This window comes from Aureimonas ureilytica DSM 18598 = NBRC 106430 (assembly GCF_000382705.1).
Classification (GTDB): domain Bacteria; phylum Pseudomonadota; class Alphaproteobacteria; order Rhizobiales; family Rhizobiaceae; genus Aureimonas; species Aureimonas ureilytica.
On the sequence record NZ_ARQE01000001.1, the window covers coordinates 505,921 to 561,392 of the forward strand.

General features: G+C 68.2%; 55 protein-coding genes and 1 pseudogene (1 of these 56 running past the window's edge). 25 read left to right on the top strand and 31 right to left on the bottom strand.

The window, feature by feature from the left end:
* Positions 1-787: the 5' portion of a zinc-binding alcohol dehydrogenase family protein gene (locus B146_RS0102415; RefSeq protein ID WP_019994818.1), read on the bottom strand. It extends 227 nt beyond the left edge of the window; 787 of the gene's 1,014 nt are visible here — the first part of the coding sequence; its start codon is at positions 785-787; the stop codon falls past the left edge of the window.
* 159 nt (positions 788-946) lie between these two features.
* Here B146_RS0102415 and B146_RS0102420 point away from each other — a divergent pair, with 159 nt between their 5' ends.
* The gene (locus B146_RS0102420; protein WP_051091482.1) at positions 947-2,386 is read left to right on the top strand and encodes an Nramp family divalent metal transporter; all 1,440 of its coding nucleotides are present in this window, start codon (positions 947-949) and stop codon (positions 2,384-2,386) included.
* A gap of 190 nt (positions 2,387-2,576) precedes the next feature.
* On the opposite strand, the gene B146_RS0102425 is transcribed toward B146_RS0102420, so the two are convergent.
* The 3 genes from B146_RS0102425 to B146_RS0102435 all read right to left on the bottom strand — a co-directional run bounded on the left by B146_RS0102425 (position 2,577) and on the right by B146_RS0102435 (position 7,032).
* Complete coding sequence (locus B146_RS0102425; RefSeq protein ID WP_019994820.1) at positions 2,577-2,765, bottom strand: hypothetical protein; 189 nt, start codon at positions 2,763-2,765, stop codon at positions 2,577-2,579.
* A 157-nt stretch (positions 2,766-2,922) separates the two neighbouring features.
* Positions 2,923-4,752, bottom strand: coding sequence for a translational GTPase TypA (typA, locus tag B146_RS0102430; protein ID WP_019994821.1), 1,830 nt, complete (start codon positions 4,750-4,752; stop codon positions 2,923-2,925).
* Positions 4,753-4,968: 216 nt separating this feature from the next.
* Entirely contained in the window at positions 4,969-7,032 is a 2,064-nt protein-coding gene (locus B146_RS0102435) for a M3 family metallopeptidase (protein WP_040408117.1), read from the bottom strand.
* Between the two features lie 182 nt (positions 7,033-7,214).
* Between B146_RS0102435 and B146_RS24770 the strand changes: the two genes are divergently transcribed.
* Positions 7,215-7,754, top strand: coding sequence for a MarR family winged helix-turn-helix transcriptional regulator (locus tag B146_RS24770; protein WP_019994823.1), 540 nt, complete (start codon positions 7,215-7,217; stop codon positions 7,752-7,754).
* Positions 7,755-8,015: 261 nt separating this feature from the next.
* On the opposite strand, the gene B146_RS0102445 is transcribed toward B146_RS24770, so the two are convergent.
* Positions 8,016-9,023: an LLM class flavin-dependent oxidoreductase gene (locus tag B146_RS0102445; RefSeq protein ID WP_019994824.1), complete on the bottom strand. Its 1,008-nt coding sequence runs from the start codon at positions 9,021-9,023 to the stop codon at positions 8,016-8,018.
* Positions 9,024-9,206: 183 nt separating this feature from the next.
* Here B146_RS0102445 and B146_RS0102450 point away from each other — a divergent pair, with 183 nt between their 5' ends.
* Positions 9,207-10,997, top strand: coding sequence for an L-lactate permease (locus B146_RS0102450; protein ID WP_019994825.1), 1,791 nt, complete (start codon positions 9,207-9,209; stop codon positions 10,995-10,997).
* A gap of 71 nt (positions 10,998-11,068) precedes the next feature.
* On the opposite strand, the gene B146_RS0102455 is transcribed toward B146_RS0102450, so the two are convergent.
* The gene (locus tag B146_RS0102455; RefSeq protein ID WP_019994826.1) at positions 11,069-12,289 is read right to left on the bottom strand and encodes an argininosuccinate synthase; all 1,221 of its coding nucleotides are present in this window, start codon (positions 12,287-12,289) and stop codon (positions 11,069-11,071) included.
* A 40-nt stretch (positions 12,290-12,329) separates the two neighbouring features.
* Complete coding sequence (locus tag B146_RS24775) at positions 12,330-13,208, bottom strand: phosphatase PAP2 family protein (protein ID WP_019994827.1); 879 nt, start codon at positions 13,206-13,208, stop codon at positions 12,330-12,332.
* A 339-nt stretch (positions 13,209-13,547) separates the two neighbouring features.
* Here B146_RS24775 and B146_RS0102465 point away from each other — a divergent pair, with 339 nt between their 5' ends.
* On the top strand, positions 13,548-14,186 hold the full coding sequence (locus tag B146_RS0102465) for a LysE family translocator (protein ID WP_019994828.1): 639 nt from the start codon (positions 13,548-13,550) through the stop codon (positions 14,184-14,186).
* A 15-nt stretch (positions 14,187-14,201) separates the two neighbouring features.
* Here B146_RS0102465 and B146_RS0102470 read toward each other — a convergent pair whose 3' ends face one another.
* Complete coding sequence (locus B146_RS0102470) at positions 14,202-14,864, bottom strand: glutathione S-transferase family protein (protein ID WP_019994829.1); 663 nt, start codon at positions 14,862-14,864, stop codon at positions 14,202-14,204.
* Positions 14,865-15,134: 270 nt separating this feature from the next.
* Between B146_RS0102470 and B146_RS27515 the strand changes: the two genes are divergently transcribed.
* Positions 15,135-15,599, top strand: a complete 465-nt coding sequence (locus tag B146_RS27515) for a GNAT family N-acetyltransferase (RefSeq protein ID WP_155897317.1) — start codon at positions 15,135-15,137, stop codon at positions 15,597-15,599.
* 57 nt (positions 15,600-15,656) lie between these two features.
* On the opposite strand, the gene B146_RS0102485 is transcribed toward B146_RS27515, so the two are convergent.
* The 6 genes from B146_RS0102485 to thpR form a co-directional block, all read right to left on the bottom strand.
* The gene (locus tag B146_RS0102485) at positions 15,657-15,881 is read right to left on the bottom strand and encodes a BrnA antitoxin family protein (RefSeq protein ID WP_026358263.1); all 225 of its coding nucleotides are present in this window, start codon (positions 15,879-15,881) and stop codon (positions 15,657-15,659) included.
* Between the two features lie 3 nt (positions 15,882-15,884).
* A complete protein-coding gene (locus B146_RS24785; protein ID WP_019994832.1) occupies positions 15,885-16,364 on the bottom strand; it encodes a hypothetical protein in 480 nt (159 codons plus the stop codon).
* Complete coding sequence (gene rlmN / locus B146_RS0102495) at positions 16,361-17,578, bottom strand: 23S rRNA (adenine(2503)-C(2))-methyltransferase RlmN (protein ID WP_019994833.1); 1,218 nt, start codon at positions 17,576-17,578, stop codon at positions 16,361-16,363. The genes B146_RS24785 and rlmN overlap by 4 nt, the downstream gene beginning before the upstream one ends.
* Positions 17,579-17,779: 201 nt before the next feature.
* Entirely contained in the window at positions 17,780-18,286 is a 507-nt protein-coding gene (locus B146_RS0102500; RefSeq protein WP_026358264.1) for an invasion associated locus B family protein, read from the bottom strand.
* A 347-nt stretch (positions 18,287-18,633) separates the two neighbouring features.
* Complete coding sequence (locus B146_RS24790) at positions 18,634-19,104, bottom strand: YkvA family protein (RefSeq protein WP_019994835.1); 471 nt, start codon at positions 19,102-19,104, stop codon at positions 18,634-18,636.
* A gap of 112 nt (positions 19,105-19,216) precedes the next feature.
* The gene (gene thpR / locus B146_RS0102510; protein WP_019994836.1) at positions 19,217-19,807 is read right to left on the bottom strand and encodes an RNA 2',3'-cyclic phosphodiesterase; all 591 of its coding nucleotides are present in this window, start codon (positions 19,805-19,807) and stop codon (positions 19,217-19,219) included.
* A 234-nt stretch (positions 19,808-20,041) separates the two neighbouring features.
* Between thpR and B146_RS24795 the strand changes: the two genes are divergently transcribed.
* Positions 20,042-20,668 carry a GNAT family N-acetyltransferase gene (locus tag B146_RS24795; protein WP_019994837.1) on the top strand — a complete coding sequence of 209 codons (627 nt, stop codon included), beginning with the start codon at positions 20,042-20,044 and terminating at the stop codon, positions 20,666-20,668.
* 8 nt (positions 20,669-20,676) lie between these two features.
* Here B146_RS24795 and B146_RS0102520 read toward each other — a convergent pair whose 3' ends face one another.
* Positions 20,677-21,336: an arylesterase gene (locus B146_RS0102520; protein WP_019994838.1), complete on the bottom strand. Its 660-nt coding sequence runs from the start codon at positions 21,334-21,336 to the stop codon at positions 20,677-20,679.
* 99 nt (positions 21,337-21,435) lie between these two features.
* On the opposite strand from B146_RS0102520, the gene B146_RS0102525 reads away from it, so the two are divergent.
* From B146_RS0102525 to B146_RS0102540, 4 genes are all read left to right on the top strand, one after another.
* Positions 21,436-22,155: an ABC transporter ATP-binding protein gene (locus tag B146_RS0102525; protein WP_019994839.1), complete on the top strand. Its 720-nt coding sequence runs from the start codon at positions 21,436-21,438 to the stop codon at positions 22,153-22,155.
* Complete coding sequence (locus B146_RS0102530) at positions 22,152-24,728, top strand: ABC transporter permease (protein WP_019994840.1); 2,577 nt, start codon at positions 22,152-22,154, stop codon at positions 24,726-24,728. Before B146_RS0102525 ends, B146_RS0102530 begins: the two co-directional genes overlap by 4 nt.
* A 202-nt stretch (positions 24,729-24,930) precedes the next feature.
* Complete coding sequence (locus tag B146_RS0102535; protein WP_019994841.1) at positions 24,931-25,713, top strand: Bax inhibitor-1/YccA family protein; 783 nt, start codon at positions 24,931-24,933, stop codon at positions 25,711-25,713.
* 169 nt (positions 25,714-25,882) lie between these two features.
* Positions 25,883-26,440 carry a GNAT family N-acetyltransferase gene (locus B146_RS0102540; protein WP_019994842.1) on the top strand — a complete coding sequence of 186 codons (558 nt, stop codon included), beginning with the start codon at positions 25,883-25,885 and terminating at the stop codon, positions 26,438-26,440.
* Positions 26,441-26,504: 64 nt separating this feature from the next.
* On the opposite strand, the gene B146_RS0102545 is transcribed toward B146_RS0102540, so the two are convergent.
* Positions 26,505-28,883, bottom strand: a complete 2,379-nt coding sequence (locus B146_RS0102545) for a bifunctional diguanylate cyclase/phosphodiesterase (RefSeq protein ID WP_019994843.1) — start codon at positions 28,881-28,883, stop codon at positions 26,505-26,507.
* A gap of 110 nt (positions 28,884-28,993) precedes the next feature.
* Positions 28,994-29,332, bottom strand: a complete 339-nt coding sequence (locus B146_RS0102550; RefSeq protein WP_244498132.1) for a DUF2794 domain-containing protein — start codon at positions 29,330-29,332, stop codon at positions 28,994-28,996.
* A gap of 173 nt (positions 29,333-29,505) precedes the next feature.
* On the opposite strand from B146_RS0102550, the gene B146_RS28855 reads away from it, so the two are divergent.
* Positions 29,506-29,673: a hypothetical protein gene (locus B146_RS28855; RefSeq protein ID WP_155897318.1), complete on the top strand. Its 168-nt coding sequence runs from the start codon at positions 29,506-29,508 to the stop codon at positions 29,671-29,673.
* A gap of 81 nt (positions 29,674-29,754) precedes the next feature.
* The gene (locus B146_RS0102555) at positions 29,755-31,206 is read left to right on the top strand and encodes an alkaline phosphatase (RefSeq protein WP_019994845.1); all 1,452 of its coding nucleotides are present in this window, start codon (positions 29,755-29,757) and stop codon (positions 31,204-31,206) included.
* A gap of 101 nt (positions 31,207-31,307) precedes the next feature.
* Here the strand turns inward: B146_RS0102555 and B146_RS30165 are convergent.
* From B146_RS30165 to acnA, 3 genes and pseudogenes are all read right to left on the bottom strand, one after another.
* A pseudogene (locus B146_RS30165) lies at positions 31,308-31,742 on the bottom strand (NUDIX hydrolase); the annotation flags it as partial.
* A 184-nt stretch (positions 31,743-31,926) separates the two neighbouring features.
* Positions 31,927-32,706: a DUF1223 domain-containing protein gene (locus tag B146_RS24800; RefSeq protein WP_019994846.1), complete on the bottom strand. Its 780-nt coding sequence runs from the start codon at positions 32,704-32,706 to the stop codon at positions 31,927-31,929.
* Between the two features lie 269 nt (positions 32,707-32,975).
* Positions 32,976-35,729 (bottom strand): aconitate hydratase AcnA, encoded by a 2,754-nt coding sequence (acnA, locus tag B146_RS0102565; RefSeq protein WP_019994847.1) that lies wholly within the window; start codon positions 35,727-35,729, stop codon positions 32,976-32,978.
* A gap of 411 nt (positions 35,730-36,140) precedes the next feature.
* Between acnA and ccmA the strand changes: the two genes are divergently transcribed.
* The 6 genes from ccmA to B146_RS0102595 all read left to right on the top strand — a co-directional run bounded on the left by ccmA (position 36,141) and on the right by B146_RS0102595 (position 39,603).
* A complete protein-coding gene (ccmA, locus tag B146_RS0102570) occupies positions 36,141-36,830 on the top strand; it encodes a heme ABC exporter ATP-binding protein CcmA (protein WP_019994848.1) in 690 nt (229 codons plus the stop codon).
* A complete protein-coding gene (gene ccmB, locus B146_RS0102575; RefSeq protein WP_019994849.1) occupies positions 36,830-37,489 on the top strand; it encodes a heme exporter protein CcmB in 660 nt (219 codons plus the stop codon). The genes ccmA and ccmB overlap by 1 nt, the downstream gene beginning before the upstream one ends.
* A gap of 8 nt (positions 37,490-37,497) precedes the next feature.
* Positions 37,498-37,929 (top strand): GNAT family N-acetyltransferase, encoded by a 432-nt coding sequence (locus B146_RS0102580; protein WP_019994850.1) that lies wholly within the window; start codon positions 37,498-37,500, stop codon positions 37,927-37,929.
* Between the two features lie 78 nt (positions 37,930-38,007).
* On the top strand, positions 38,008-38,763 hold the full coding sequence (locus B146_RS0102585) for a heme ABC transporter permease (RefSeq protein ID WP_019994851.1): 756 nt from the start codon (positions 38,008-38,010) through the stop codon (positions 38,761-38,763).
* A 4-nt stretch (positions 38,764-38,767) separates the two neighbouring features.
* Complete coding sequence (ccmD, locus tag B146_RS28200; protein WP_019994852.1) at positions 38,768-38,920, top strand: heme exporter protein CcmD; 153 nt, start codon at positions 38,768-38,770, stop codon at positions 38,918-38,920.
* Positions 38,917-39,603, top strand: coding sequence for a DsbE family thiol:disulfide interchange protein (locus B146_RS0102595; RefSeq protein ID WP_019994853.1), 687 nt, complete (start codon positions 38,917-38,919; stop codon positions 39,601-39,603). The genes ccmD and B146_RS0102595 overlap by 4 nt, the downstream gene beginning before the upstream one ends.
* Positions 39,604-39,607: 4 nt before the next feature.
* Here the strand turns inward: B146_RS0102595 and B146_RS28860 are convergent, their stop codons facing one another.
* Both B146_RS28860 and B146_RS0102605 read right to left on the bottom strand, forming a co-directional pair.
* The gene (locus tag B146_RS28860) at positions 39,608-39,745 is read right to left on the bottom strand and encodes a hypothetical protein (protein WP_019994854.1); all 138 of its coding nucleotides are present in this window, start codon (positions 39,743-39,745) and stop codon (positions 39,608-39,610) included.
* A complete protein-coding gene (locus B146_RS0102605; RefSeq protein ID WP_019994855.1) occupies positions 39,742-40,983 on the bottom strand; it encodes an MFS transporter in 1,242 nt (413 codons plus the stop codon). Before B146_RS0102605 ends, B146_RS28860 begins: the two co-directional genes overlap by 4 nt.
* 368 nt (positions 40,984-41,351) lie before the next feature.
* On the opposite strand from B146_RS0102605, the gene bla reads away from it, so the two are divergent.
* Positions 41,352-42,251: a class A beta-lactamase gene (gene bla / locus B146_RS0102610; RefSeq protein ID WP_019994856.1), complete on the top strand. Its 900-nt coding sequence runs from the start codon at positions 41,352-41,354 to the stop codon at positions 42,249-42,251.
* 6 nt (positions 42,252-42,257) lie between these two features.
* Here the strand turns inward: bla and B146_RS0102615 are convergent, their stop codons facing one another.
* Positions 42,258-42,641, bottom strand: a complete 384-nt coding sequence (locus tag B146_RS0102615) for a VOC family protein (protein ID WP_019994857.1) — start codon at positions 42,639-42,641, stop codon at positions 42,258-42,260.
* A gap of 123 nt (positions 42,642-42,764) precedes the next feature.
* Here B146_RS0102615 and B146_RS0102620 point away from each other — a divergent pair, with 123 nt between their 5' ends.
* Complete coding sequence (locus B146_RS0102620) at positions 42,765-43,334, top strand: NUDIX hydrolase (RefSeq protein ID WP_019994858.1); 570 nt, start codon at positions 42,765-42,767, stop codon at positions 43,332-43,334.
* Between the two features lie 107 nt (positions 43,335-43,441).
* Here the strand turns inward: B146_RS0102620 and B146_RS0102625 are convergent, their stop codons facing one another.
* The 8 genes from B146_RS0102625 to B146_RS0102660 all read right to left on the bottom strand — a co-directional run bounded on the left by B146_RS0102625 (position 43,442) and on the right by B146_RS0102660 (position 50,889).
* Complete coding sequence (locus B146_RS0102625) at positions 43,442-44,311, bottom strand: tellurite resistance TerB family protein (RefSeq protein WP_019994859.1); 870 nt, start codon at positions 44,309-44,311, stop codon at positions 43,442-43,444.
* Positions 44,312-44,394: 83 nt separating this feature from the next.
* Positions 44,395-45,051, bottom strand: a complete 657-nt coding sequence (locus B146_RS0102630; RefSeq protein ID WP_019994860.1) for a septation protein A — start codon at positions 45,049-45,051, stop codon at positions 44,395-44,397.
* 64 nt (positions 45,052-45,115) lie between these two features.
* On the bottom strand, positions 45,116-46,873 hold the full coding sequence (gene ftsY, locus B146_RS0102635; protein WP_019994861.1) for a signal recognition particle-docking protein FtsY: 1,758 nt from the start codon (positions 46,871-46,873) through the stop codon (positions 45,116-45,118).
* A gap of 227 nt (positions 46,874-47,100) precedes the next feature.
* Positions 47,101-47,376 (bottom strand): hypothetical protein, encoded by a 276-nt coding sequence (locus tag B146_RS0102640; protein ID WP_019994862.1) that lies wholly within the window; start codon positions 47,374-47,376, stop codon positions 47,101-47,103.
* Between the two features lie 22 nt (positions 47,377-47,398).
* Positions 47,399-48,631, bottom strand: coding sequence for a tRNA (N(6)-L-threonylcarbamoyladenosine(37)-C(2))-methylthiotransferase MtaB (gene mtaB / locus B146_RS0102645; protein WP_244498130.1), 1,233 nt, complete (start codon positions 48,629-48,631; stop codon positions 47,399-47,401).
* A gap of 59 nt (positions 48,632-48,690) precedes the next feature.
* Positions 48,691-49,587: a diaminopimelate epimerase gene (dapF, locus tag B146_RS0102650; RefSeq protein WP_019994864.1), complete on the bottom strand. Its 897-nt coding sequence runs from the start codon at positions 49,585-49,587 to the stop codon at positions 48,691-48,693.
* Positions 49,588-49,683: 96 nt separating this feature from the next.
* On the bottom strand, positions 49,684-50,058 hold the full coding sequence (locus B146_RS0102655; protein WP_019994865.1) for a VOC family protein: 375 nt from the start codon (positions 50,056-50,058) through the stop codon (positions 49,684-49,686).
* Between the two features lie 69 nt (positions 50,059-50,127).
* Entirely contained in the window at positions 50,128-50,889 is a 762-nt protein-coding gene (locus B146_RS0102660) for a sulfite exporter TauE/SafE family protein (RefSeq protein WP_019994866.1), read from the bottom strand.
* Between the two features lie 267 nt (positions 50,890-51,156).
* On the opposite strand from B146_RS0102660, the gene rplS reads away from it, so the two are divergent.
* From rplS to B146_RS0102685, 5 genes are all read left to right on the top strand, one after another.
* Positions 51,157-51,615 (top strand): 50S ribosomal protein L19, encoded by a 459-nt coding sequence (gene rplS, locus B146_RS0102665; protein ID WP_019994867.1) that lies wholly within the window; start codon positions 51,157-51,159, stop codon positions 51,613-51,615.
* Positions 51,616-51,717: 102 nt separating this feature from the next.
* Positions 51,718-52,536: a class I SAM-dependent methyltransferase gene (locus B146_RS0102670; protein ID WP_019994868.1), complete on the top strand. Its 819-nt coding sequence runs from the start codon at positions 51,718-51,720 to the stop codon at positions 52,534-52,536.
* A 77-nt stretch (positions 52,537-52,613) separates the two neighbouring features.
* Positions 52,614-53,672: a bile acid:sodium symporter family protein gene (locus B146_RS24805; RefSeq protein WP_019994869.1), complete on the top strand. Its 1,059-nt coding sequence runs from the start codon at positions 52,614-52,616 to the stop codon at positions 53,670-53,672.
* A gap of 119 nt (positions 53,673-53,791) precedes the next feature.
* Positions 53,792-54,601, top strand: a complete 810-nt coding sequence (locus B146_RS0102680) for a transporter substrate-binding domain-containing protein (RefSeq protein WP_019994870.1) — start codon at positions 53,792-53,794, stop codon at positions 54,599-54,601.
* Positions 54,598-55,419, top strand: coding sequence for an amino acid ABC transporter permease (locus B146_RS0102685; protein ID WP_019994871.1), 822 nt, complete (start codon positions 54,598-54,600; stop codon positions 55,417-55,419). Before B146_RS0102680 ends, B146_RS0102685 begins: the two co-directional genes overlap by 4 nt.
* The last annotated feature ends 53 nt before the right edge of the window (positions 55,420-55,472 follow it).

The window sequence follows — 55,472 nt, forward strand, 5'->3', positions numbered from 1 at the left end:
GCGACACGGATTTCTGCCGGATCGGGGCGAGGTCGAGCGCGGCGCTGTCGATCACGCAGAGATCACCGAAGGGGCGGATCAGCGCGCCGATATCCTCCATATGCGAGGGCGTGTGGGTGAGGGCGAAGACATAGTCCACCGATCCGAAGCCGAGCTCGGCGATCTGCGGGGCCATGGGTCGCGAATGGTCGATCACGTGATGGCAGCCGTTGCGCAGGGCGAAGTCGCGCGTCTCCTGGCGCGAGGCCGTGCCGATCACGGTAAGGGCGGTCAATTGGCGGGCGAGTTGCGTCGCGATCGAGCCGACGCCGCCGGCCGCGCCGATCACCAGAAGCGTGCCGCGCTCGGTCGCGTCGGGCTGGATGCGGAAGCGGTCGAACAGGGTTTCCCAGGCGGTGATGGCGGTGAGCGGCAGGGCGGCGGCATCGGCGAAGTCGAGCCGCTCGGGCTTTCGCGCCACGATCCGCTCGTCCACCAGCTGGAACTCGGCATTGGAGCCCTGCCGATCCACCGCGCCGGCATAGAAGACCGGATCGCCCGGCCGAAACAAGGTCGCGTCCTCGCCGACCGCCTCCACGACGCCCGCCGCGTCGAAGCCGAGAACGCGCGGCAGGCGGTTCGCGTCGGCGACGGGGCCGCGCTGCTTGGTGTCCACTGGATTGATCGAGACGGCCTCGACCCGCACCAGGAGATCGCGGCCCGTCGGCACCGGGCGCGGCAGGTCGAGATCGACGAGATGGCCGGCGTCCCGGTCGGGCGGCGATTGCGCGTATCCCACTGCCTTCATGTCGGCCTCCGTCCTTTCCGCCCGCCTGACCTATCGCGCATCGGGGCGCCATCAAGATGCGGGGAGGCTCGGCGTCCGGCATCCCGGCGCTATCTGAGGATGTGAACCCCGGAGGGGCGTCCCGCGCAACGGGCGTCGAGGGATCACCGAGGAGGGACCATGTCCGAACCAACACGAGGGATGCGCGGCTCGGCCGCCGATCTCTTTCCCACCCATGTCCTGGGCCGGCCGGAGGTGCGCGAGCTGCCGCCTCCGCCCCTCAATACGGGCAAGCTGATCGGCCCCGGCATCGTCGCGGCGGGCGTCGGCCTCTCGTCGGGCGAATTCATTCTCTATCCCTACATCGCCTCCCAGGTCGGCATGGCCTTCGTCTGGGCGGCGCTCGTCGGCGTGATGACGCAGTTCTTCCTCAACATGGAGATCGAGCGCTACACGCTGGCGACCGGCGAGACGGTGCTCACCGGCTTCAGCCGGTTCTGGCGCCATTGGGGTCTCGTCTTCGCCCTCATGACCTGTTTCGCCAATCTCTGGCCGGGCTGGGCGACGAGTTCGGCCACCATGCTCTCCTACATCGTCGGGGGCGAGCCGCGCTGGATCGCGATCGTCATGCTCGTCGCCATCGGCCTGATCCTCACCATGGCGCCGGTGGTCTACGTGATGCTGGAGCGGCTGCAGATGGTGAAGGTCGCCGCCGTCGGCGTCCTGATCCTGATCGCCGCCTTCTTCGTCATCACGGCCGAGGACTGGGCGGCCCTGCCCGAGATCGTCACGCAGGCCCGCATCCCGACCGAGCTCGGCTTCGCGCTGCTTCTGGGCGCGCTGGCCTTCGCGGGCGCGGGTGGCGGGCAGAATCTCTGCCAGTCCAACTGGATCCGCGACAAGGGCTTCGGCATGGGCAAATACGTGCCCCGCATCAAGAGCCCGGTGACGGGCCAGCCGGAAGCCGCCCCCTCCACCGGCTTCGTGTTCGAGCCGACGCCCGAGAACATGGCGCGCTGGCGGCGCTGGTGGCGCTTCGCCAACTGGGAGCAGCTTCTGACCTTCGTGCTGATCACCTTCGTGACCATCACCTTCACCTCGCTGCTCGCCTATGCCACGGTCTTCGGCCGCGAAGGGCTGCCCAATTCGGTCGCCTTCGTGCAGTCGGAAGGTCTGGTTCTGGCGGATCGGGTGGGCGGCTGGTTCGGGGGCCTGTTCTGGTTCATCGGCGCCTTCTCGCTGTTCGGCGCGGCGACCGGCATCGTGGACTACACGGCCCGCCTCGCCGCCGATGTCCTGCGCACGTCCTATGTGCGGGGCGCCAACGAGAGCCGGCTCTATTTCGGGATCGTCTGGGCGCTGGTGGCGGTCGGAGTCGCGGTTCTGCTCATCGGTCTCACGCAGCCGCTCGTGCTTCTCGTCATCTCGGCCTGCGTCGGCGGACTGATGATGTTCCTCTACTCTGGCCTTCTGATCCTCCTGAACCGGCGCATGCTGGTGCCGGCGATCCGGCCCGGGCCGGGGCGCATCGCGGCCGTCGGTTTCGGCTTCGTCCTGTTCGGCGCCCTGTCGATCCTGACGCTCGGCCAGCAATTGCCCAAGCTCTGGGGGGCAGGCTGACACGATCGGGCTGACACGATCTCGGGCGGCGCTCCACGGGGCGCCGCCGGTCGGCCGCACTCGCCGCCCTGCTCCGTCGAGCCGCAGGGGAGGGCTCGGCGGTTCGGCGGGCAACAAAAAAGCGGCCGTGGCCGCTTTCGATCTTCGGACTTCGCTCCGGGCGCCGGCCTTCGGGTCCGGCCGCTCTCTCTCAGCTCCCCGTGCCGCGATGCAGGCGCGGCGGGCGACGGAAGACCCAGGGTCTGTCGGGTGACGACTGCTCGAACTGCTCGGAGCCGTAGGTGTTGGACATCGACGCCCATCCGTCGCGGGGCATGTCCGTGGGTTGGCGGTCGTTGTTGCTGACGATCTCGCCGGCTTGGGGCGACAGGTACGACATGGCGTTTCCTCCTTGTTAAGAGAACGGAGGGGGCGGGGCGTCGTTCCGGAAAATGCTCAGCCGTTCGGCACGATGATGAAATCGTGACCAGCCGACATGAAAAAGGGGACGCGGCACGCCGCATCCCCTTTTTGTCTTGCTCGCGGAAAGGCGCCGATCAGGCGACCTTGCGGCTCTTTTCGAAACGCTTGCGCTCGTTCGGGTCGAGATAGAGCTTGCGCAGGCGGATGTTCTTCGGCGTCACCTCGACCAGCTCGTCGTCCTGAATCCAGGAGAGAGCGCGGTCCAGCGTCATGCGGATCGGCGTGGTCAGGCGCACGGCCTCGTCCTTGCCGGCGGCGCGGATGTTGGTGAGCTGCTTGCCCTTGAGGACGTTCACTTCGAGATCGTTGTCGCGCGAGTGAATGCCGATGATCATGCCGGCATAGACCTTGACGCCCGGGTCGATCACCATCGGACCGCGGTCTTCGAGGTTGAACATGGCATAGGCCACGGCCTCGCCCGCCGCGTTGGCGATGAGAACGCCGTTGGTGCGGCCCGGCAGTTCGCCCTTGTAGGGGGCGTAGGAGTGGAACAGGCGGTTCATGATCGCCGTGCCGCGCGTGTCGGTCAGGAGTTCCGACTGGTAGCCGATCAGGCCGCGCGTCGGCGCCAGGAAGACCAGACGCTGGCGACCGCCGCCCGAAGGCCGCAGCTCCTTCATCTCGCCCTTGCGCTCGCTCATCTTCTGAACGACGACGCCCGAATGCTCCTCGTCGACGTCGATCACGACCTCTTCGATCGGCTCCAGCGTCTCGCCCGTCGTTTCGTCCTTCTGCATGACGACGCGGGGACGCGACACGCCGAGCTCGAAGCCCTCGCGGCGCATGGTCTCGATCAGAACGGCGAGCTGAAGTTCGCCGCGACCCGAGACGAAGAACGAGTCCTTGTCCTCGGATTCCTCGATCTTGAGCGCGACATTGCCTTCGGCTTCCTTGAAGAGACGGTCGCGGATCACGCGGCTCGTCACCTTGTCGCCCTCGGTGCCCGCGAGCGGGCTGTCGTTGACGATGAAGCTCATGGTGACCGTCGGCGGGTCGATCGGCTGCGCGACGAGCGGCTCGCTGACCTGCGGATCGCAGAACGTGTCGGCGACCGTGCCCTTCTGCAGGCCGGCGATGGCGACGATGTCACCCGCCTCGGCATAGTCGATCGGCGTGCGCTCCAGACCCCGGAAGGCGAGGATCTTGGAGATACGGCCCGATTCCAGAAGCTGGCCTTCGCCGTTCAGGACCTTGACGGCCTGGTTCGGCTTGATCGAGCCGGACTGGATGCGGCCCGTGATGAGGCGGCCGAGGAACGGGTTGGCCTCGAGGATCGTGCCGATCATCTTGAAGGGCTCGTCCTTGCCGGCGGTGTCCGGCTCGGGAACGTGCTTCAGGATGAGGTCGAACAGCGGCTCCAGGCCCTTGTCCTGCGGACCATCGGGCGCATCGGCCATCCAGCCGCCGCGACCCGAGCCGTAGACGACCGGGAAGTCGAGCTGCTCTTCGGTGGCGTCGAGATTGACGAAGAGATCGAAGATCTCGTTCAGCACTTCCTCGTGACGCTCGTCCGGGCGGTCGATCTTGTTGATGGCGACGATCGGCTTCAGGCCGACCTTGAGCGCCTTGCCGAGCACGAACTTGGTCTGCGGCATCGGGCCTTCGGAAGCGTCCACCAGGATGACGGCGCCGTCCACCATGTTCAGGATGCGCTCGACCTCACCGCCGAAGTCGGCGTGTCCCGGCGTGTCGACGATGTTGATGCGGACGTCCTTCCACACCACCGAAGTCGCCTTGGCGAGAATGGTGATGCCGCGCTCCTTTTCGAGGTCGTTGGAGTCCATCGCACGCTCTTCGGTGCGCTGGTTCTCGCGGAACGCGCCGGACTGGGCGAGGAGCTTGTCGACCAGCGTCGTCTTGCCATGGTCGACGTGCGCGATGATCGCGATGTTGCGAAGCTTCATGAAGGCTCACCGAAAGGAGTTGGAACGCGTCAGAGGGCACGTCCCAGCGGAGACGGCCCGAGGAAATTCGCGGTCATTGGGCGGTCTCATAACGGATTTTTCGCAAAAGCGAAAGGGAGGGTCCGCAAAGACCCTCCCTTGCAGGATTCGCATGGGTCGCCGGAGGGCTCCGGCGAGGGTGAGCCCCTCCGGCGAAGCGGAGAAACCCCAAACCTCTCAGGCGGAGAAGCCGCGCTTGCGCATCATGGCGTCCGGGTCCGGACCACGCCCCCGGAAGCGCTCGTAGAGAAGCGCGGGATCGTCCGAATTGCCGGCGGCATAGACGAAGTCGCGCAGCCGACGGGCGGTCTCGGGGTCGAACGGGTCGCCCCGCTCCTCGAAGGCCTCGAACGCGTCGGCGTCCAGAACTTCCGACCACATGTAGGAATAATAGCCCGCCGAATAGCCGTCGCCCGAGAAGATATGGGCGAAATGCGGCGAGCGGTGGCGCATCACCATCTCGGCGGGCATGCCGAGCCGGTCGAGGATCTCGCGCTCGCGCGCCATCGGGTCGGCGGGCGCTTCGCCTTCCTGGTGCAGGAGAAGGTCCACCAGCGCCGAGGACGTGTATTCCACCGTGTTGAAGCCGGCGTCATAGGTGCGCGCGGCCTTCAGCTTCTCGGCCTCGGCTTCTGGCAGCGGCTCGCCTGTCACCGCATGGAGCGCGTGGCGCTCCAGAATGACGGGCACGTCCAGCCAGTGCTCGAAGAGCTGCGAGGGCAGTTCCACGAAGTCGCGCGAGACGGCGGTGCCGGCGAGCGAGGGATAGGTGACGTCGGACAGGAGCCCGTGCAGGGCGTGGCCGAACTCGTGGAACAGGGTGCGCGCGTCGTCCACCGAGAGAAGCGCCGGCTCGCCCTTGGCGGGCTTGGCGAAGTTGCAGACATTGTAGATCACCGGCGTCTGACCGCCGTCGATCCCGTGCTGCGAGCGGAGCGCGCTCATCCAGGCGCCCGAGCGCTTGGAGGACCGCGCGAAATAATCGCCGACGAAGAGGCCGCGCAGCGCGCCGTCCGCGTCGAGAACCCGCCAGGCGCGCGCGTCCGGGTGCCAGGCCTTCAGATCGGGCAGCGGCTCGAAGCGCAGGCCGAACAGGCGACCCGCCACGTCGAAGGCGGCGTCGATCATGCGGTCGAGCGTGAAATAGCTCTTCAGCGCGCTTTCATCGATCGCGAATTCCGCATGGCGCCGCTTCTCGGACCAGTAGCGCCAGTCCGCCGCCGTGAAGGGCGCGTTGTCGCCGCTCGACGCCGCGAGATCCTTGAGCGTCTGCGCATCCGCCAGCGCGGCCTCGCGCGCCTTGTCCCAGACGCGGGTCAGGAGCGCCTCCACATGGGCGGGGGTCTTGGCCATCGTGTCGTCGAGCTTGTAGTCGGCAAAGCTCTCGAAGCCCAAAAGCTTGGCCTTCTCGGCGCGAAGGCTCAGCATTTCCGCGATGATCGGGCGGTTGTCGTGCGAGGCGTCCATCTCGCCGCGCCGCGTCCAGGCCGAGAACAGCTCCTCGCGCAAGGCCGCATCGGGGCAGAAGGTGAGGAAAGGCACGATCACCGAGCGCGACAGGGTGACCGCCGGCCCGCTCGCCCCGCGCTCCTCGCCCGCGTCGCGAAGCGCGGAGGCGAGGAAGCCGGGCAGGCCCTCGAGATCGGCTTCGTCCAGCGGGCGCGCGAAGGTCCGCTCGTCGTGGAGGACGTTCTGCGCGAAGGCGGTGCCGAGTTCGGCGAGCCGGGCGTTGATGTCGGCGAGGCGCTCGCGCGCCGCCCCTTCCAGCTTGGCGCCCGAGCGCACGAAACCGGCATGGGTGCGCTCCAGAAGCCGCAGCGCCTCGGGCTCGAGGCCGAGCGTGAGACGCTGCGCGAACACGGCGTCGATGCGCGCGAAGAGGGCCGCGTTCAGGGTGATGCGGGAGGAATGGCGCGAGAGCTTGGGCGACACCTCGCGCTCCACGGCCTGCAGCCCGTCATCGGTGTGGGCGCCCGCCAAAGTGTAGAACAGGGCGGCGACGCGGCCGAGCGGGCGTCCGGCGCGTTCCATGGCGACAATCGTGTTGTCGAAATCGGCAGGGGCGGGATCGGCGGCGATGGCCTCGATTTCGGCGGCGTGCAACGCGATCGCCCGGTCGAACCCTTCAGCGAAATCCACAGGTTGCAGGGCGTTGAAGTCAGGCAACGATTCGGGCGAATTGAAGGCGAACCGGCCATCGAACTCGGCGATTCTTCGCTCAGGCGACATATGTTGGGGCATTCCGCTCTTCTCTTTGGCCAAGAACACGGTTAGGTGACTGTAGGCTTTCCTTCAGGGCGTATGCAGGAATACGTCACTGGGGAAGGTTTCGGAAGACTTTGTTTCAAAATCGGATTGTAGACCTTAGGGAATGTGATCCGGGAAGGCATGGATGCAACGTGTCTGAAAACGCAACTGGAAACATGTTCGGCTTCTTGCTGACGGACACCTCACGTCTGTTCCGTCAGTATTTCGAACGGATGGTGACGGAAAACGGCTTTGGCCTGACGCCGGGGGAAATCCGGGCGCTGGGCCATGTCATTCGCTTTCGGGGCGCGCGTCAGGCGCTGCTGGCCGAGCGCATGGGCGTCGAGCCCATGACGCTGTCGGCCTATCTCGACCGGCTGGAGACGAGAGGCCTCATTCGCCGCATGATGGACGCCAGCGACCGGCGCGCCAAGCTGATCGAGCCGACCGACGAGGCCTATCGCGTGATGCGCGAGATGGAGCCGATGTTCACGCGGATTCTCGACCATTTCACGCAAGGCATGAGCGAAGACGAGTTGATCGCGATCACGAAGGGGCTGGAGCGGATGCGCGCCAATCTCACCAGCGACCCGCAGATCATCGCGCCCGTCAATATCTACAATCCCGATTTGACGCTTCCCGCGTCCGACGAGAACCCGTGCCGGCCCCGCGCCCCCCGCAAGAGCGAAGCGCGTTCGTCCGAACCCAGTCCCTGACGGATCGGGGCGACGCCTGCCGAACGCGGCCGGCCCGATCATCTGCCCCTCGCATCTCGCCAGACACGGGCTCGCCCGCCGGTTATCCGCAAGACGCCGCGTTTCGCGCGCGACCCGACGCGTCCTTCGCTCGATCCGTCGCCCGCCCGCTCGAAGCCCCGAAACCGACGGCTCCGCTTCGGGAGACCGTTCGCTCGATCTCTGCTGCCACGGTGCCATGGGCATCGCCCGGCCTCCTCGATCCCGCCGGCCCAAGCGGCCTTATTCCGCCGCTTCCGCCCGCTCGAGCGCCAGCATCGCCTCCGCCGCGATGGCGAAGGAGCGCACCCGCGCCCGGTGATCGTGGATCTGCCCGGTCAGGATCATCTCGTCCGGCTGGTAGCGCGCGATCATCCGCGCCAGCCCTTCCCGCACCGCGCCGGGCGCGCCGACCACGGACAGGCGCAGCGCCTCGTCCACGCCATGCCGCACGGCCGGATCGATCACCGCGTCGATGTCGTCCACCGGCCGGGGCAGGGGGCCGGGATGGCCCGTGCGCAGATTGGCGAAGGCCTGCTGCATGGAGCTTTGCAGCCGCCGCGCCTCGGCGTCGGTCTCGGCCGCGAAGACATTGGCCGCCAGCATGAAATAGGGCTTCTCCAGAACCTCCGAGGGCCGGAAGGTCTGGCGATAGACCTCGATCGCATCCTCCAGCGCCGCCGGCGCGAAATGCGAGGCGAAGGCGTAGGGCAGGCCGAGATGGGCGGCGAGCTGCGCGCCGTAGAGGCTGGAGCCGAGAATCCAGACCGGGACCTCGGTCCCGACGCCCGGAACCGCGCGCAGGCGCTGGTTCGGCCCGGCCTCCGCGAAATAGCTCATCAGCTCGACGACGTCCTGCGGGAAGTTGTCGGAGCTTTCCAGATTCCGGCGCAGCGCGCGGGCCGTCAGCATGTCCGTGCCCGGCGCGCGCCCGAGGCCGAGATCGATCCGGTTCGGGTAGAGCGTCGCGAGCGTTCCGAACTGCTCGGCGATGACGAGCGGCGCGTGGTTCGGCAGCATGATGCCGCCCGCGCCGACGCGGATGGTCTTCGTGCCGGCCGCGACATGGCCGATGACGACCGCCGTCGCGGCCGAGGCGATGCCGGTCATGTTGTGGTGCTCGGCCAGCCAGAAGCGGTTGTAGCCGAGCCGTTCGGCCTCGCGCGCGAGATCGAGCGAATTGGCGAGAGCGTCGGCCGCCGTGCCGCCTTCGGGAATGGGCGACAGGTCGAGAACGGAATAGGGGATCATCGTTCGGCTTTCCTGTGTTCGTGGCCTCCATCTGGTTGCCTGAACACGCAATTGTAAGAGCGGCGAAGCGTATCGTGGTCAGGCCCGTGTTGTTCCGGCCCAGCCCATGGGGTTGATTGGGGGACGGTGCAACGGGCGGGAGGCCCCGCGCGCCCCTGACGGCCAACGGATCGGGAGGGTCTTTTGCCGCAATCCATTCTCTTCATTCTGGCGCTGCTGCCGATCGCGGTGGTGCTCGTGCTTCTCGTGGTGATGCGCCGTTCGGCGAAATTCGCCATGCTCGTCGCCTATGCGACGGCGGTGGTCCTGGCGCTCGCCGTCTGGGGGCAGAGCATCGCCACGGTCGCGGGGGCGACCGTCAACGGGCTCGTTACCGCGCTGACGCTTCTCTTCATCATCTTCGGCGCGATCCTGCTCCTGCAGACCGTGCAGGAAAGCGGCGCCATCCGCGCCATCCGCAACGGCTTCACCGAGCTGTCGCCCGACCGGCGCATCCAGGCGCTGATCGTCGCCTGGCTCTTCGGCTCCATGATCGAGGGCGCGTCGGGCTTCGGCACGCCGGCGGCGGTCGCCGCGCCCCTTCTCGTCGCCATCGGCTTCCCAGCCATGGCCGCCATTCTCGTCACGCTCATCATCCAGTCGACGCCCGTGTCCTTCGGCGCGGTGGGAACGCCGATGCTGGTGGGCGTCGGCACGGGCCTCGCCAACAGCGATGTCGTTACCCAGAGCATCGCGCCGACGACCCTGCCGGAATACGTGGTCCAGCTCGCCGTCAACGTCGCGATGGTCCATGCCCTCGTCGGCTTCGTCATCCCGCTCATCATGGTCGGCATGCTGACGCGCTTCTTCGGGGCGCAGCGCTCGTTCCGCGAGGGCTTCGCCGTCTGGCCCTTCGCGCTCTTCTGCGGCTTGGCCTTCACCATCCCCTATTTCCTCGTGGCGCTGCTTCTCGGCCCGGAATTCCCCTCGCTTCTCGGCGGCCTGATCGGGCTTGCGATCGTGGTGCCCGCCGCCCGGCGCGGCTTCCTGATGCCCAGGACGCGCTTCGACTTTCCCAAGCGCGCCGGCTGGAACGAGAACTGGTTCGGGCGGATGCAGCCGGCGACGGCCGCCGCCACCACCACGGCCGGCGAGCGAGCCGAGGGGAACGGCATCTCGCTCCTTCGCGCCTGGTCGCCCTATCTCGTGGTGGCCCTGCTTCTGGTCGCCACCCGCACGGTCGCGCCCTTGAAGGCGGCGCTGACCTCGCCCGAGGCGACGCTCGCCTTCCAAGACCTCTTCGGCTCGGGCATCAATGCCAGCGCCCAGCTTCTCTACTCGCCGGGCACGATCCTGATCCTCGCCTCGCTCCTGTCCTTCCTGATCTTCCGCATGTCGGGCAGCGCCTATGGGCGGGCGTGGCGCAACTCGGCGGCGACCATGGTCGCGGCGGCGCCCGCGCTCCTGATCGCGGTGCCCATGGTGCAGGTCTTCATCAACACCGGGCGCGGGTCGCTCGAATCCATGCCCCTCGTGCTGGCCGAAACGGTGGCGGGCGTGACGGGCGGGTTCTGGCCGCTCTTCTCGCCGCTGATCGGCGCGCTCGGGGCTTTCGTGGCCGGCTCGAACACCGTGTCCAACATGATGTTCTCGCTGTTCCAGTTCTCGGCCGCCGAGCAGATCGGGCTGACGGGCCTCGGCACCATCCTCGTCGTCACGCTCCAGGCGGTGGGCGGGGCCGCCGGCAACATGATCTGCGTCCACAATGTCGTGGCGGCCTCGGCCGTGGTCGGCCTCACCGACCGCGAGGGCGACGTGATCCGCATGACGCTGATCCCGATGGCCTACTACACGCTGCAGGCGGGCCTGATCGGCATGGCGCTGATCTCGGGCGGCATCTGGTGGGCGCTGGCGGGCGTGTGGCTCGCGGTCGTGCTGACGGCCATGCTGTTCAACCGCGGGCGCGCCATGCCGGGCGCGGTCGCCACGGCCTGAACGCAGCGGATCCAAGAAAAAAGGGGCCGGCGGATCGCTCCGCCGGCCCTTTTTCATTCACTGTTCGTGGCTCAGAGGCCGTTGCGCTTGGCGAGCGTGCGCAGGCGCAGGGCGTTGAGCTTGATGAAGCCGGCGGCGTCCTTCTGGTCGTAGGCGCCCTGGTCGTCCTCGAAGGTGACGAGCTTGTCGGAATAGAGGGACTTCGGCGAGGTGCGGCCGGTGACCATGACGTTGCCCTTGTAGAGCTTCAGCGTCACTTCGCCCTCGACATGCTCCTGGCTCTTGTCGATCAGGGCCTGCAGCATCTCGCGCTCCGGCGAGAACCAGAAGCCGTAATAGATGAGCTCCGCATAGCGGGGCATCAGATCGTCCTTCAGATGCGCCGCGCCGCGATCCAGCGTGATGCTCTCGATCGCGCGGTGCGCGGCCAGAAGGATCGTGCCGCCCGGCGTCTCGTAGACGCCGCGCGACTTCATGCCGACGAAGCGGTTCTCGACGAGGTCGAGACGGCCGATGCCGTTGTCACGGCCGAGATCGTTGAGCTTGGCGAGAAGCGAGGCGGGCGACAGGCGCTCCCCGTTGATCGACACCGCGTCGCCGCGCTCGAAACCGACGGTGATCGTGGTCGCCTTGTCGGGCGCCGCTTCAGGCGAGATCGTGCGCATGTGGACGTATTCGGGCGCCTCGACGCTCGGGTCCTCCAGCACCTTTCCTTCCGAGGAGGAGTGCAGGAGGTTGGCGTCCACCGAGAAGGGGGCCTCGCCCTTCTTGTCCTTGGCGACCGGGATCTGATGCTTCTCGGCGAAGTCGAGCAAGTCGGTGCGCGACTTGAAGCTCCAGTCGCGCCAGGGGGCGATGATCTTGATGTCCGGGTTCAAGGCGTAGGCCGAGAGCTCGAAGCGGACCTGATCGTTGCCCTTGCCGGTGGCGCCGTGGGCGATCGCGTCGGCGCCGGTGCGCTTGGCGATCTCGATGAGATGCTTGGAGATCAGCGGGCGCGCGATCGAGGTGCCGAGCAGATAGACGCCCTCGTAGACGGCGTTGGCGCGGAACATCGGGAACACGAAGTCGCGCACGAACTCCTCGCGCACGTCCTCGATGAAGATTTCCTTGATGCCGAGCATCTCGGCCTTGCGGCGCGCGGGCTCGAGTTCCTCGCCCTGGCCGAGATCGGCGGTGAAGGTGACGACCTCCGCGCCGAGCTCCGTCTGGAGCCACTTCAGGATGATCGAGGTGTCGAGGCCGCCGGAATAGGCGAGAACCACCTTCTTGACGTCGCGCGGAAGAGCCATGCTTGCGAAAATCCCCGGAAAAGATGCTGTCCCCTGGGGCTTAGCTCAGGCTGCGGCGTGAAGAAAGACCATGCGCGCCCGACGAAGCGCGGGAGGGGCCGCGCGTGGCCCGGAGACGCGCGTCCCGGAGGGCCCCAAGCCATTGCCCGTCCACCGCGCCGTCGATCCGCACGGCGTAGCGGGTGAGGGGATAGCGCAGCGCGAAGATGACGATTGCGACCACCAGCCAGGAGACGACGACGTCCGACAGGAAATGGCTGCCGAAGGCGATGCGGTTGACCGAGAAGACGGTGGCGGGAAGCGCGAGGGCGAGCGCGCAAAGGGCGCGCCAGCCGCGCGGCGCCAGAAGCGCCAGCGCCAGCATGGCCATGGCCGAAGCCGCTTCGCCCGAGGAGAAGGAGCAATTGCTGCGGCAGGCGTCCGACAGCTCCCAGGGAAGCGTGAAGACCTTGTCGCCGCCGAAGGCGAGGATGTGCTCCGGCCGCGCCCGACCGATCGTGTTCTTGAGGAGATGCACGATGCCGAGACACGCGACCGCATAGACGGCGAGAACATGGAGAATGCGATGGGGCGCGGGCAGGAAGCGCCGCGCGCCGAGCGTGCCACGCGCGAGAAGCAGAAGGAGAAGCGTCACCGCGATCCAGCCCGGCAGCGCGCGGTTGAGATCGCGAATGGCGAGAAGCGTTTCGTTCCCTGCCAGCGGAAAGCCCTCGCCCGGCACCGCGAAGAAGCCGGAGGTGGCGAGGTCGAGATGCGGAAACAGAATGAAGAGGCCGCTTGCCAGCACGAGAAGCAGGAACAGGCAAATCTCGGGCGTCTGGCGCCAGAGGGCGAGAAGCCGCGATCCGAGGGAATCCGCCAGCGCGCCGCGCGCCGGGCGCCGAACGCGATCGAAATCCGACAGGCCGGTGCAGATCATCCCTCACTCCCCACGCGTTCCATGCAGCGACCAGAGTTCCCTAAGGGAATTCAAAGTCTATTCCCTATATCGCCGCGATGTGTGGAGCGTTTTTGAGCGTTAAACGAAACTAATATGACATTTTGTTCGTAAATAATACTTATGTTGCTACTCCGGGGGGCTAAGGGCAAAACCTCCGGTCGGCTGCCCGCGTGGGCTTTGCCTTGGTCCGGGTTCGGCGAGGCTGTGCAGGTGGAGCCCCGGCGCGCTGTCGCTCTGTGAACGAGGCGGGAGGAAAATGATTTGCCTTCCGCCCGGCCACGCGGCACACCCGGACGCGCTTTCGACGGGGTGTTGCCCATGACCTTCCTGCCCGATCTGCCGGCCTTTCTGGCCTTCACCCTGGCCGCCGTGATCCTGACGATCACGCCGGGGCCGGACATGACGCTGTTTCTCGGGCGCACCCTGGCGCAGGGGCGGCGCGCGGGCTTTGCGGCCTATTTCGGCGCCTGCACGGGCTCGCTGATCCACACGACGCTCGCCGCGCTCGGCTTGTCGGCGCTGGTGGCCGCCTCGCCTGAAGCCTTTCTGGCGCTCAAGATCGTCGGCGCGGCCTATCTCGTCTGGCTCGCCTATGGCGCGATCCGCAACGGCTCGTCCTTCTCGGTGGACCGGGAGCGCACACCGCCCCAGCCCTTCCGCGCGAACTGGCTGAAGGGCGTCGCGATCAATCTCCTGAACCCCAAGATCGTCCTGTTCTTCGTGACCTTCCTGCCGCAATTCGTGGCGGCGGGCGATCCGCACGCGACCGGCAAGTTCTTCTTTCTCGGCGTCTATTTCCTCGTCGTGGCGACGCCGATCTCGGTGGCCATGATCCTGGCCGCCGACCGCATCGCCATGACCCTGAAGCGCAAGCCCGGGGTCATGCGCGCCATCGACTATGTCTTCGCCTCGGTCTTCTCGGCCTTCGCGGTGCATATCCTTCTCGCCCGCGCCTGAAGCCCGGGCCCGAACTCAGGCATAGGCATAGGGCCCACCGCGCTCCAGCGCGCGGCCATAGGCGGGGCGGGCGTGGATGCGCTCGAGGAAGGCGACGAGGTTCAGCCGGCCGCCGAAGCCGATGCGCGAGCCCGCCGCTTCGAGCGGAAAGCTCATCATGATGTCGGCGAGGGTCGGCTCGGCCGTGCCGGCGAACCAGCCCGTCTCCGCCAGCGCCCCGTCCCAATAGTCGAGAAGCTCGGTGATGCGCGGCTTCAGGAGATGCGCGTCGACGCCGCGCATCAGGGCCTTGGCGACGGGGCGGATCAGGAGCGGCGCTTCCTTCGGGATGCGGCGGAACACCAGCGTCATGAAGAGCGGCGGCATGGCCGTGCCCTCGGCATGATGCAGGAAATGCTGCATCCGCCACCAGTCGGGCGAATTCGGCTCGGGCTGGAAGCGCCCCTTGCCATAGGTTTCAGCCAAATAGGCGACGATCGCGCCGGTTTCGGCCAGCGTCAGCGCGCCGTCCTCGATCACCGGCGACTTGCCGAGCGGGTGAACGCGCTTCAGCTCGGGCGGGGCGGCGAGCGAGGGACGGCGCTCGTAGCGCTTCACCTCGTAGGGCAGGCCGAGCTCTTCCAGAAGCCAGAGCACGCGCTGCGAGCGGGAGTTTTCCAGGTGATGGAGAAGGATCATGCGCGTCTCGCTCCCATGCGGCCGGCGCCCTGACGACGCGCCCCGAGGCAGCCAGACCTAGAGCATTTCCAGCGAAAGCCGAGTCGGCTTTCGTGCCCGGACAATGCGAGAAACAAGGACCCAGAGCATGTCCGGCTGCAAAGCCGAGTGGGCGTCGCCCTTTCGACGTGGCGCGGCATCGGCTGTTCGCGCCGAAGGGGCCGGCGGGCGCGAGGCTCGTGGCGCGGAAGGGGGTTGCGCGGCGATGCGATCCGGCCGAATTCTCGTCCCATGAACGAGCCGCTTTCCTTCGACCTGCGCCCCGCGACGGGCGACGACCGCGAGGCGGTCAACGTGGTCTGGCACGCCAGCGCCAGCCTGCCTTCGGTCGGCCTGCCGGCCATGCCGAGCCGGGCGGCGCTGCGCGCGCGGCTGGAGCAGGAATGGGTGTCGGGCTGGCAGGTGACGGTCGCCGTGCGCGGCGAGACGATCCTCGGCTTTGCGGCGCTGAAGCCGGCGGAGGCCGTGCTCGACCAGCTCTTCGTGCATCCGGACGCGCTCGGCCAGGGCGTCGGCTCGGCGCTTCTCGATCACGCCAAGCGGGCGATGCCGGACGGCTTCACGCTGCGCACGCTCTTGGCCAACGAAAAGGCGCGCGCCTTCTACGAGGCGTCCGGCCTGACGCTGCTGCGCCACGACGTGCATCCCGGCATGAACGTGCCCTCCACCTATTATGGCTGGACGCGCGAGGGCTGAGGCTTGAGGGGTCGGCTCGGGAGCTCTCGCCCGGACGACCCGAGCGCGTTAAAGCTTTCAGTCGAGCCCGGCGGCCTGACGCAGGGCGGCGTTGATGCGGTCCTGCCAGCCGGGCCCGTCTTCCTGGAATTTCTCGAGCACGTCGGCGTCGAGGCGCAGCGTCACGCTTTCCTTCACGCCCGGCACGCGCGGCGCTTCCGCCACGCGGGCGGCGGGCTTGGTGGTCGCGGATTTGAACGCCGCCTCGGCGGCATCGCGCGGGTTCATCGGGCGTCGGGCCATGGGTCAGTCCTTTGCCTGCGGCGGGGCCGGGATGGGGGCCGGCGGCGGGGCCGGATGGGGCGAAGCGGGAGGGGGAGCGGGGCGGGCGCGCCCGGCGCGGTGCCCGGCGACGATCCAGTAGGTCAAGGCGAAGGCGAGGCCCGCCACGATCGTCGCGGTCTGCACGCGCATGTCGGGCGAGACCGCGCCGGCATGGGCGGCGAGCGCGCCGCCCACCAGCCCGAGCACGAGATAGATCAGGATGGAGCGCAGCCGCAGCGCTTCGCTGAGCACGAGAAAGATCAGGAAGGGCACGAGCGCGGTCACGCCGACCTGCGCGGCCTGCGCCGTGAAGAGGATCATGAGATCGAGGACCTCGGCCGGATCGGCGAGCGCTGCGGGCGAAAGGTCCACGAAGGGCCACAGGAGCGCCACCGCCCCCGCGCAGCAGGCGAGAATGAACCCGATCGGGATCAGGAACAGGAGGCGCAGAACGGTGCTCACACCGCGACAGCCGCCTCCAGCGCCAGACGGTCGCCGCGCTTCATGCGCTCGGACTCGGACTTCAGCTGCCCGCAGGCGGCGAAGATGTCGCGCCCGCGCGGCGTGCGGATGGGCGAGGCGTAGCCGGCCTGGTTCACGAGATCGGCGAAACGCTCGATCTGTTCCCAGTCCGAGCACTCGTAAGGCGAGCCCGGCCAGGGGTTGAAGGGGATCAGGTTGATCTTGGCCGGAATGCCCTTCAGAAGCCGCACCAGCTCGCGCGCGTCGGCCAGGCTGTCGTTGACGCCCTTCAGCATCACGTATTCGAAGGTGATGCGCCGTGCGTTGGACAGGCCCGGATAGGCGCGGCAGGCGTCCATCAGCTCCTTGATCGGGTATTTCTTGTTGATCGGCACGAGCACGTCGCGCAGCTCGTCCGTCACGGCATGAAGCGAGATGGCGAGCATGACGCCCATCTCGTCGCCGGTCTTCGGGATCATCGGCACGACGCCGGAAGTGGAGAGCGTGATGCGGCGCTTCGAGAGGGCGAGCCCGTCGCCATCCGACACGACGGCCAGAGCCGACTTCACGTTGTCGTAGTTATAGAGCGGCTCGCCCATGCCCATCATCACGACATTGGACACGAGGCGCCCTTCGGAGGGCACGATCGCGCCCTGCGGGGTCGAGGCGTCCGGGAAGTCGCCGAGGCGCTCGCGCGCCGTCAGAACCTGCCCGACGATCTCGGAAGGCTCCAGATTGCGCACGAGGCGCTGCGTGCCCGTGTGGCAGAAGGTGCAGGTGAGCGTGCAGCCGACCTGGGAGGAGACGCAGAGCGTGCCGCGCCCTTCCTCGGGAATATAGACGGTCTCGATCTCGACCGGGCGCCCGGCGCCGCGCGAGGGAAAGCGGAACAGCCACTTGCGCGTGCCGTCGACCGAAATCTGCTCCTCGACGATCTCGGGCCGGCGGATTTCGAACCGATCGTCCAGCGCCGCGCGCAGGTCCTTGGAGACATTGGCCATCTGGCCGAAGTCCGACACGCCGCGCACGTAAAGCCAGTGCCAGAGCTGCTGAACGCGCATCTTGGCTTGTTTGGCGGGAATGCCGGCTTCGATGAGCGCGGCGCCCATCTCCTCGCGCGACAGGCCGAGAAGCGAGCGCTTGGCTGCGGTCGCGTCCGGCGCGGCGGGGCGCGGGCGGATGGTGGCGTCGGAAAGGTCGATCGTCGCGCTCATTTAAGCAAACCCCGTCGCGCGGCGTGTGAAACGCCCCGCCTGGTTCCTGAATGGTCATTCTGGCTTCGGATCGACTTCAAATGAGCCCAAACGGGGAAAATCGCAACCCCTTCGCTCCCGCCCCGCCGGTCTCGAACGCAAAATGCCGGCCTTTCGGCCGGCATGCGGGTCTCTCCAGGCGCTCTCAGCCGTTGTGTCGGCTCACTTGCACTTGGTGATGGAGTTCAGCGCCGCCGTCACGCCGGCGAGCGAATAGGTGTAGTGGGTGGCCGTGCCGCGCTGCGAGGTGGCGTCCACCTTCATGGCCTTGCCGTTCTTGAGGGCGGCGACGAGCTGGGGCTCCTCGGAGGCGTTCTCCATCCAGGCGCTTTCGCCGCGCGTGAACATGTTGAACTTCTTGCCGTCCACATCGACCACGACCTTGGACCCGTCGCGCAAGGGGTAGCCCATCACGACCTGCGGCTCGTAGGTCGGCTTGGCGCCGGGCTTCTGCGAGACGAGGAAGAAGATGTCGCCGTGATCGACGCTCGCCGGCTGCATGCTCTTGGGCGTCGAAAGGACGTAGCAGACCTTTCCGCCGCTCGCGTCGTAGGAATAGCTGCCCCAGTCGTTGAACTGGCTCATGCGCGTCGGCGTCTGAGCGGCGCTCGCCACGCTCGTCAGCAGGAGCATTGCCGCTGCAGCCGTCAGTACATGTTTCATGGAGATCCTCTCCTGTCGCAAACCCGATCGCCGCGCGCTCCGATCCCGTCGAAACCGCACGCATTCAACGAGCGGCATGGTGAACGAAAGCCCTTTCCACAGGGTAAACGAACTGCAAACCTTGGGGCCTGGGCCCTCGAAAACCGGGTTTGGGAACGCGTCGTTCGAGCCTTGTCGCCGCTCTCGGCGCACCCGAAGGGGCACGCTTGGCCCCCGTGGAAGCGGGAAAATGGGGCAGGAGTGTGTTGCCGAGGCGTCGAAACGCGGTCCGCTCCCGACAGGGGCGGGCGAGCGGCGGGGCGGCGGATTTCAACCGCCGTTCAACAAGCCGCTATCCCCCGCCGGGCGGGCTCTCACGCCTCGCGCGCGCCCTGCGGCGCCACGTCCGTTTCGGGTTTCAGGACCTCGCGGGCCTTGTCGTAATGCTCGGGGCGGATGTTGTTGCGCACCGCCGTGAAGGCCGCGAGCAGCACCGCCATGTCGTCGGTGAAGCCGAGGCCCACGACGAAATCGGGAATCGCGTCCACCGGCAGCACGAAATAGGCGAGCGCGGCGAGAAGAATGCCGCGCGAGGCGGCCGGCGTCTTGGAATCCAGCGCGCAATAATAGGAGGCGACGACATCCTCCGAGAAGGGAATGTGCCGCATGGCGCGCTTCATGGTGGAGAAGAAGCCGCGACGCACCTTCTCCTCCTGCCGGCGCTGCTCGCTTTCCGTGCCCGGCGGCAGGATTTCGCCCTCCAGGCCGCGCGCGGCGGGCGACAGCGGCCGCGAATCGCTCGTCTGGCTGGACAGTCCGGAACTCTCGTCGTGCTCTGCGCTCATGCCCGGTCTCCGTTGGGAACCGGCCCGATATGGGGTCGGCTCCATCCGTTCGAAAGCGGGCGGACCGCTCCTCGCGAAGAAGCGGCCGCTCGCCGGTTTCGACAAGACGCTTTCAGCGGAAGGCCGGTTCCAGAACAGCGCCGCCGCGCATCGCCTCGCGCCCGCCCGCCGCCTTCAGCGGGAAGGCCTCTTCGAGGACATAGGGACCGCCGCCGACCGAATCGCGCGAGGAATAGAGAACGAAGCGGCCGACCGTGAAGGGCGCGGTGCGAAAATCGCCCCGGCCGGCCAGATAGCGCGCGACGTCCTCGTCCTTCGGGTTGCGCAGCCGCGCCAGGGTGACATGCGGCGTGAAGCGGCGCGGGTCGGCGGCAAGGCCGATGCGCCGGGCCACCTTGTCGATCTCGGCATGGAGATGGTCGAGCGACTGGGAGGGCTCCACCCCGGCATAGATCGAATGCGGCTTCTTGGAGCCGAAGGCGCCCATGCCCCGCAGCGCCAGCGAAAAGCCGGGGGACTGCACCCGGTCGAGCCCGGCCACGAGTTCGTCCGCCGTGCGCGCGTCGACATCGCCGAAGAAGCGCAGCGTCAGATGATAGTTCTCCGCGTCGATCCAGCGGGCCGACGGCAGGCCGCCGCGCAGGAAGGACAGGCTGAGGGCGGCGTCACGCGGGATCTCGAGGGCGGTGAAAAGTCGCGGCATGTGAGATCCTTCCCGCTGGGAGGCCGTCCGTGCCGAGCCGTTTTACGGCAATCCGCGCGCCGACGGCCGAGTGCCTAACATGCTTATGATGTTCATCACGCGACGCTGACTTCAAGGTGACGCATGGGAGCCATGCGCATCCCTCGATTGCTGTTGCTGCGCTGCACACCTAATCCGTAAGCACGTCGACGCAATCGGCCGAACCCCTCGGCCCGCCCTTCGCCCCGATCGCCCATGCCCCTCGCTTCCTTTTCCGACCGCTCCGCCCTGCCGGGTGGAAGCGTCCATATTCGCCGCCTGCGTCGTTCGGACCGGGCGGATTTCCTGGCGCATCTCCTGCGCCTCGACCCGGAAACCCGCCGCCTGCGCTTCGGCTCGGTGGTCAACGACGCCTTTCTGCGCCGCTATGCCGAAGGCGCGCTGCGGCCGGATGGCGTGGTGAAGGGCCTGTTCGCGGGCGAAACGCTGCGCGGCGTCGCCGAGCTTTGCGCGCTCGCCTCCGGCCAGCCGGAAGCCGCCTTCAGCCTGGAGCGCCCCTGGCAGGGGCAGGGCCTGGGAACGCGGCTCTTCGCCAGCCTTCTCGATGCGGCGCGCAATGTGGGGGCCGAGCATTTCGTGATTCACTGCCTGCGCGATAATGTCGCGATCCAGAAGATCGCCCGCCGCTATGACGCCGAGCTGCGCTTCGAGGATGGCGACGTGGTCGCCGAACTGCGCCGTCCGGGCGGCGACTTCGCCTCGCGAGCGCGCGAAGCGGCCGAAGAGCGCTTCGCGCGCTCGCGCAGCGCCGCCGACCGCGCGCTGTACCGCCTCGCGGCGGAGGTCGGCATCGACCTGCGCCTGCGCCGCGCCAACGACTGAGGCCTGCGTCAGGCCTTGGGCGCGGCCAGCGTCTCTCGCACCAGCGGTAGCATCCGCTCCACGATCACGGCGACGCCGTCCTTGTTGGGATGCATGTAGTCGGCCTGGTTGAGGCCGGCGACGGAGGCGACGCCGTCCAGAAAGAACGGGTAGAAGGCGACGCCGTATTGTTTCGCGAGCTCGCCATAGATCGGATTGAAGCGCGCCGCGTAATCCTCGCCCATATTGGGCGGGGCGAGCATCCCTGCGAGGATCACCCTGGTTCCGGCCCGGCTCGTCAGCCGCTTCAGGATGTCGTCGAGATTGCGCCGGGTGACGTCGGGCGAAATGCCGCGCAGCGCGTCGTTGGCGCCGAGCTCCACGATCACGAGATCGGCGCTCGCCGGCACCGACCAGTCGAGGCGCGCGAGCCCGCCCGTCGTCGTGTCGCCGGACACGCCCGCATTCACCACCTTCGCCGCAATGCCGGCCTTGCCAAGCGCCGCCTGCAATTGCTCGGGGAAGGATTCGCCGGGGCCGACGCCGTAGCCCGCCGACAGGCTGTCGCCGAAGGCGACGATTTCGGGCGTCCCCGCCGAAGCGGCCTCCTGCGCTTTCGCCGGCACTTGCGCGGCGAGAAGCCCGAGACCGATCGTCACGAAGCCGAGAAGCTGTTGGAACCGACCCATCTGCCATCCATATCTTGAGCGAACTGCGAAATTGGGGCGACTGCGTTCGGCCGGGCCGCCGTCCGGCTCGCTCAGTCGCCATATAGGAAGGCAAGGCGCGTGACAGAACCGGCGATCCGATTACGAAAGGTTCATCTCACGCTCGGCCAGGGCCGGGGCGCGGTCCACGTCCTGAAAGGCATCGATCTCGAGGTGGCGCGGGGCGAGAGCGTCGGCATCGTCGGCCCGTCGGGCTCGGGCAAGTCGACGCTTCTCATGGTTCTGGCGGGGCTCGAACGCGCCGACAAGGGTGAGGTCGAGATATCGGGCCAGTCGCTCCAGGGCCTCAGCGAGGACCGTCTCGCCGCCTTTCGTGGGCGCCATATCGGCATCGTCTTCCAGTCCTTCCATCTCATTCCCAACATGACGGCGCTCGAAAACGTCGCCGTGCCCCTGGAACTCGCGGGCCATCCCAAGGCCTTCGAGCGGGCGGAGGCGGAGCTTCGGGCGGTCGGCCTCGGCGCGCGCGTCACGCATTATCCCGGCGAATTGTCGGGCGGCGAGCAGCAGCGCGTGGCGCTCGCGAGGGCGCTGGCCCCCGAGCCCGCCCTCCTCATCGCCGACGAGCCGACCGGCAATCTCGACGCCGACACCGGTGCGCAGATCGCCGACCTTCTCTTTTCCGAGCAGAAGCGCCGCGCGATGACCATGGTTCTCGTCACCCACGACAAGACCCTCGCCGCGCGCTGCGGGCGCGAGGTGGCGGTGCGCTCGGGCGAGATCGAACGCGGCGGCGCTCCGGTGCGGCCGGCGGTGGCGGTGGCGGAGGCCGCGCGATGAGCGGTGCCGGATCGGCCGGCCCGGCTTCCTCCCGCCCGGCGGGTTCTGCGCGCCTCGCCTGGCGCTTCGCCTTGCGCGAAATGCGCGGCGGCGTGCGCGGCTTCGTGATCTTTCTTCTGTGCCTGACGCTCGGCGTCGCCTCGATCGCCGCGGTCAATTCGGTGTCGGAGATGATGACCACGGGCATCGAGCGGGAAGGGCGCACGATTCTGGGCGCCGACATGCGTTTCGGCCTCAACGGGCGCGAGGCGAGCGAAGCGGAGACGCGCTTCCTCGCCGGCTTCGGCGCGGTCGCCCAGAGCGCCAATCTGCGCTCCATGGCGCGCCTGCCCGATGGCACCGACCAGACCCTTTCCGAGGTCAAGGCGGTGGACGGGCTCTATCCGCTCTACGGCACGGTGGAAACCGCGCCGGCCGCGCCGCTCGCCGACCTTCTCGCCGCGCGCGACGGACGCTTCGGGGCGGTCGCCGCGCCGGAATTCTTCGACCGCCTGGGGCTCCAGCCCGGCGCCATCGTGCGGCTCGGCGGCATCGAGCTGGAACTGCGCGCCCGCCTGACCCGCGAGCCCGACGTCCTGTCGGACGGGTTCGTCTTCGCCCCGCGCCTCATGGTGTCGCAGGAGGCGCTGCGCGCCAGCGGCCTGATCCAGCCGGGCTCGCTCATCGAATACGACTACAAGCTGCGCTTTGCCGATCCGGCGACCGACCCCGCCACGGTCGAGGCGGAAGCCAAGAGCGCCTTTCCGCAGGCCGGCTGGAGCATCCGCGACGCGCGCGAGGCCGCGCCCGCGCTCCAGCGCAGCATCAACCGCTTCTCGCAGTTCCTGACGCTGGTCGGCCTCACCGCCCTGATCGTCGGCGGCGTCGGCATCGCCAATGCCGTCTCGGCCTATCTCGACGGCAAGCGCACGGTGATCGCGACCTTCAAGAGCCTGGGCGCGGGCGGCGGCTTCGTGGTCTGGATCTACCTGATCCAGATCGGGCTTCTCGCGACGCTCGGCATCGCGGCGGGCCTCGTGATCGGCGCGCTCGCGCCCTTCGCGGCGGCGGGCTTTCTGGAAGCCTTCATTCCGGTCGCGACGCATCCGTCCGTCTATCCCGGCGCGCTGCTTCTCGCCACGGCCTTCGGCTATCTCACGGCCTTCGCCTTCGCGGTCCTGCCGCTCGGCCGCACGCGGGACGTCGCGGCCACCGCCCTGTTCCGCTCCAACGAGGGGCCGGGCGCGCTGCGCACGCGGCTCGGCTATGCGCTGGCCGCCGGGGCGCTCGCGCTCGGCATCGCGGGCCTCGCCTTCCTGATGGCGAGCGACAAGCGCGTCGCCGGCGTGTTCCTGGTCGCTACGGCCGTCGCCTTCGTGGTGCTGCGCCTCGTTTCGGTCGCGATCCGCGCGCTCGCCGCGCGCCTGCCGCGCGTGCGCTCGACCCCGTTGCGCCTGGCCATCGGCAATATCCACCGGCCGGGCGCGCTGACCCATTCGGTGGTTCTCTCGCTCGGCCTCGGCCTGACGCTTCTCGTCACGCTCGCCACGATCGACACGGCGCTGCGCCGCGAGATCGGCACGACCATCGCGGCGCGGGCGCCGAACTTATTCTTCGTGGACGTCCAGTCGGCCGAGATCGACCCGTTCCGCCAGCGCGTCGCCGAACTCGCGCCGGGCTCGTCGCTCGAAGCCGTGCCCATGCTGCGCGGGCGCATCGTGAAGCTGAACGGCACCGATGTCGCTCAGCTCCAGGTGCCGCCCGAAGGTGCCTGGGTGCTGCGCGGCGACCGGGGCGTGACCTATTCCGCCACGCCCCCCGAAAACACCACGATCACGCAAGGGGAGTGGTGGGCGGCCGATGATTCGGGCGAGCCGCTCGTCTCCTTCGCGGCCAAGGAGGGCGGCGAGCTCGGCCTGAAGATCGGCGACACGATCACCGTCAACGTGCTCGGTCGCGAGATCACGGCGCGCATCGCCAATTTCCGCGCGGTGGAATGGGAGTCCATGTCGATCAACTTCGTCATGGTCTTCTCGCCCAGCACGTTTGCCGGCGCGCCCCATGCCTGGCTCGCGACGCTTGACATGCCCGACAGCACGAGCGAGGCCGAACGCGCCGTCCTGCGCGGCATCTCCAACAGCTTCCCGGCCGTGACGACGGTTCGCGTCAAGGACGCCCTGGACGCCGTCAACGCGCTGGTGGCGCAGCTCGCGCTCGCCATCCGCGCCGCCGCCGCCGTGGCGCTCGTGGCCTCCGTGCTCGTCCTGTCCGGCGCGCTCGCTGCCGGCAACCGGACGCGCGTCCACGACGCGGTGGTGCTGAAGACGCTGGGGGCGACGCGGCAGACGCTGATCCGCGCCTATGTCACCGAATACATGACGCTCGGCGCGGCGACCGCCCTCTTCGCCGTCGGCGCCGGGGCGCTGGCGGCGTGGTACGTTCTCGCCCGCGTCATGCAGCTGCCTTACGCCTTCGACACCGGCGTCGCCCTGACGGTTCTCTGCGTGTCGCTGGTGCTGACCGTGGGCTTCGGGCTTGCCGGAACATGGCGCGTTCTCGGCCAGAAGGCGGCGCCCGTCCTGCGCGAGTTGTGAGGACGGGGCCGGGAAAGCCCGGTTCGATGACCGAAATTTAATGGCCGCGGGACTGCCCATCGGGGGCTTCCGGGTGTTTCCTCCCTTGTGAGAAGCCCCGTTGCTTCGCATATTTGCAGGAAAAGGGTCTGGCCGGGCGTCCCGCCGGTCGGCCCGGCCGGTCTCGGCCGACCCGGACGGGACACCGAAAAGGAGACTGTCCATGGCTGACAAGTGGAACAGCGGCGCGCGCAGCGTCCCCCTGTCACGGGGCCGGGCCGACGTCGCCATCGATCAGGGCCTGCGGAGCTACATGCTCCGGGTCTACAACCTCATGGCCATCGGCCTCGCGCTGACGGGCGTCGCCGCCTACGGCCTCTTCTCGCTCGCCACCACGAGCGATCCCTCGCTCGCGGTCGGCACGGTCAACGGCGTGATGCTGACCCAGCTCGGCGCCACCGTGTTCACCTCGCCGCTGCGCTGGGTGCTGATGTTCGCGCCGCTCGCCCTTGTGATGTTCCTGTCCTTCCGGGTCGACCGGATGAGCACGCAGGCCGCGCAGGCGACCTTCTGGGCCTATGCCGCCCTGGTGGGCTTCTCGCTGTCGACGATCTTCCTCGTCTACACGCAGGAATCGATCGTGCAGGTCTTCTTCGTGACGGCCGCCTCATTCGGCGCCCTGTCGCTCTTCGGCTACACGACGAAGCGTGACCTCTCGGCCATGGGCTCGTTCCTGATCATGGGCCTCTTCGGCCTGATCATCGCGATGCTCGTGAACCTCTTCCTCGCCTCCTCGGCGCTCAGCTTCGCCATCTCGGCGATCGGCGTGCTGCTCTTCGCGGGCCTCACCGCCTGGGACACGCAGCGCATCAAGGAACTGTACTGGGAAGGCGACGACGCGCTGGTCGCGGGCCGCAAGGCCATCATGGGCGCGCTGACCCTTTATCTCGACTTCATCAACCTCTTCATGTTCATGCTCCGCTTCCTTGGCACCAGCCGCAACTAAGGTGGCATGACACCGAGACGGACCTTAGGAGGGCGGCTTTCGAGCCGCCCTTTTTCGTGTCCGCGATCCGGTTCGATCCGGGCGCCGGATGGGGCAAACGACGCATTGAGCCGGCGGGCGGGCGCGCCTATGGTCGCGCCGTTTCGACAATCCGCAAGGCATCCTTCCCATGAGCGCGTTCACCCTTCGCGAAGCCACGCTGGCCGACATCCCGGCGATCTGCCGCATCTACGAACATGCGGTGCTCCACGGCACGGCCACCTACGAGCTGACGCCGCCGGACGAAACGGAGATGACCTCGCGCTTTCTCGGCCTGACGCGGCAGGACTATCCCTATCTCGTCGCCTGCAACGGCGAAGGGCGCGTCGTCGCCTATGCCTATGCCGGCCCGTTCCGGGCGCGGCCGGCCTATCGCTGGTCGGTGGAGGATTCGATCTATCTGGAGCCGGAGGCGCAGGGCCAGGGCATCGGCACGGCGATCCTCGGCCGGCTGATCGAGCTGTGCGAGGAAAAGGGCTTCCGCCAGATGATCGCGGTGATCGGCGGCGCCGACAATCACGGCTCCGTCAAGCTGCACCAGAAGCTCGGCTTCCGCTCGATCGGCCTGTTCGAGGGGTCGGGCTTCAAGTTCGGCCGCTGGATCGACACGGTGCTGATGCAATATTCGATGAACGGCGGCAAGGAGACGCTGCCCGACGAAAGCCGCTATCCCGGCACCTTGAGCTGATCGCGCCCGGCGCGGGGCAGGGGGGGCGCGGGGCAGGGGGGCGCAGGGCAGGGAGGGCTCTGGCTCAAGCCGCCGACTTCTCCTGCGCCTGCCCGCCGATGGGCCCGGCGAGGGGCCCCCCGACGGTCCGCGCCGGCTGGCCGAGGAGATAGCCCTGTACGGCGTCGCAGCCGACCTCGCGCAGCAGGGTCAGTTGCGACGGCGTTTCGATCCCTTCCGCGAGCGTCGGGATGTGCAGGGCCCGGCCGAGCTGCACGATCGCGGTGAGCACCGCGAGGGAGTTCGGGTCGGTTTCGGCGCGCGACACGAAGGAGCGGTCGATCTTGATGCGATCCAGCGGGAAGTCGCGCAGATGCGCCAGCGACGAGAAGCCGGTGCCGAAATCGTCCATGGCGACGCGCAGACCCATCGCCCGCAGGGAGGAAAGCATATGGGCGATGATCGGCCCGTCCTCCACCATCGCGGTTTCCGTCAGCTCGACCTCGAGACGGTTCGGCGCAAGGCCGCTGGCGGCCAGCGCGTTCGTGACATGCGCCATCAGAAGCGGCGAGCGAAGCTGAACCGGCGACACGTTGACGGAAATCTGGAGGCCGCCTGCCCAGCTCGCCGCCTCGCGGCAGGCTTCGCGCAGGATCCATTCGCCGATCGCGACGATCTGTCCGGTTTCCTCGGCCAGCGGGATGAAGCGGCCCGGCGAAATCGAGCCGAGGACCGGGTGATCCCAGCGGATCAGCGCCTCGTAGCCGATCACCAGGTTGGTCTTCAGGCTGACGAGCGGCTGATACACGAGATGGAACTCGCCGCGCGAGAGAGCCCCGCGCATGTCCCGTTCCAGGCAGTTTCGCTCGTTGACAGCTTCCATCATGCCGGCCCGGTATCGCACCGCCAGCCCGCGCCCCTGACGCTTGGCCTCGTAGAGCGCGATGTCGGTCTGCTGCATGAAAAGCTCGGCGCTGTTCGCCTCGTGCATCCCGCAAATGCCGATCGAGCAGCCGATCGACAGGATGATGTCGTTGACCAGGAAGGGAATGCCGAGGGTCGAGACGATGCCGTCCGCCGTGTTCATCGCCTCGTCCGCATCGGCCCGAAGAAGCACGGCGAGCTCGTCGCCACCGATGCGAGCGACGAAATCGTCCTCGCACAGAACGGCCCGCAGCCGCCCGGCGACCTGAACCAGAAGCTGGTCGCCGACCGCATGACCGAACGTGTCGTTCACCGGCTTGAACCGATCGAGATCGATCAGGAGAAGATGGCAGGAATTGTCGTCCGGCCGGGCCGCTTCCATCCGCATCGTCAGCCCGCGCCGGTTGGCAAGGCCGGTCAGCGGATCGTGGAAGGCCATGTGCGAGATCTGCTGCTGGGCCCGGCGGTTGCTGGTCACGTCGTCGAAGGTCATCACCGTGCCGCCGCCCTGGACGGGCCGGCTTTCGACCTCCAGAATCCGCCCGTCCTGCATGACGTGTTCGCTTTTGGCGGGCGCGTTCGAGCGGATGCGCTGCGTGATGCGCTCCCGGATCTGATCCTGCTGGACGGGGGACCAGGCGTTGACCGCGCTGACCTTGGCGAGAAAGGCGCGCGCGGGCATGCCGACCTGGAGATCGGCCTCCTTCAGCCCGAACTGTTCCAGAAATCGCGAGTTGAACAGGCTGATGCGCTGCTGGCCGTCGATGAAGACGAGCCCGTTCGACATGTTGTGAAGGGCGGTCGAGAGAATCTGCGTGTGGGCCTGTTCCTGCGCCTCGAACCGACGCGCGGCCAGAAGCGCTAGGATCGCGCCGATGAAGAGCACCGCCGCGCCCGTGCCCGTGAAGATGCTCAGCATCACGTTGGCGCTGCGCGCGCCCAGCGAGACGGCGTCGGGGATCACCGACACGCCGGCGATCGAGATGAAGTGGACGCCGCACACGCCGAGCGTCACGATGACGCTGACGATGGAAGGGCCGCGCAGCCGCTCGGGCAGCCCGCGCGCGGCCGCCATCGCCAGCGCGCCGACAGAGCAGGCCAGCACGACGGCGGGCATGGCGATGATCTGACGGCACCCCTCGATCGCCGCCATGCCGGCGAAATGCATGGCGCCGATCCCGACGCCGCTGGCCGCGCCGAGCGCGACGCGCGAGGGAAGCGTCGTGCGCGAGGCGGACAAGGCCAGGGGCAGTCCGACCGCCAGAACCGAAGTGAGCGCCGAAAAACTCGTGCGCAGCCCGTCATAGGTCAGGAGGAGATCGGCGCGGTAGCCGAGCATCGCGATGAAATGCGTCGTCCAGACGCCGAGCCCGGCGACGAGCGCCGCCCCGATCTGCCATCGCCGCCGCGTCGCGCCCTGGCTTTCCTCCGCCGCGCGCAGAAGCACGGCGAGAAGCCAGCCGGCGACCACGCAGATCGCGAAGGCGATTGCGACGAAGCCGAACGAATGCTGTGAGGCGATTCTTGTTAGCGCGACCATAACGGGTGATCTACGCGCCCAATCCTGTCCGACTCCTCAAGGTATTCGGTTAGGACTTCGTTAAATCACCCTTTCGCGATCTTCTGTCGCACCTTGTGCCGCACTCCCCCTCAGGTCTGCGCGAGCTTCAGCGATTTGTCGAAGACCTTGAGCACCTGGGAAAGGTCCTGCCCGCGCTTCATGACGAGACCGCCGGCCGCATGAACGCTGAAGGCGCCCTGGCGCTTTGCGAGCTTGGGATTCTTCTCGATGCGGAAGAGCGGCATTTCCGACGACCGGCGGAAGATCGAGAAGACCGCCCGATCCTTCAACGTGTCGATCGCGTAGTCGCGCCATTCTCCGGCCGCCACCATGCGTCCGTAGATGCGCAGGATTTCGCCGAGTTCGTGACGGTCGAAGCTGACGATCGGCAGGGCGTTGGCGCTGCGCACCTCGGCCAGATTGATCAGCGCGGCGGAGTGTTCGGTGGCAGGTTCGGTCAATCCTATCCCTCCAAGGCCCGAAGCCCGCGAGCGGGCGGTGCTTCATCATCCTGTCACGGAAATGGGACCGGACGAAGAGCCTTGCAACCGAGCGCGATGCGCGAGCGCTCCGGGCGCCCCGTTGGCAGGATGATGCGACGGTGCGCAATCGCAAGGTTTCGGCGGCGCATTCCACCATCCGGAAAGCATCGGTCGAAGCTTTTCCCGCCGATGGCAAGTCCGCTCCATCCGTCCGCCGCGCGCGCGGCTGTCTGCGGAAGGAACGCTGGAATGGTTCCATGTATAAAGATTTGTTGATCTCGATGTGAGCCCTGGTGAGGTGAACTGTCACATGGGTGGTAACGGGCCGGGGTAGCCGATGCGCTGTCGAAACACATGAGGTCATCCCCATGACGCTTCCCGCCATCTTTCGCATCGTTCTCGTCGCCTCCACCGCCCTGACCGTGCCCGCGCTGGCGCAGGACACGAAAGCCAAGAACGTGATCCTCCTGATCACGGACGGAGCGGGGATCGAGACCTGGCGCGCCGCCAGCTACTACCGTCACGGCGCGCTCGGCCACGAAGTCTACGACGCCTTCGACGCCAAGCTCTTCATGTCGACCCATCCGCTGAACATTTCGAACACGCCCACCCGGAGCGAGGACGGCAAGGTCGCGTTCGAGGCCGCCAAGCTCTGGGACAAGGCACCGTCCAGCGCGACCTTCGAAGGCAAGCTCGGCGCTTATCCCGGCGTCTTCGCGGGCTACGACTACACCCGCGCCGACTATACCGACAGCGCGGCGGCCGCGACGGCGCTCGCCACCGGCGTGAAGACCTACAACAACGCCATCAACTGGTCGAACGACGACGCCCGGCTCAAGCATATCGGCGAACATGTCGTCGAGAGCGGCCGCTCGCTCGGCGTCGTCACCACGGTCCAGTGGACCCATGCCACGCCCGCCGGCTTCCTCGCCCATAATGCGAGCCGCAACGAATATGCCGCGATGGGCAAGGAGATCGTCGATTCGGGCCTCGCCAGCGTCGTCATGGGCGCCGGCCATCCCGGCTTCGACAAGAACGGCGCCGCCACGGAGCCCAAGGACGAGAAGGCCTATCGCTTCGTCGGCGGCAAGGAGACCTGGGACAAGCTCGTCGCCGGGGAGACGCCCTACAAGCTGATCGAAACCAAGGATGATTTCGAGGCGCTCGCCAAGGGGACGCTGGAACTCGGCGCCAAGACCAAGCTCCTCGGAACGGTGCAGAACAATGCCACGACGCAGTTCAACCGCGAGGGCGTCGCCGGCGGCGACAAGCTGGCCAACCAGCCGAGCCTCGCCACGATGACGAAGGGCAGCCTTAACCTTCTGTCCAAGGACGAGGACGGCTTCTTCCTGATGGTGGAAGGCGGCGCGGTGGACTGGGCGGCCCATGCCAACAACCTGCCCCGCATCATCGAGGAGCAGATCGACTTCAATCAGGCCGTCGAGACGGCGGTGAAGTGGGTCGAGGATCATTCGTCCTGGGACGAGACGCTGGTGATCGTCACCAGCGATCACGGCAACGGCCTGCTCCAGGGCCCGGACAGCAACCGGGAGGCCTATGCGCCGATCGTCAACCAGGGCGCGGGCGCGCTTCCGCTGGTGCGCTGGCACAGCGACACGCACACGCGCGAACTCGTTCCGCTCTACGCCAAGGGCGCCGGCTCGGCCCATTTCCTGACCGTCGCCCAGCCGGACGAAGGTCTTGCGGCCTATGGCGTGCCCGCCGCGCAGCGCGTCTATGTCGACAACACCGACGTGTTCCGCGCCTCGATGAAGGCGCTGGGTCTCGAAGGCGAGAAGGCGGCGTCGATCGCCAACTGATCCGCTGCGGATTTCGAACGAGGGGCGGGGCGGGCGACCGGCCCGCCCCGTTTTCCGTCGAACGACCGGACCGCTGCCTCGCCCGCCCGTTCGGCCTCGCCGAGACGTTCCGTCAGGCCGTCGGGATAGAGGCTCGTGCCAGGCGGCAGGGCGGCGGGGTCGATCCACAGGGCGAGGCATCCTGTTCCGTCGGCCTCGCGAAACGCGATCTCGTCGCGCGCCAGAAGGACTGGGTCCGTCACATCGGCGAAGGCTGCGAAGATCACCTCGTGCCCAGGCCGGCCTTCGTGCTCGAAGATGTTTTCGAGCGCGATCCAGTCGCCCGTTCGCTGGATGTCGCAGCCGAGCTCTTCGCGAAACTCGCGCCGCAAGGCCTGATCTCGCGTTTCCCCGAACTCCACCGTCCCGCCGAGCGGCCGAAAGCCTTTCACGCGCCCCGCATCGTTCTCCACGACCGCGACGAGAAGCCGGCTCTCGCGCCGAACCAAGCCGATGACCTTGACCCGGATTTCCGGGGCTGGCCGCCAGATCGCCATGCGGGCACCTCTCCTGATCGCGCCACCCGAGCCTGTCACAGGTCTGCGTGCGATCCTACCCGCTGGGCGTCATGCGCCCGAAAGCCGGGTCCTCGCCGAACGGACGGGAGGCGTCGCCGTCTGAAAAACGCGCAAGGAGGGACGGCGCGAGGACGCTTCGCGCCGACGCGGCGTTCGCGCCCGATCAGAAGGCCAGCTCGGCGGCGGCGAGAATGCGGCCGGGCCGGTCGTTCTTGTCCATCGCCTGAAGCAGGGCGATGCAGCCGCCGGCCTTGGCGTCGGGGTCGCTCAGGAGCCCGAAGGGCATGTCCACGGAGATGCGTCCCTCGGCGTCGAGCACGCCGACCGCGCGCCAGTCGCGCACCGCATGGGTGTTGAGGAGCCGTCGCCCCTCGTTCTCGCCGCGCGCGACCTCGGTGTTCGACGACTTGGCATAGGTCGCCAGAATCAGGGCGGGCGGCCGGGCGCCGTTCACGACCGGCGCCTCGGCCCGAAGGCGCAGCATGTCGCCGACGAGGCGCATCTCGACCATGGGCACGCCGTCCGCGCCGGGCAGCGGGGCGGCCTCCACGGCCTTCACGATCGCCGCCTCGTTCGCGCCGCTCGTGACCTTGGTGCCGTTGACGATGGCCTGCGGCGTCGTCAGCCCGCCCAGATGCAGCGCCTTGGCATAGCCCTTCTGCCGCTCCGTGTTGCGGCGCGTGCCGAGCGGGTCTTCCCAGCCGATATAGTCCCAATAGTCGACATGATAGGCGAGGGCGACGAAGTCCGGCCGCTCGGCGAGGCGCGCCAGCACGGCGTCGGCCCGGGGGCATTCGGCGCAGCCCTGGCTCGTGAACAGCTCGACGATGCCCCGCACGTTCCGGCTCGTGGTCTCGCCGGTGCTCTCGTCCGCGCGCGCGGCGGCGGTGACGCAGACGAGCGTCGCGGCGAAGGCCAGGACAAGGAAGCGCGGCGGCGTCATGGGTCGGCATCTCCTCGACTTCGAAACCCGTTCGAAGGCAGATGGGACCATGCGGGAGGAACCCCAGGGAACGCGAGACAAGATGCGTTCAATTGAGGGTGAACCTGTCGCGAGCGGCAAGCTTTGCGGCGGCGCGGCAGGCCTTGCCACGGGCGGGGCCGGCAGGGCGAAGCGGCTTTGCACCCAACGAAAACGCCGCCCTCCCGCGAGGGGAGGACGGCGCTGGACAAGCGCCCGGCCGCAGGGCCGGGCACGGATGGGGCTAAGCCTTAAGCCGCGAGCTGGCGCAGCACGTAGTGCAGGATGCCGCCGTTCTTGAAGTATTCCAGCTCGTCCAGCGTATCGATGCGGCAGAGGAGCGGAACCTTGACCACTTCGCCATTGGCGCGGGTGATCGTGGCTTCCATGGTCTGGCGCGGCTTGACCTCGGTCAGGCCTTCGATCGTCACCGTTTCCTCGCCCGTGAGGCCGAGCGACTGCCAGCTCGTGCCTTCCTGGAAGACGAAGGGCACGACGCCCATGCCGACGAGGTTGGAGCGGTGGATGCGCTCGAAGCTCTGCGCGATCACGGCGCGAACGCCCAGAAGCACGGTGCCCTTGGCCGCCCAGTCGCGCGAGGAGCCGGTGCCGTACTCCTTGCCGGCGAAGATCACCAGCGGAACTTCTTCCTGCTGGTACTTCATCGCCGCGTCGTAGATCGCGAGCTGCTCACCCGACGGGAAGTGCTTGGTGATGCCGCCCTCGATGCCCGGAACCATCTGGTTCTTGATGCGGATGTTGGCGAACGTGCCGCGCATCATGACTTCGTGGTTGCCGCGACGCGCGCCGTAGGAGTTGAAGTCCACCGGGCGCACCTGATGCGAGACGAGATACTCGCCCGCCGGGCCGTTCTTCTTGATCGAGCCGGCCGGCGAGATGTGGTCGGTCGTGATCGAGTCGAGGAAGAGCGACAGGATGCGCGCGCCCTTGATGTCGGTGACGGGCTTGGGCGTCATCGACATGCCCTCGAAATAGGGCGGGTTCTGCACATAGGTCGACCGGTCGTCCCACTCGTAGGTGAGGCCGCCCGAGACGTCGATCTTCTGCCAGTTCGGGTCGCCCTTGAAGACGTCCGAATAGCGGCTCTCGAACAGGTCGCGCGTGACCGTCTTGCGGACGATCTCGGAGACTTCCTGCGTGGTCGGCCAGATGTCCTTGAGGAAGACGTCGCGGCCGTTCTGGTCCTGTCCGAGCGGGTCCTTGGTGATGTCCACGAACATCGAACCGGCAATGGCGTAGGCGACGACGAGCGGGGGCGAGGCGAGATAGTTCGCGCGCACGTCCGGGTTCACGCGGCCTTCGAAGTTGCGGTTGCCCGAAAGCACCGAGCAGGCCACGAGGTCGTTCTTGTTGATGGCTTCCGAGATCGCTTCCGGCAGCGGGCCGGAATTGCCGATGCAGGTCGTGCAGCCATAGCCGACGAGGTTGAAGCCCATCGCGTCGAGATCGGTCTGGAGACCGGCCTTTTCGAGATATTCGGTGACGACCTGGGAGCCGGGGGCCAGCGAGGTCTTCACCCAGGGCTTCACCTTGAGACCGAGCGCGTGCGCCTTGCGGGCGACGAGACCGGCGGCGACGAGCACGTTCGGGTTCGACGTGTTGGTGCAGGAGGTGATGGCCGCGATCACGACGTCGCCGTCGGCGATGCCATGGTCCGCGCCCTCGACGGCGTGGCGAGCGGTTTCCGGCGTCTGGCCCGCCTGAGCGGCGCCCTCCGCCATGAAGCGCGCGTCACCCTCGGACTTGGCGACGGCGGACTGCTTGCGGCCGCCCTGGAGCTCGGTGAGCGCGCTGCGGAACTTCGGCGCGGCCTCGGTGAGGGCGACGCGGTCCTGCGGGCGCTTGGGGCCGGCGAGCGAGGGAACGACGGTGGCGAGATCGAGCGACAGCGTGTCCGTGAAGACGGGCTCTTCCGACGAGGCGTCGAAATACATGCCCTGCGCCTTGGCATAGGCTTCCACCAGCGCGATGCGGTGCTTGTCGCGGCCGGTCGCTTCCAGATAGGCGATGGTGTCCTTGTCGACCGGGAAGAAGCCGCAGGTCGCGCCGTATTCCGGGGCCATGTTGGCGATGGTCGCCTGGTCTTCCAGCGTCAGGTTGGCAAGGCCGGGGCCGTAGAACTCGACGAACTTGCCGACGACGCCCTTCTTGCGCAGCATCTCGGTGACGGTGAGCACGAGATCGGTGGCCGTGGTGCCCTCGGGCAGCTTGCCGTCGATGCGGAAGCCGATGACTTCCGGGATCAGCATGGAGATCGGCTGGCCGAGCATGGCCGCTTCCGCCTCGATGCCGCCGACGCCCCAGCCGAGCACCGCGAGGCCGTTGACCATCGTGGTGTGCGAGTCGGTGCCGACCAGCGTGTCGGGATAGGCGATCGTCTCGCCGTTCTCGTCCTTCGTCCAGACGGTCTGGGCGAGATATTCGAGGTTCACCTGATGGCAGATGCCGGTGCCCGGAGGCACGACGCGGAAGTTCTGGAAGGCGCCCGAGCCCCAACGCAGGAAGGTGTAGCGCTCACCATTGCGGTCGTACTCGACCTCGACGTTCTTCTCGAACGAATCGGGCTGGCCGAAATAGTCCACCATCACCGAGTGGTCGATCACGAGATCGACGGGGACGAGCGGATTGATCTTCTGGGGGTCGGCGCCGAGATTGGCGGTCGCGTCGCGCATCGCGGCGAGATCGACGACGGCCGGAACGCCCGTGAAGTCCTGCATCAGAACGCGGGCCGGGCGGTAGGCGATCTCGTGGCCGGCCGAGCCCTTGTCGTTCAGCCAGTTGACCACGGCGCGGATGTCGTCGGCCAGAACCGTGCGGCCGTCTTCGTTGCGCAGGAGGTTCTCGAGAATGACCTTCATCGAGTAGGGCAGGCGCGAAGCGCCCGAAAGGCCGTTCTTTTCGGCCTCTTTCAGGTCGAAATAGACATAGGGCTTCCCGTCGACCGTCAGGGTCTTGCGGCTTTTGAAGCTATCGGGGTGGGACATAGGGTTCTCGTTCCTTCTCGAACCAAAAAATGTCCGAAAGGCGAACGACCGCGGCGCGCGGCGAAGCGCGCCTTGGAAAATGCGGGTGCGACCATTTCCGCCCGTCCGCCTCAGTCCTCGCCGGAAAGGCGGGGCACGTGAGATCGGCGCTATGTGATCCACGCCGGTCGCTGGAGTGGGTGAGCGCCTTATAGGCAAGTTTGTAATCGCTATAAAGGGGCTTCTCGCATGCGCACCCGCCCAATCGGGGGAGCGCTCACGCCTCGCACCATTTTCACGCTTACACCCTTTCGCCCGCGTCGGTCGTGGCCGCCCTGCCGCTTGCCTTTCGCATCCCGCCTCTCCACAACGAAGCCTCGGGATGATGATGTGCGCCGTTCTAGCGCGGGAAGATTGAGGAGTGGTTCCGGCGTGGCGGGCAGGCTCGTGATCGAAGGGCTGGCTTGCGGCCGGAGCGGGCGTCTCGTCGTGCCGCCGCTCGGCCTCGCGCTTGCGCCGGGCGAGGCCGTCCTCGTGACGGGCGAGAACGGCGCGGGCAAATCGACGCTCCTGCGCACGCTGGCCGGCCTTCTGCCGCCGCTCGAAGGTACGATTCGCGTCGAGACCTTCCACGCCGCCGACGGCGAGCCGGCACGGAGCCTTGCCGACATCGCCCATTATCTCGGCCATCGCAACGCGCTGAAGGGCGCGCGACGCGTCGGGGCGGACCTCGCCTTCTGGGCGCGGTTTCTCGGCGGATCGCCGGGCCTCTCGCCGGAAGCCGCGCTCAGCGAACTCGGCCTGCCGGAGGGCGTCGCCGGGCTGCGCTGCGCCGATCTCTCGGCCGGTCAGGCGCGGCGCGCGGCGCTCGCCCGGCTTCTCGTCACGCGGCGCCCGGTCTGGCTCCTGGACGAGCCGACCAACGCGCTCGACGCGGCGACGCAGGCGCGCTTTGCCGCGCTTTGCCGGCAGCATCTCGCAAGCGGCGGCCTGATTCTCGCCGCCACGCACCAGCCGCTCGACCTCGGCCCCGCCGTCCGTTCGCTCGTTCTGGAGCCGATCCGAACGGACACCGCCCCGGCCGCTTCGACGGATGAAGAGGGCTGGGAGGCGATCGCCTGATGCTGGCTCTCTTCCGGCGCGATCTCGCGCTGCTCCTGTCCGGCTCGGGCGGCGGCGCGCCGGGCGTCGTGTTCTTTCTGGCGGTGGTCGCGGTCATTCCCTTCGGCGTCGGCCCCGATCTTCAGCTTCTCTCGCGCATCGGCCCGGCCTTTCTCTGGATCGGCGCGCTCCTCTCCACGCTTCTTTCGCTCGACCGCCTGTTTCAGGCCGACCGCGACGACGGCACGCTCGACCTTCTCTTGACCGGCCCCGTGCCGCTGCCGCTCGTCGTGCTCGCCAAATGCGCCGCGCTCTGGGTCGCCGCCTGTCTGCCGCTGGTGATCGCCGCGCCGCTTCTCGGCCTTCTTCTAGCGCTGGAGCCGCTGGCGCTCGGGGCGAGCGCACTGACGCTGCTCATCGGCACGCCGGCGCTCGTCCTGATCGGCGCGGTCGGCGCGGCGGTGGCGGCGGCCCTGCCGCGCGGCGGCGTTCTCGTCTCGGTGCTGACCCTGCCGCTCGCGATCCCGATCCTGATCTTCGGCGTCGCGGCGAGTGCCGGGGCGCTCAGCGACATCGCGCCCTTTCGCGCGCCCTTCCTGATTCTCGTGGCGCTGACGCTCCTTTACGGCGTCCTCGGCCCTTTCGCCGCCGCGCTCGCGCTGCGCCAATCCAGCGACTGAAACCTCCCATGCCCCGCTTCGACCCCGCGCTCTATTCCTTCCACACGGAGACGCCCGACAGCGAGACCTATCGCCGTCTGCGCGCCGTCTCGGGCCTCAGCCCGAAGAGCGAGGAGGCGGCGCGGCGCGGTCTGCCGAACACGCTTCATGCCGTGATCGCCCGCTTCCAAGGGCGGACCGTCGCCATGGGCCGCGTCGTCGGCGATGGCGGGGCCTTCTTCCAAGTGGTGGACATGGCGGTCGAGCCCGAGCACCAGGGGCAGGGGATCGGCAAGGCGATCTTCGCCGCCCTGGTGGACTGGCTGCGCGAGACGGCGCCGGACAGCGCCTATGTCAGTCTCGTCGCGGATGGCGAGGCCCGGCATCTCTATGCGCAGTTCGGGTTCGAGCCCGTCATGCCCGCGTCGATCGGCATGGCGCTCCGCATTCGGAGGGACTGACCGCTCCTCGCGCAAACGCGAGCGGACGGGCGATCGGTCGCCGTTCCGCTCGCGCTGGAAATGCTCTAGAAAGGCGGCATGAGCGATCTCGCCGCCCGTCCCTCGCGCTTTGCGCTTCTGGCCAACCCGACCCGGTTTCTGGACCTGTCGGGCCGCGTCCAGCCCTGGCTCTATGCGCTGGCGCTGGGGCTTCTCGCTGTCGGCCTCGGCCTCGGGCTCGGCGCCCCGGAGGACTACCAGCAGGGCGCGACGGTTCGCATCCTCTTCGTCCACGTTCCCTTCGCCTGGATCGCGATGATGGGCTGGACGGTGATGTCGGCCTCCGCGCTCGGCCTTCTCGTCTGGCGCCATCCGATCGCGGAAGTCTCGATCCGCGCCGCCGCGCCGATCGGCGCGGTCTTCACCTTTCTCTGCCTCTTCACCGGCTCGGTCTGGGGCCGGCCCATGTGGGGCACGTGGTGGGTCTGGGACGCGCGACTGACCTCGGTCTTCGTGCTCTTCCTCATGTATCTCGGGCTGATCGCGCTGACGCGCGCCTTCGAGGAGCCGCAGCGCGCCGGGCGCATGGCCTCGGTCTTCGTTCTCGTCGGCTTTCTCCTGATCCCCGTCATCAAGTTCTCGGTGGACTGGTGGTCGACGCTGCACCAGCCCGCGAGCGTCCTGCGCCTGGGCGGTTCGACGCTGGACGACGCCTATCTCTACCCGCTCCTGATCTCGGCCGCCGGCTTCACCACGCTCTTCTTCGCGCTGCATCTCACCGCCATGCGCACGGAAATCCGCCGCCGTCGCCTTCGCAATCTCGAACGCCGCCAACTCGGCGTCCTGGGGGGCTGACGCGATGCAGGGCGCCTATTTCGGCTTCATCGCGGCAGCCTACGGCATGGCCGCCTTCGCGCTCGGTGCGCTCGGTCTCTGGACCTTTCTCGACGCGCGGCAGGTCGCACGCCGCTTGAAGGCGCTGGAGCGCGACGGGCGGAGCGCGCGCCGATGAGCGAGGCGACGCCGACCTCGCCCGACGCATCCAATGCCGCGCCCAATGCCGCCTCCGGGGCCGTATCCGGCACCACGCAAGGCGCGACTTCGACCGCCGCCCCGCGCCGCCGCCGGCCGCTTCTCGTCGCCCTGCCGCTCGTCGTGTTCGGCGGTCTCGCCGCGCTGTTTCTGACGCAGCTCGTGTCCGGCCACGATCCCGCTTCGCTGCCCTCCGCCCTGATCGGCCAGCAGGCCCCGGCCACCGCGCTGCCGCCGCTGGCGGGCCTCCGGACGCCGGACGGCCAGCCCGTGCCGGGCCTTGCCGTCTCGCCGCAAGGCGACGGCGCGCCGCGCCTCGTCAATGTCTTCGCCTCCTGGTGCGCGCCCTGCCGCGAGGAGCATCCCCTGCTTCTGGCGCTCGCGCGCGATCCCGCCGTCCAGGCGGCGGGGCTGCGGATCGAGGGGCTGAACTACAAGGACAAGCCGGTGCAGGCGCTGGCCTTTCTCTCCGCGCTCGGCAATCCTTACGTCCATGTCGGCGCGGACGAGCGCGGCGCGGCGGCGATCGACTGGGGCGTCTATGGCGTGCCCGAGACGTTCCTCGTCGCGGGCGACGGGCGCATCATCTGGAAGCAAACCGGGCCGCTCACCGAGCGCGCCATTCGCGAGGGCCTCCTGCCGGCGCTCGCTGGGGCGCGCTGAGGTCTCAAAGGCAGAAGCCGAACAGCATCATCCCGGCCAGGCTCGGCCCCTGGCTCGTCCAGAGCGCGAGGCCGAGAAGGCCGAGGGCGGCGAGACCCAGCGGAAACAGCCATTCGGGAGACAGAGCGGTCGGGCGCTTCACGCCGCCGCTCCCGCCGCCGGCAGCGCCCCGATCCTGGCGTCGCGGATCGGCAGGTTGGCAAGGCCCGCGATCAGCGCCAGCGCGATCGAGATCGTCCAGGCCGCGTCGTAGGAGCCCGTCCGCGCGAAGACGAGGCCCGCGCCCCAGGCCCCGAAGAACGCGCCGATCTGGTGGCTCATGAAGACGATGCCGAAGAGGGTCGAGAGATAGCGCACGCCGAAGATCTGGCCGACGAGCCCGCTCGTCAGCGGCACGGTGCCCAGCCAGAGAAAGCCCATGGCGCAGGCAAAGAGCGTCGCCGACAGGGGCGTGAAGGGCACGGCGAGAAAGGCGACGATCACCACGGCCCGCCCGAAATAAACGCCCGCCAGCACGTATTTCTTGCGCAATCGGTCGGCCGACAGGCCGAACACGTAGGAGCCGAGAATGTTGAACAGGCCGATCAGCGCCAGCGCCCGCGCGCCGACCGAGGGGTCGATCGCCTGATCGGCGAGAAAGGCCGGCAGGTGCGTCGCGATGAAGGCGACATGGAAGCCGCAGACGAAGAAGCCGACATTCAGCAGCCAATAGCCGGGATGGCGGGCAGCGAGCCGCAGCGCCGCGCCGAGGCTTTCGCCGCCGGGCCGACCCGCGCCGGCACTGGCGGGCGCGGCGTCCTGCGGCTTGCCGGAAATGCCGAGGGCGAGAAAGACGGTCAGGGAGACGAGCGCCGCGCCGACGAGAAGCGCGCCGCGCCAGCCGACCGCGTCCACCGCCATCTGCGTCGCCGGCACGAGCAGGAACTGCCCGACCGATCCGCCCGCCGTGACGATGCCGAAGGCCATCCCGCGCTTTTCGGCCGGCACGAAGCGGCCGACCGCGCCGAGCACCACGACGAAGGTGACGCCGGTCATGGCGAGGCCGACCAGAAAGCCGAGCGAGAGATCGAGGCCGAGCGCGCTGGTGGAGACGGACGCGAGCACGAGGCCGAGCGCATAGAGAAGCCCGCCGGCTGCCGCGACGCGCCCCGCGCCGTGCCGGTCGGCCAGCGCGCCGACAAAGGGCTGGGCGAGGCCGAGCACCAGATTCTGCACGGCGATGGCGAGTCCGAAGGCTTCGCGCCCGACGCCGATCTCGAGTTCCACCGGCCGCAGCAGAAGGCCGAAACCCTGGCGCAGGCCCATGGCGATCGTCACGATCACCGCGCCGCAGAGAAGCGCGATCCAGGGATTGCGGGCGGAGGGCGCGGGAAGCGGCATGGGCGCGGCCTTTCGGATCACGGATCGGTCATCCGTAGCGCGAAACCGTCAGGGAGCCGAGATATTTCGCGCGAGCCTCCTTATCGCGCCGGAGGAGGATGCGGTCGCCCCTAAGCGCTTCCTGACACCTTCGGATCGAAGGGTTTTCGTCGGCCGTTGCCGAGCCACGCGCCGTCGGTGCCGAGGCGAGCCCCAAGCCTGCGCGGCAATCCGAAGGACGGGTGAGACAGGTGGCTTGTCCTTCCGCTGGCGGAAAGGCCCGATCCGCCGAACCCGGCGAGGTTCCTTAGCGCGCCAAGAAATGGAGACACGGAAGGGCCTTCGATCGGCGCTAGAAGCGCGTCGAATCAGTCACGGAGGTCCGTCCCATGAGCCTTTCCTTCTCGCGTCGGCAGTTCACGCGTCTGGCCGGGTCCGGCCTCGCGCTCGGCCTCGCCGCGCCCTTGCTCCGCAGGGCGCAGGCTGCCGAGGGTAACTTCGATGCCGTGCTCGCGGGGATCGAGCGGCGCTTTTCCGGCCGGCTCGGCGTTTATGTGATCGACACGGCGACGGAGCGGCGCTGGGGGCGGCGGGCGGACGAGCGCTTTCCCATGTGCTCGACCTTCAAGCTGATGGCGGCGGCCGGGCTCCTTTCGCGGGTGGACGCTGGCACCGAGAGCCTGTCGCGGCGCGTCGTGATTCAGCCGACGGATATCGTGACCTATTCGCCGGTCACCGAGCATCGCGTCGGCGGCGAGGGCATGACGCTCGCCGAGATCTGCGAGGCCGCGCTGACGCAGAGCGACAACACGGCCGGCAATGTCCTGATCGACGCGCTGGGCGGCCCGGCGGGCGTCACCGACTTCGCCCGGTCGATCGACGATGACACGTTCCGCCTCGACCGGCGCGAAACGGAGCTGAACGAAGCGAGGCCCGGCGACCCCCGCGATACGACGACCCCGGCCGCCATGGCCAAGAGCCTTGCCGCCCTGGTGCAGGAGGACGCGCTGTCGGACGCCTCGCGCCATCAGCTTGTGGAATGGCTGGTGGCGAATCGGACGGGCGACGCCAAATTGCGGGCGGGTTTGCCCAAGACCTGGCGCATCGGCGACAAGACGGGCGGCGGCGCCTTCGGCACGATGAACGATGTCGCGGTGATCTGGCCCGAAGCGCACCGCCCGCCCATCGTCGCCAGCATCTATCTGACGGAGACGCAGGCTTCCTTCGACGATCGCAACGCCGGCTTCGCCGAGATCGGCCACGCCCTGGCGGACATCGCGAAGGCCTGAGCCGCCCTACCCGTTGAAGACGACGGACAGCTTGTTGCCCGTCGGGTCTCGCACATAGGCGGCGTACCAGTTCGGGCCGTAATGCGGGCGGGGGCCGGGCGCGCCCTCGTCGGAGCCGCCGTTCGCGAGAGCCGCGGCGTGGAAGGCGTCGACCTCCTCTGGCGAGGCGGCCGGAAAGCCGACCATGGTTCCGTTGCCGACGCCGGCTTCCCCGCCGTCGAAGGGCGCGATCACCCAGAAAACCAGCCCTTCGCCCGCGCCCCGAACGGAATAGGCCCGCCAGCCCGGGAACGAGACATGGCTTGCCCAGCCGATCGTCGCCAGCACCGCGTCGTAAAAGGCGAAGGAGGCCGGACCGTCCTTCGCGCCCAGCGTCACATAAGGCTGCATCGCTCTTCCTCCCTTACGCCTTGAATGAGAACATAAAGCGAACATATCCCGCCGGGCAAGTCTTGTGATGGGGGAGGTCGCCGGTCCAAGGCCGAACGCCGACGGCTCTCCATCTTCATCGGGATGAGCGATCTCGTCCCGTCCTTTTCCCTTCGTGTTCCCCTCGACGACAGCGTGGCGCGCCGCGTCTGCGACCATTGCGGCTTCGTCGCCTACGAGAATCCCAAGATCGTCGTGGGTTCGGTGGTGCGGTTCGAGGATCGCATTCTCCTCTGCCGCCGGGCGATCGAGCCGGGGCGGGGGCGCTGGACGATCCCGGCCGGCTATCTCGAACTCAACGAGACGCCCGATGCCGGCGCGCGGCGCGAGGCCTTCGAGGAGGCGGGCGCGCGCATCGCGACCGAGCGGCTGCTCGCGGTCTATAGCGTGCCGCGCATTAGCCAGGTGCAGCTGATCTATCGCGCGCGGCTTCTCGACCCCGCGCTGGCAGCGGGGCCGGAGAGCCTGGAACTGATGCTGGTTCGCCCCGAGGACATTCCCTGGGACGATCTCGCCTTTCCTTCCGTCCACTGGGCTTTGCGCCACGACGCCGAGGCGGAGGCCGGCGCGCCGCCGGTGCCCTTCGGCAATCCCGAGGGCGAGACGGGCGAGCGGATGCCGGACGGGCGGGTGATCGCCGAGGACGCGCTGTGAACGCCCCGGTGTTTCACGTGAAACTTCCTTAACGCCTGTCTGGGCCGCGATCCGGGCGAGCGGGAATCGCCCGGTCCGCCCGAATCGGGGTGAAATCGCCCGTTTCCTTAAGCGACCGCCTCGTCCGCCGTGCGGCGGATTTCGGCGACAAGTTCGGCCGGCAGATTGAGGCGTGCGGCGAGGAGGTCGAGATAGGCGCGCTCGGCCGGCTGGTCCGGGTCGATGGCCAGAAGCGAGGCCGTGTAGACCTCGACCGCCGCTTCCTGCGAGGGCGCGCGGCGCACGAGCTCGTCGATCGTCATCGGCTCGTGGATTTCCGTCATGAGAAGACGTTTCTCGTCGGCGTCGAGATCGAGATCGTCGAGCCGGCCGAAGATGCGGCGCTCTTCCTCGGCGTCGATCGTGCCGTCGGCCTTGGCCGCCGCGATCATGGCGGAGAGAAGAAGCCGAGCGCGCTCTTCCGCCTCGCTGCCGGACGGATGAAAGCGCGGGTCGCTAACTTCAGGAATCTCGGCCGAAGCGATGGGGCGGATCGGCCCGGGCTGCGCGGGGGCAAGGCTTGCTTGGTTCTGCGCCTGCCAGTTCGTGTAGGCCTTGTAGCCGAGGCCGGCCACGAGGGCGAGGCCGCCGAGCTTGAGCGCCGAGCCGCCGAGGCCCTTCATCGACTTGCCGCCGCCCCGGCGCAGGAGCTGCGAGACGAGACCGCCGGCCAGCGCGCCGCCGATCGCCTTGCCGGCGAAGCCGCCGCCACTCCCACCGCCCCGACCACCAAGGACGCTGGCGGCGAGATCGGCGATGCCACCGCCCGAACGGGCGCCGGTTCCACCCAGCGCGCCGCCGAGGAGCTTGCCGAGCCCGTCCTGCAGCGTTTCGCCGGTGGACGCGCGGCCGGTGCCGCCCGAGGGGAACCCGCCATGTCCCTGCGCGCCGCGCCCGGTGCCGAGGAACTGGTCGAGAAGCTTCTGTGCGTCGATCATGCCGCGTGTCTCCAGACTGGGATAGGCCCCTTCATCTGGGAGGTGCACCCGTCTCGGCCAACGCTTGACGCCTCAGGGTGCGATCACGGTTTCTTGTCGAAGAGCGGTTCCAGCGCGTGGCGCTTGAGCAGCGGAAACTGCAGGAGCATGAAGGCCATGGTGATGGGCATCGTGCCCCAGACCTTGAACGCCACCCAGAAATCCGTCGAGAAGAAGCGCCAGACCACCTCGTTGAGGATGGCGAGGAAAACGAAGAACAGGCCCCAGCGCAGCGTCAGCTTGCGCCAGCCCTCGGTGTCCAGCTTGAAGGCCTGATCGAAGACATAGCCGAGCAGCGGCTTGCCGAAGGCGAGGCCGCCGAGCAGCACGGCGGCAAAGAGCGCGTTGACGATGGTGGGCTTCATCTTGATGAAGACCTCGTCCTGCAGCCAGAGCGTCAGCGAGCCGAAGATCAGCACCACCGCGCCGGACACGATCGGCATGATCGGCAGGGTGCGCACCATGATCCAGGACACGAGAAGCGCGATCGCGGTGGCCGCCATGAACAGCGCGGTGGCGACGAAGAGCGGCCCGCCGAGTTCGCTTAAGCTCGGAAAGGTTCGGACGATCGCCTCGCCCCGGCTGTTGGCGAAGAAGAAGACGACGAGCGGCCCGAGTTCGAGCGCGAACTTCAGGAGCGGGTTCATCTCGCGCCGCCCCGGCTGGTTCGGGGCCTTTTCGATGATCGGTTCGGAGGACATGGACGGGTTCCCTTTCGGGGATGGTGTCGGGCGGCGAGGCGGCGAAATTCAGGCGGTGCCGGCTTTAAGCACTGCCGGCGCGGCCGGCGATGGCATCGGCGAAATCGCGGGCCTTGAAGGGCTCGAGATCGTCCACGCCTTCGCCGACGCCCACGAAGAAGACCGGCAGCTTATGCTTGGCGGCGATCGCCACCAGGATGCCGCCGCGCGCCGTGCCGTCGAGCTTGGTCATGACGAGCCCGTTGACGCCCGCCACGTTGCGGAAGATCTCGACCTGATTGAGCGCGTTCTGGCCCGTCGTCGCGTCCAGCGTCTGAAGGACGGTGTGCGGCGAATCGGGATCGCGCTTCTGGAGGACGCGCACGATCTTGGCGAGTTCGTCCATCAGCTCGGCGCGGTTCTGGAGACGGCCGGCCGTGTCGATGATGAGAACGTCCGAGCCGTTGGCGACCGCCTCGTCATAGGCCTCGAAAGCCAGACCCGCCGCATCGGCGCCGATCTGCCGGGCGACGACGGTGGAGCCGGTGCGCTCGCCCCAGATCTTCAGCTGCTCCACGGCGGCGGCGCGGAACGTGTCGCCCGCGCCGAGCGTGACCTTCAAGCCGCCGCGCGTCAGCTTGGCGGCGAGCTTGCCGATCGTCGTGGTCTTGCCCGTGCCGTTGACGCCGACCACGAGAATGACATGCGGCTTCACTTCGAGATCGAGTTCGAGGGGCTTGGCGACGGGCGCCAGCGCGCGCTCCACCTCGTCGGCCAGGATCTGGCGCACGGCCTCGCCCGAGATTTCCTTGCCGAAGCGCCCATCCGACAGGCGGTCGGTGATGCGCATCGCGGTCTCGACGCCGAGATCGGCCTGTATCAGGACATCCTCGAATTCCTGCAGCGTCTCCTCGTCCAGCCGGCGCTTGGTGAAGAGCGCGGTGATCTGGCCAGACAGCTGGTTGGACGAGCGGGCAAGCCCCTCGCGCAGGCGCTGGAAGAAAGGCTTGCGCGGTTCGCTCGCGGCGGCCGCCTCGGCCCTTTGGCGCTCGCGCAGCGCCCAGCCCTCGCCATCGGTGGGCTGGCGCAGCGGGGAGAGCGGCGGCGTGACGAGGCCGGGCAGCGCGCCGGCCGTTGCTGCCGCGGCGACATCGGCGCGGTCCGGCGCGCCGGAGCCGGGGGCGGAGAGCACGGCGCCGTCGCTCGGCTCCTCGGGCGGCAGCGGCGCGTCGAGCCAGGCGAACTCGTCGCGCTCGCTCACCTCTTCGGAGAGGGGCGCGGAGATGGGCTCGGGGGCGTGGACGGGTGCTGCGTCCGGGATCGGCTCGGCCGGATCGGCGGGCAGGCGCGCCTCGGCGACACTGCCGCCATCGCCGACGACGAGCGCCGCTTCCGCCGGGGCGAGCGGCGTGTCGGCGGACACCGGCTCGTCGGTCGGCTCCTCGTCGGTGTCCGGCGCGTCCAGCCAGGAGAAGTCGGCCTCCGGCTCGGCTTCGGGCGGGCGGGCTTCGTCGAGGAAGGCGAGGTCGTCGCTCTCGTCCTCGGCGCGGGGCTCGGGCTCGACGGGCGCGGATTCCACCGGCACGGGCTCGGGCGTCCATGCGACGGGCTCGTCCGCCGGCCGCGACGCGGGCGCGAGCGTGTCGTCCGTCAGGGGCGCGGGCGCTTCGGGCGCGGTGGTCCGCTCGACGAACGAGGCGTCCGAAGCGAGGCGCGCGGGTTCGAGGTCCGCCGGCTCAAACGGGGCAGGTGCGACCGGCGTGGGGACCGGGGCCGGCGTGGCGGGCTCGTCGGTCGGCCGGGCGGCAGGGGCGAGGGTATCGTCCGTCGGGACCGCACGCAATTCTGGTGCCGTGGTCCGCTCGACGAACGAGGCGTCCGGAGCGGGGCGCGCGGGTTCGAGGTCAGCCGGCTCCGCTGGGGCGGGGACCGGAGCCAAGGCGACGGGCTCGTCGGCGGGCCGGGCGGCGGTCGCGAGGGTGTCGTCCGTCAGCGGGCCGCGCGCTTCGAACGGGCGATCCAGCTCGGCAGGCGCGGGAGCCGACGCGGTTTGCGCCGGCTCCGGCTCAATTACGGAGTTTTTTTTTCAGCCGCGACGCCGTTCGCGTCTTCGCCGCTCTTCAGAGGGATGATGCCGCCTTCGTCCGGCGTCTGAACGGAGGCGCCGGCCTCGGCGTCGGTGTCGGTCGAGGCGGCGGCGGGCTGATGGATCTCGGGCGCGCTGGCGTCCGGCCGGGCGGCCGTCGTGTCCTGCGTGCGCGCAAGGCCGCCTTCGTGCTGCGTGCGGTCCTCTTCCTTCGCTCCGAAGGAAAAGAGGCGGCGGAAAAAGCCCTTGTTCTCGGCCATGGCGGTCTGATCCGATCGAATGTCAGGCCGCCGCGCGGGCAGCCGAGGAGGGAACGGCGAGCAGGCGCTCGCCCGTCTCGCCCGTAATGGTAGCGTCCACGATCTCGCCGGGGAGGCCGCTGTGGAGTTCGGTCACGGTAAAGTCTTCCGTGCGGCCGAGGCCCTCGCGCTCGATCAGCACTTTCGCGCTGCGCCCGACGGAGCGCTGGAGATGCGCGCGATAGGCGGCATCGCCGGCAGAGCGAAGCCGCGCGGCGCGCTCCTTGCCGACGGCTTTCGGCAGCTGGGGCATGCGCGCGGCGGGCGTTCCCTCGCGCGGCGAGAAGGGGAAGACGTGAAGATGCGTGAGGCCGCAATCCTCCACGAGGCGGAGCGTGTTCTCGAACATCTCGTCCGTCTCGGTCGGGAAGCCGGCGATGAGATCGGCCCCGAACACGATGTCGGGGCGCACGGCGCGCAGATCGGCGCAGAACCGGATCGAATCCTCGCGCGCATGGCGGCGCTTCATGCGCTTCAGGATCATGTTGTCGCCGGCCTGGAGCGACAGGTGGAGATGGGGCATGACGCGCGGCTCGGAGCCGATGGCCTCCACCAGCGCCTCGTCCGCTTCCACCGAATCGATCGAGGACAGGCGCAGGCGCTGAAGGTCCGGCACATGGCGCAGGAGGCTCTGCACCAGCGCGCCGAGGCGCGGGCTGCCCGGCAGGTCCGCGCCCCAGCTCGTCATGTCGACGCCCGACAGCACCACCTCACCATAGCCGTTGCCGACGAGGCGCTTCACCTGTTCCACCGCCGCGCCCATGGGCACGGAGCGCGAATTGCCGCGTCCATAGGGGATGATGCAGAAGGTGCAGCGATGGTCGCAGCCGTTCTGCACCTGCACGATGGCGCGCGCGCGGCCCTCGATGGCGTCCACCATATGGCCCGCCGTTTCGCGCACGCTCATGATGTCGTTAACGCGGATCTTTTCCGAGGCCGCGACGCCGAAATCGGGCAGGGCGCGATAGCTTTCGGCCTTCAGCTTTTCCTCGTTGCCGATCACGGCGTCCACTTCCGCCATGGCGGCGAAAGTGTCGCCTTGCGTCTGCGCGGCGCAGCCGGTGACGACGATGCGCGCGTTCGGATTGTCGCGCCGGGCGCGGCGCACGCTCTGGCGCGCCTGCCGCACGGCCTCGGCCGTGACGGCGCAGGTGTTGATGATGATGGCCTGTTGACCGTCCGCGCCGAGCCCGGCCGCGCCAGCCTCGCGCTTCATCACCTCGGCCTCGAACGTGTTGAGCCGGCAGCCGAAGGAGATGACCTCGATCCCGCCGCTCACGACGCACTCTCCCGTGCGGCTTCGTCGCGCGCGAAGGCGCCCGTTTCGGGGTCGAGCGTGCCGGACCATTCCCATTCGGCCGGGCCGGTCATGAGAACGTGGTCATCGTCCCGCCATTCGATCAGGAGTTCTCCGCCGGCGGGTACGGTGACGGTCACGCTGCGCCCGGTGCGCCCCGTGCGCGCGGCGGACACCGCCGCTGCGCAGGCCGCCGTGCCGCAAGCGCCCGTCAGCCCCGCGCCGCGCTCCCAGGTGCGAAGGCGCAAGGCGGATGGGCCTGTCACCTCGGCAAGCGAGATGTTGGCGCGGTCGGGAAACAGCGGATGGTGCTCGAGGATCGGGCCGAAGCGGTCGAGGGCGTAGGACCAGACGTCGTCCTTGGTCCAGAAGATCGCGTGCGGATTGCCCATGGAGGCGACCGAGGGCGAATGCAGGATCGGCGCGTCGATCGGGCCGATCTGGAGTTCGATCGCGCGCGTGTCGGCGAACTCTTCCGACAAGGGGATCGACTGCCAGTCGAAGCGAGGCTTGCCCATGTCGACGGTGACGAGCCCGTCTTCGCGCTCGAAAGCCTCCAGAAGACCGGCCTTGGTTTCGAACAGGAACTCGCGCTGCCCGCCCGGCGCGGCGGCCAGCGCCTGCACCACGCAGCGCGTGCCGTTGCCGCAGGCGCCCGCTTCCGAGCCGTCGGCATTCAGGATGCGCACATAGGCTGATGTGCCGGACGTGACGGGATCGTGGATCGCCATGATCTGGTCGAAATGCGTCTCGGCCCGGGCCGCCAGCGCGCGGGCGGCGTCCGGCGTGATCCGCGTTGTCTGGCCGCGCAGGTCCGCCACGAGAATCTCGTTGCCGAGCCCGTTCATGCGGGCAAAGGGAATCGCGTGGGCCATGGCGTTTGAAACCGAAACGGGGGCGGAATTCCCGCCTATATGGCAAGAACGCCCCCGCAATGCTACCCGCCCCGCTGTTTCAGGGTTCTCGGGCCCTTACATGCCGTCGTGCAGCGCATAGACGCGCAGGCGATGGCCGTCCGGGTCGAGCGCCACGAAGGAGCGGCCGAACTCGAGATCGACGGGCGCCAGCGCGATCCGCGCGCCCTTGGCCTGCCATTCGGCATAGGCGGCGTCCACCGCCGCACCATCCGCCAGCTTGAAGCCGATCTCGCAGCCGCCGGGCGCCTGATCCGGGGCGGGCTCGACGCCCTCGCGCTTCCAGAGCCCGATCATCATGCCCTCGCCGAGCGGCAGAAGCGCGAAGCCGGGGCTTTGCTCCACCGGCGCGCGGCCGAGGATGGATTGGTAGAAAGCGGCGCTGCGGGTGGGCTCGGTGACGTAGAGAAGGATGTTGGATGCGGTGAGCATGGGCTCGTCCTCGTTGGGGTGACGAGGCGAGCTTTAGGGGGCGTGAGTGTCAGCTTCCGTCAGCAGCCGTCATCCGGCATTGCGGTGGAAATAATAGGCCGCGAGCGCGAGGCCGACCGCGATCACGACGCCGCGCACCACACCCTGCGGCAGGCGGCGCGCGGCCCAGACGCCGCTCCAGCCGCCGAGCGCCACGCCCGGCGCCATGAGCGCGGCGTGCAGCCACTCGACGACGCCGCCCGACACGAAGACCACGATGGCGACCACCGCGATCACCGTCGCCAGCATGTTCTTCAGGGCGTTCAGGCGGTGATAGTCGCCGCTCTCCGTCAGGCCCAACGTGGCCAGCATCATGATGCCCATCCCTGCGCCGAAGAAGCCGCCATAGATCGCGGTGAAGAACTGGAGAAAGGGGCTGGCGAGGCTGCGCCCTTGTTTGGCGTCTTCCTGATGGGTGCGCTTGGGCGTCAGCCAGGGGCCGGCGGCAAACAGCGCGGTGGCGGCGACGAGCAGCCAGGGCACGAGACTCTGGAACTGCGGATTGTCGAGCGAGAGGAGAATCATCGCCCCGGCGAGCGAGCCGAGCACCGAGACCAGCGCCAGAACCAGCGCGCCGCGCCACATCCGCTTGATGTCGCTCCAATAGGCGAGCGTCGAGGTGACATAGCCCGGAAACTGGACGATCGAGGAGGTGGCGTTGGCCGAGATCGGCGAGATGCCGCCGAGCGTCATGGCGCCGAAGGTGAGAAACGTGCCGCCCCCCGCCACCGCGTTGATCGCGCCCGCGAAGAAGCCGGACAGAAACAGGAGAACGGCTTCGAGAAGGGACATGGCAACCGGATCGAACAGGCGGGACAAACCAAAAGTGGCGCGACTTTAGGCAAGGCGACGCGGCGCGGAAAGAGGCCGAACCCGGCAAAAGGCGGCGAAACCCTTGCCAAAGCGCGCCGGGATGCGAAGCGCGACAAAATGGTGACGCCTGTCTCGACAAGCGGGGGTATCGCGTGTATAGGCCGCCTCGTTTTCCTCAGAAAAACTTGACCGTTTCAAACGGCCATGACCGGGCAACCGGCATGTAACGAAGATGAGGCTATCGCCATGAATATCATCGCCGAACTGGACGCCCAAGAGGCCGCCCGCATCGCCGCCATCCGCACGCTTCCGGCCTTCTCGCCGGGCGACACGCTGCGCGTCAACGTGCGCGTCACGGAAGGCAACCGCACCCGCGTGCAGGCCTATGAAGGCGTGTGCATCGCGCGTTCGGGCGCCGGCTTCCAGGAGAGCTTCACCGTTCGCAAGATCTCCTACGGCGAAGGCGTCGAGCGCGTGTTCCCGGTCTACTCCCCGCAGCTGGAGTCGGTCGAAGTCGTGCGCCGTGGCCGCGTTCGTCGCGCCAAGCTCTACTACCTGCGTGACCGTCGCGGTAAGTCGGCCCGTATCGTCGAGGCCACCAACGTTCGCGCTCGCAAGCTGAACGACGACGCTCGCGCGGTCGCCGCCGAAGAGCGCGCCGCGAAGGAAGCCGCGAAGACGGCCGCCAAGAACGCTGCCGAATAATCGGGTCCGCTCCCGAATCGAGTTTTGAGAAAGGGCGGCCTTCGAGCCGCCCTTTCGCGTTTTCAGGACCTTTCTCGTTTTCCGGACATGGAGACCCGCGTCATGCACGAGCATCTGTCGGCCAATCTCGCCAACTGGAACGAGCGGGCGCGGCTCCACGCCACCGACACGACCGGCTCCTACCGGATCGCTGAGGTGCTTTCCGGCGGCTCCTCGCTCCATGCGATCGAAGCCGGCGAGATCGGCGACCTCGCGGGGCTCGATGTCGTGCATCTCCAGTGCCATATCGGGCTCGACACCCTGTCCCTGAAGCATCTGGGCGCGCGCTCCGTCACCGGGCTCGACTTCTCGCCCGACGCCCTGGCCGCCGCGCGGGACTTCGCAGCGCGCGCGGGGACGGACGCCCGCTTCGTGGAAGCCTCGCTTTACGACGCGCCCGCCGCGCTCGGCGCGCAATATGATTTCGCCTTCGTCACCTGGGGCGCGATCAACTGGCTGCCCGATATCGCGGCTTGGGCGCGGGTCGTCGCCGACGTGCTACGCCCCGGCGGGCGGCTTTATCTCCTGGAAGGGCACCCCGTCCTCAACCAGTGCGAATGGCGCGACGGTGCGCCCGTCTTCGCCTATGACCGAATGACGCCAAGAACCCAGCCGCTCGCCTTCGACGAGACCCACACCTATACGGGCGACGAACGGCCGTTGACGCAGACCCGCACTTACGAGTGGATTCATCCGATCAGCGACATCATCAACGCCCTCATATCGGCAGGAATGCGCCTGGATTTCCTACGCGAGCATGATCTCATCTCCTGGGAATTCTTCCCCGGCATGATCGAGGTTCAAGAGGACCTCTTCGCTCTTCCGCCCGGCGTGCCGCGCCTTCCCATGAGCTTCTCGATCGGAGCGACCAAGCCGCTCTGACCGTTCCTCCCCCAAGCGCCGGTCGTCCTCTTCCAGGGCCGGCGCCCTCACCGCAGACCGACGAGGATGCGCGTCGCATGAGTTTCACCAGCCGCCTTCGGGCCATTCCCGTCGATCGATTCCTTCTCCTGCTGATCGCGACCGTCGGTCTCGCCGCCGTCCTGCCGGCGCGCGGCGAGGTGGCCGAGGCCTTCGACTGGATCACCTACGGCGCGATCGCGCTTCTGTTCTTCGTCTACGGCGCGCGCCTGTCGCCCCAGGCCGTCTGGGCCGGCCTTCTTCATTGGCGGCTGCAGGGCCTCGTGTTCCTGTCGACCTTCGCGCTGTTTCCGATCCTTGGGCTTCTCGCCGCGCCGCTCGCCGACCGCGTCCTGCCGTCCGAACTCGCGCTCGGCATTCTCTACCTGACGCTTCTGCCCTCCACGGTGCAGTCCTCGATCGCCTTCACCTCGATCGCGGGCGGCAACGTGCCGGCGGCGCTGACCAGCGCCTCGGTGTCCAACATGCTCGGCGTCGTGATCACGCCGGTTCTGGTGCTGCTGATCGCGAGCGGGGGCGGCGAGGGCGCCTTTTCCTTCGACGCCATCCAGAAGATCGCCCTCCAGATCCTCGCGCCCTTCGTCGCCGGCCAGCTCGTCCGGCCGCTGATCGGCGCGTGGCTGGCGCGCCACAAGCCGGTGACGGTGGTGGTGGATCGCGGCTCGATCCTTCTCGTCGTCTATGCCGCCTTTTCGGAAGGGGTCGTGGCCGGCGTCTGGTCGAGCCTCGAATGGCAGGACCTCGCGATCGTCGTGCTCTTCGGTATCGCGATTCTCGCCGTCTCGCTCTCGGTCACGACGCTTCTCGCCCGCAAGCTCGGCTTCAGCCGCGAAGACGAGATCGCCATCGTGTTCTGCGGCTCCAAGAAGAGCATGGCGACCGGCATTCCGATGGCCGGCATTCTCTTTGCCGGCCATGCCATGGCCATGGTGGTCCTGCCGCTCATGCTGTTCCACCAGATCCAGCTCTTCGCCTGCGCCGCGCTCGCCCAGCGCTACGCCCGCCAAACCAGAACCGTACCGACCCCGAGCGTCGCAGAGGCCGCCGCCGAGGAGCGCGAGAGCGTGGAAAAGGCCGCGGCGACGACCAATCCCTGATTCCGGCCTTCGAGGGATCACGCTTTCTCGAAAGCGACCCTGCCGCGAACGCTTCGTTCTTGGCAGGGCGCCCGCCGCCGTGACACTTTCCCCGAGCCCGACCATTGCGGAACCCGAGTATGATCCATCGCCGCCTGTTTCTTGCCGCCGCAGCTCTCGCCTTCGCGCTGCCCGCCGCCACCGCCTTGGCGCAGAGCGCGGCGCTGCCCGACCTCAAGGGCCGCGAAATCGTGGTGGTGACGGAGAACGCCTATCCGCCGCTGCAATATCTCGACCCGGCCAGCGGCCAGGCGGTCGGCTGGGAATATGACGCGACGAACGAGATCGCGCGGCGCCTCAACGCCAAGATCCGCTACGAGAACGCCTCCTGGGACGCGATGATCACCGCCGTCTCCTCCAAGCAGTACGATATCGGCATCACCGGCATCACGATCCGCGAGGATCGCAAGGAGAAGGTCGATTTCTCCGACCCCTACATGCTTTCGCAGATGGTGATGCTGGTGCGCGCCGACGAAACCCGCTTCACGGACGCCGCCTCCTTCAAGGCCTTGGACAAGGGCCTCGTCGGCGCGCAGGCCGGCACGACGCCCTTCTACACCGCCGTCTACGAGGTGCTGGACGGCAACGAGCAGAACCCGCGCGTCAAGCTGTTCGAGACCTTCGGCGCGCAGGTCCAGGCGCTGCGCGCGGGCGATGTCGATCTCGTGCTCAGCGATCTGGCCGGCGGACGGGCCTCCGTCGCGGCCTCGAACGGCGCGCTCAAGATCGTCGGGGAGCCGCTCGGCAAGGACGAGTTCGGCTTCATCTTCCCCAAGGGCTCCGATCTCGTCGCCCCGGTCAACGCCGCCATCGCCGCGCTGAAGGGCGACGGTACGCTCGATGCCCTCACGCAGAAATGGTTCGTGGACGCCAAGCTCGGCCAGAAGTGAGCCGCATTCCCTTCCGCCGGCGGCTCCGCGCCCGGCTCGCCGCGCCGGACTTCCCCTGGTGGCTCGTCGCCCTTGCCGTTCTCGCGCTCGCCTCGGCCCTCGTGATCGCGGCCGAGGCCGGGCTGCGGCAGACCCTCACGGTGCTGGCCACCGGCCTCCTCACCACCGTCGAAGTCACCGCGCTGGCCTTTGCCGGCGCGCTCGGGCTCGGCTTTCTCGTGGCGCTCGCCGGGCGCTCGCGTCGTCGTCTCCCCCGCAATCTCGCGCGCCTCTATGTCGAGATCGTGCGCGGCGTGCCGGTGCTCGTGCTCCTGTTCTGGATCGCCTTTGCCGGCGTTCCCGGCACCGTCGCTGCGTGGAACTGGCTGGCGACGCCCCTTCGCGAGGCCGGCCTTCTGCCCGAACTCCTCGTGCGCGACGTCTCGCTTCTCATGCGCGGCGTCCTCGCCCTCGTCATCGCCTATTCCGCCTTCATCGCCGAAATCATCCGCGCCGGTCTCGAATCCGTGCCCAAAGGCCAGATCGAAGCCGCCGAAGCCTTGGGCCTTTCGCCCCTCCAGCGCCTTCGCCTCGTCATCCTCCCCCAGGCCATCCGCACCGTCCTGCCCCCGCTCGGCAACGATCTCGTCGCCATGGTCAAGGACTCCTCGCTCGTCTCCGTCCTTGGCGTCGCCGACATCACCCAGATGGGCAAGGTCTACGCCTCCGGCTCCTTCCGCTTCTTCGAGACCTATTCCGTCGTCGCCTATCTCTACCTCCTCATGACCGTCTCCCTCTCGCTCGCCGCCCGCGCGCTGGAGCGCCGCTTGCGGCGGTGAGCGCGAGGGATTGGCGGGGCTGCCGCCCCGGACCCCGCTCGGGAAGGACTTCC

Coding starts and splice junctions, on each gene's coding strand:
- B146_RS0102420 (WP_051091482.1), top strand. CDS start 947: ATGTCCGAACCAACACGAGGGATGCGCGGCTCGGCCGCCGATCTCTTT.
- B146_RS0102425 (WP_019994820.1), bottom strand. CDS start 2,765: ATGTCGTACCTGTCGCCCCAAGCCGGCGAGATCGTCAGCAACAACGAC.
- typA (WP_019994821.1), bottom strand. CDS start 4,752: ATGAAGCTTCGCAACATCGCGATCATCGCGCACGTCGACCATGGCAAG.
- B146_RS0102435 (WP_040408117.1), bottom strand. CDS start 7,032: ATGCCCCAACATATGTCGCCTGAGCGAAGAATCGCCGAGTTCGATGGC.
- B146_RS24770 (WP_019994823.1), top strand. CDS start 7,215: ATGTTCGGCTTCTTGCTGACGGACACCTCACGTCTGTTCCGTCAGTAT.
- B146_RS0102445 (WP_019994824.1), bottom strand. CDS start 9,023: ATGATCCCCTATTCCGTTCTCGACCTGTCGCCCATTCCCGAAGGCGGC.
- B146_RS0102455 (WP_019994826.1), bottom strand. CDS start 12,289: ATGGCTCTTCCGCGCGACGTCAAGAAGGTGGTTCTCGCCTATTCCGGC.
- B146_RS24775 (WP_019994827.1), bottom strand. CDS start 13,208: ATGATCTGCACCGGCCTGTCGGATTTCGATCGCGTTCGGCGCCCGGCG.
- B146_RS0102465 (WP_019994828.1), top strand. CDS start 13,548: ATGACCTTCCTGCCCGATCTGCCGGCCTTTCTGGCCTTCACCCTGGCC.
- B146_RS0102470 (WP_019994829.1), bottom strand. CDS start 14,864: ATGATCCTTCTCCATCACCTGGAAAACTCCCGCTCGCAGCGCGTGCTC.
- B146_RS27515 (WP_155897317.1), top strand. CDS start 15,135: ATGAACGAGCCGCTTTCCTTCGACCTGCGCCCCGCGACGGGCGACGAC.
- B146_RS0102485 (WP_026358263.1), bottom strand. CDS start 15,881: ATGGCCCGACGCCCGATGAACCCGCGCGATGCCGCCGAGGCGGCGTTC.
- rlmN (WP_019994833.1), bottom strand. CDS start 17,578: ATGAGCGCGACGATCGACCTTTCCGACGCCACCATCCGCCCGCGCCCC.
- B146_RS24790 (WP_019994835.1), bottom strand. CDS start 19,104: ATGAGCGCAGAGCACGACGAGAGTTCCGGACTGTCCAGCCAGACGAGC.
- thpR (WP_019994836.1), bottom strand. CDS start 19,807: ATGCCGCGACTTTTCACCGCCCTCGAGATCCCGCGTGACGCCGCCCTC.
- B146_RS24795 (WP_019994837.1), top strand. CDS start 20,042: ATGCCCCTCGCTTCCTTTTCCGACCGCTCCGCCCTGCCGGGTGGAAGC.
- B146_RS0102520 (WP_019994838.1), bottom strand. CDS start 21,336: ATGGGTCGGTTCCAACAGCTTCTCGGCTTCGTGACGATCGGTCTCGGG.
- B146_RS0102530 (WP_019994840.1), top strand. CDS start 22,152: ATGAGCGGTGCCGGATCGGCCGGCCCGGCTTCCTCCCGCCCGGCGGGT.
- B146_RS0102535 (WP_019994841.1), top strand. CDS start 24,931: ATGGCTGACAAGTGGAACAGCGGCGCGCGCAGCGTCCCCCTGTCACGG.
- B146_RS0102540 (WP_019994842.1), top strand. CDS start 25,883: ATGAGCGCGTTCACCCTTCGCGAAGCCACGCTGGCCGACATCCCGGCG.
- B146_RS0102545 (WP_019994843.1), bottom strand. CDS start 28,883: ATGGTCGCGCTAACAAGAATCGCCTCACAGCATTCGTTCGGCTTCGTC.
- B146_RS0102555 (WP_019994845.1), top strand. CDS start 29,755: ATGACGCTTCCCGCCATCTTTCGCATCGTTCTCGTCGCCTCCACCGCC.
- B146_RS24800 (WP_019994846.1), bottom strand. CDS start 32,706: ATGACGCCGCCGCGCTTCCTTGTCCTGGCCTTCGCCGCGACGCTCGTC.
- acnA (WP_019994847.1), bottom strand. CDS start 35,729: ATGTCCCACCCCGATAGCTTCAAAAGCCGCAAGACCCTGACGGTCGAC.
- ccmB (WP_019994849.1), top strand. CDS start 36,830: ATGCTGGCTCTCTTCCGGCGCGATCTCGCGCTGCTCCTGTCCGGCTCG.
- B146_RS0102580 (WP_019994850.1), top strand. CDS start 37,498: ATGCCCCGCTTCGACCCCGCGCTCTATTCCTTCCACACGGAGACGCCC.
- B146_RS0102585 (WP_019994851.1), top strand. CDS start 38,008: ATGAGCGATCTCGCCGCCCGTCCCTCGCGCTTTGCGCTTCTGGCCAAC.
- ccmD (WP_019994852.1), top strand. CDS start 38,768: ATGCAGGGCGCCTATTTCGGCTTCATCGCGGCAGCCTACGGCATGGCC.
- B146_RS0102595 (WP_019994853.1), top strand. CDS start 38,917: ATGAGCGAGGCGACGCCGACCTCGCCCGACGCATCCAATGCCGCGCCC.
- B146_RS0102605 (WP_019994855.1), bottom strand. CDS start 40,983: ATGCCGCTTCCCGCGCCCTCCGCCCGCAATCCCTGGATCGCGCTTCTC.
- bla (WP_019994856.1), top strand. CDS start 41,352: ATGAGCCTTTCCTTCTCGCGTCGGCAGTTCACGCGTCTGGCCGGGTCC.
- B146_RS0102615 (WP_019994857.1), bottom strand. CDS start 42,641: ATGCAGCCTTATGTGACGCTGGGCGCGAAGGACGGTCCGGCCTCCTTC.
- B146_RS0102620 (WP_019994858.1), top strand. CDS start 42,765: ATGAGCGATCTCGTCCCGTCCTTTTCCCTTCGTGTTCCCCTCGACGAC.
- B146_RS0102625 (WP_019994859.1), bottom strand. CDS start 44,311: ATGATCGACGCACAGAAGCTTCTCGACCAGTTCCTCGGCACCGGGCGC.
- B146_RS0102630 (WP_019994860.1), bottom strand. CDS start 45,051: ATGTCCTCCGAACCGATCATCGAAAAGGCCCCGAACCAGCCGGGGCGG.
- B146_RS0102640 (WP_019994862.1), bottom strand. CDS start 47,376: ATGGCCGAGAACAAGGGCTTTTTCCGCCGCCTCTTTTCCTTCGGAGCG.
- mtaB (WP_244498130.1), bottom strand. CDS start 48,631: ATGAAGCGCGAGGCTGGCGCGGCCGGGCTCGGCGCGGACGGTCAACAG.
- dapF (WP_019994864.1), bottom strand. CDS start 49,587: ATGGCCCACGCGATTCCCTTTGCCCGCATGAACGGGCTCGGCAACGAG.
- B146_RS0102655 (WP_019994865.1), bottom strand. CDS start 50,058: ATGCTCACCGCATCCAACATCCTTCTCTACGTCACCGAGCCCACCCGC.
- B146_RS0102660 (WP_019994866.1), bottom strand. CDS start 50,889: ATGTCCCTTCTCGAAGCCGTTCTCCTGTTTCTGTCCGGCTTCTTCGCG.
- rplS (WP_019994867.1), top strand. CDS start 51,157: ATGAATATCATCGCCGAACTGGACGCCCAAGAGGCCGCCCGCATCGCC.
- B146_RS0102670 (WP_019994868.1), top strand. CDS start 51,718: ATGCACGAGCATCTGTCGGCCAATCTCGCCAACTGGAACGAGCGGGCG.
- B146_RS24805 (WP_019994869.1), top strand. CDS start 52,614: ATGAGTTTCACCAGCCGCCTTCGGGCCATTCCCGTCGATCGATTCCTT.
- B146_RS0102680 (WP_019994870.1), top strand. CDS start 53,792: ATGATCCATCGCCGCCTGTTTCTTGCCGCCGCAGCTCTCGCCTTCGCG.